51 protein-coding genes, 3 tRNA genes, 2 rRNA genes, 1 pseudogene, 1 riboswitch and 1 other annotated feature (2 of these 59 cut by a window edge) are annotated in these 57500 nt (G+C 42.5%); of the genes and pseudogenes, 17 read left to right on the forward strand and 40 right to left on the reverse strand.

The window, feature by feature from the left end:
* The 9 genes from N4597_RS09230 to rbsR all read right to left on the reverse strand — a co-directional run.
* A 23S ribosomal RNA gene (locus tag N4597_RS09230) occupies positions 1–821 on the reverse strand; it reaches 2097 nt to the left of the window's first position.
* A 151-nt stretch (positions 822–972) separates the two neighbouring features.
* A tRNA-Ala gene (locus N4597_RS09235) sits at positions 973–1045 on the reverse strand.
* 26 nt (positions 1046–1071) lie between these two features.
* Positions 1072–1145: transfer RNA gene (locus tag N4597_RS09240), tRNA-Ile, on the reverse strand.
* A 73-nt stretch (positions 1146–1218) separates the two neighbouring features.
* Positions 1219–2781: ribosomal RNA gene (locus tag N4597_RS09245) — 16S ribosomal RNA — on the reverse strand.
* The 16S and 23S rRNA genes sit together here with 2 tRNA genes alongside, the layout of an rRNA operon.
* Positions 2782–3242: 461 nt before the next feature.
* Positions 3243–4499 carry a tyrosine--tRNA ligase gene (gene tyrS / locus N4597_RS09250; protein ID WP_172578910.1) on the reverse strand — a complete coding sequence of 419 codons (1257 nt, stop codon included), beginning with the start codon at positions 4497–4499 and terminating at the stop codon, positions 3243–3245.
* Between the two features lie 48 nt (positions 4500–4547).
* Positions 4548–4737, reverse strand: a binding site (T-box leader).
* A gap of 32 nt (positions 4738–4769) precedes the next feature.
* A complete protein-coding gene (locus N4597_RS09255; RefSeq protein ID WP_056976559.1) occupies positions 4770–5222 on the reverse strand; it encodes a Fur family transcriptional regulator in 453 nt (150 codons plus the stop codon).
* A gap of 117 nt (positions 5223–5339) precedes the next feature.
* A complete protein-coding gene (locus tag N4597_RS09260) occupies positions 5340–5927 on the reverse strand; it encodes a metal-dependent hydrolase (protein WP_260903570.1) in 588 nt (195 codons plus the stop codon).
* Positions 5928–6015: 88 nt separating this feature from the next.
* Complete coding sequence (locus tag N4597_RS09265; RefSeq protein WP_260903572.1) at positions 6016–7194, reverse strand: acetate/propionate family kinase; 1179 nt, start codon at positions 7192–7194, stop codon at positions 6016–6018.
* A 93-nt stretch (positions 7195–7287) separates the two neighbouring features.
* A complete protein-coding gene (gene rbsR / locus N4597_RS09270; protein WP_094130548.1) occupies positions 7288–8292 on the reverse strand; it encodes a ribose utilization transcriptional repressor RbsR in 1005 nt (334 codons plus the stop codon).
* 155 nt (positions 8293–8447) lie between these two features.
* Between rbsR and N4597_RS09275 the strand changes: the two are divergent.
* Positions 8448–9665, forward strand: a pseudogene (locus N4597_RS09275) (RNA-guided endonuclease TnpB family protein).
* A 284-nt stretch (positions 9666–9949) separates the two neighbouring features.
* On the opposite strand, the gene N4597_RS09280 reads toward N4597_RS09275, so the two are convergent.
* Together N4597_RS09280 and N4597_RS09285 are read right to left on the reverse strand one after the other, a co-directional pair.
* A complete protein-coding gene (locus N4597_RS09280; protein WP_050610733.1) occupies positions 9950–10186 on the reverse strand; it encodes a cytochrome b5 domain-containing protein in 237 nt (78 codons plus the stop codon).
* An 80-nt stretch (positions 10187–10266) separates the two neighbouring features.
* Complete coding sequence (locus N4597_RS09285; RefSeq protein WP_050610732.1) at positions 10267–11220, reverse strand: Dyp-type peroxidase; 954 nt, start codon at positions 11218–11220, stop codon at positions 10267–10269.
* A 168-nt stretch (positions 11221–11388) separates the two neighbouring features.
* A riboswitch (TPP riboswitch) is annotated at positions 11389–11477 on the forward strand.
* Positions 11478–11582: 105 nt separating this feature from the next.
* Here N4597_RS09285 and N4597_RS09290 point away from each other — a divergent pair.
* From N4597_RS09290 to N4597_RS09300, 3 genes are read left to right on the forward strand one after another with little or no spacing between them, the layout of a single operon-like run.
* Positions 11583–12143, forward strand: coding sequence for an ECF transporter S component (locus N4597_RS09290; protein WP_260903574.1), 561 nt, complete (start codon positions 11583–11585; stop codon positions 12141–12143).
* Positions 12143–13546, forward strand: coding sequence for an ABC transporter ATP-binding protein (locus tag N4597_RS09295; protein ID WP_260903575.1), 1404 nt, complete (start codon positions 12143–12145; stop codon positions 13544–13546). Before N4597_RS09290 ends, N4597_RS09295 begins: the two co-directional genes overlap by 1 nt.
* Positions 13539–14204: an energy-coupling factor transporter transmembrane component T gene (locus N4597_RS09300; protein ID WP_056976552.1), complete on the forward strand. Its 666-nt coding sequence runs from the start codon at positions 13539–13541 to the stop codon at positions 14202–14204. The genes N4597_RS09295 and N4597_RS09300 overlap by 8 nt, the downstream gene beginning before the upstream one ends.
* Positions 14205–14376: 172 nt before the next feature.
* Here N4597_RS09300 and N4597_RS09305 read toward each other — a convergent pair whose 3' ends face one another.
* Both N4597_RS09305 and apf read right to left on the reverse strand, forming a co-directional pair.
* A complete protein-coding gene (locus N4597_RS09305) occupies positions 14377–14556 on the reverse strand; it encodes a hypothetical protein (protein WP_050610728.1) in 180 nt (59 codons plus the stop codon).
* A 125-nt stretch (positions 14557–14681) separates the two neighbouring features.
* Positions 14682–15314 (reverse strand): aggregation-promoting factor, encoded by a 633-nt coding sequence (gene apf, locus N4597_RS09310; protein ID WP_170091482.1) that lies wholly within the window; start codon positions 15312–15314, stop codon positions 14682–14684.
* 560 nt (positions 15315–15874) lie between these two features.
* On the opposite strand from apf, the gene mscL reads away from it, so the two are divergent.
* Entirely contained in the window at positions 15875–16243 is a 369-nt protein-coding gene (gene mscL, locus N4597_RS09315) for a large-conductance mechanosensitive channel protein MscL (protein WP_172577553.1), read from the forward strand.
* A gap of 51 nt (positions 16244–16294) precedes the next feature.
* Here mscL and N4597_RS09320 read toward each other — a convergent pair whose 3' ends face one another.
* Complete coding sequence (locus N4597_RS09320; protein WP_260903579.1) at positions 16295–17002, reverse strand: SAM-dependent methyltransferase; 708 nt, start codon at positions 17000–17002, stop codon at positions 16295–16297.
* A 123-nt stretch (positions 17003–17125) separates the two neighbouring features.
* Here N4597_RS09320 and N4597_RS09325 point away from each other — a divergent pair, with 123 nt between their 5' ends.
* The gene (locus N4597_RS09325; protein ID WP_260903582.1) at positions 17126–18010 is read left to right on the forward strand and encodes a hypothetical protein; all 885 of its coding nucleotides are present in this window, start codon (positions 17126–17128) and stop codon (positions 18008–18010) included.
* A gap of 101 nt (positions 18011–18111) precedes the next feature.
* Here N4597_RS09325 and N4597_RS09330 read toward each other — a convergent pair whose 3' ends face one another.
* On the reverse strand, positions 18112–19479 hold the full coding sequence (locus N4597_RS09330) for an aldehyde dehydrogenase family protein (protein ID WP_260903583.1): 1368 nt from the start codon (positions 19477–19479) through the stop codon (positions 18112–18114).
* Between the two features lie 45 nt (positions 19480–19524).
* Positions 19525–19884 (reverse strand): acylphosphatase, encoded by a 360-nt coding sequence (locus N4597_RS09335; RefSeq protein WP_056976546.1) that lies wholly within the window; start codon positions 19882–19884, stop codon positions 19525–19527.
* Positions 19885–19997: 113 nt separating this feature from the next.
* On the opposite strand from N4597_RS09335, the gene N4597_RS09340 reads away from it, so the two are divergent.
* Positions 19998–21092 (forward strand): DHHA1 domain-containing protein, encoded by a 1095-nt coding sequence (locus N4597_RS09340; RefSeq protein ID WP_167589783.1) that lies wholly within the window; start codon positions 19998–20000, stop codon positions 21090–21092.
* Between the two features lie 42 nt (positions 21093–21134).
* Entirely contained in the window at positions 21135–21902 is a 768-nt protein-coding gene (locus tag N4597_RS09345) for a flavodoxin family protein (protein WP_167589784.1), read from the forward strand.
* A gap of 44 nt (positions 21903–21946) precedes the next feature.
* On the opposite strand, the gene N4597_RS09350 is transcribed toward N4597_RS09345, so the two are convergent.
* From N4597_RS09350 to N4597_RS09370, 5 genes are all read right to left on the reverse strand, one after another.
* The gene (locus tag N4597_RS09350) at positions 21947–22612 is read right to left on the reverse strand and encodes an HAD family hydrolase (RefSeq protein ID WP_167589785.1); all 666 of its coding nucleotides are present in this window, start codon (positions 22610–22612) and stop codon (positions 21947–21949) included.
* Between the two features lie 50 nt (positions 22613–22662).
* Complete coding sequence (locus tag N4597_RS09355; protein WP_167589786.1) at positions 22663–23145, reverse strand: GNAT family N-acetyltransferase; 483 nt, start codon at positions 23143–23145, stop codon at positions 22663–22665.
* 108 nt (positions 23146–23253) lie between these two features.
* Complete coding sequence (locus tag N4597_RS09360) at positions 23254–23940, reverse strand: 2,3-diphosphoglycerate-dependent phosphoglycerate mutase (RefSeq protein WP_056976542.1); 687 nt, start codon at positions 23938–23940, stop codon at positions 23254–23256.
* An 89-nt stretch (positions 23941–24029) separates the two neighbouring features.
* Positions 24030–25220, reverse strand: a complete 1191-nt coding sequence (locus N4597_RS09365) for a MalY/PatB family protein (RefSeq protein WP_101812193.1) — start codon at positions 25218–25220, stop codon at positions 24030–24032.
* Between the two features lies 1 nt (position 25221).
* Positions 25222–26289 carry an AI-2E family transporter gene (locus N4597_RS09370; RefSeq protein WP_089145145.1) on the reverse strand — a complete coding sequence of 356 codons (1068 nt, stop codon included), beginning with the start codon at positions 26287–26289 and terminating at the stop codon, positions 25222–25224.
* A 144-nt stretch (positions 26290–26433) separates the two neighbouring features.
* Here N4597_RS09370 and N4597_RS09375 point away from each other — a divergent pair, with 144 nt between their 5' ends.
* Positions 26434–27327, forward strand: a complete 894-nt coding sequence (locus tag N4597_RS09375; protein WP_260903592.1) for a DMT family transporter — start codon at positions 26434–26436, stop codon at positions 27325–27327.
* A 73-nt stretch (positions 27328–27400) separates the two neighbouring features.
* On the opposite strand, the gene N4597_RS09380 is transcribed toward N4597_RS09375, so the two are convergent.
* Together N4597_RS09380 and N4597_RS09385 are read right to left on the reverse strand one after the other, a co-directional pair.
* Complete coding sequence (locus N4597_RS09380; protein ID WP_260903595.1) at positions 27401–28252, reverse strand: Rpn family recombination-promoting nuclease/putative transposase; 852 nt, start codon at positions 28250–28252, stop codon at positions 27401–27403.
* Positions 28253–28441: 189 nt separating this feature from the next.
* Positions 28442–29491, reverse strand: a complete 1050-nt coding sequence (locus N4597_RS09385; protein WP_050610704.1) for an aldose epimerase family protein — start codon at positions 29489–29491, stop codon at positions 28442–28444.
* Positions 29492–29916: 425 nt separating this feature from the next.
* Here N4597_RS09385 and N4597_RS09390 point away from each other — a divergent pair, with 425 nt between their 5' ends.
* Entirely contained in the window at positions 29917–30219 is a 303-nt protein-coding gene (locus N4597_RS09390) for a hypothetical protein (protein ID WP_050610703.1), read from the forward strand.
* Between the two features lie 120 nt (positions 30220–30339).
* On the opposite strand, the gene galE is transcribed toward N4597_RS09390, so the two are convergent.
* Positions 30340–31341 carry a UDP-glucose 4-epimerase GalE gene (galE, locus tag N4597_RS09395; RefSeq protein ID WP_089145142.1) on the reverse strand — a complete coding sequence of 334 codons (1002 nt, stop codon included), beginning with the start codon at positions 31339–31341 and terminating at the stop codon, positions 30340–30342.
* Positions 31342–31540: 199 nt separating this feature from the next.
* Between galE and N4597_RS09400 the strand changes: the two genes are divergently transcribed.
* From N4597_RS09400 to N4597_RS09415, 4 genes are all read left to right on the forward strand, one after another.
* Positions 31541–32266: a GntR family transcriptional regulator gene (locus N4597_RS09400; protein ID WP_056976537.1), complete on the forward strand. Its 726-nt coding sequence runs from the start codon at positions 31541–31543 to the stop codon at positions 32264–32266.
* 153 nt (positions 32267–32419) lie between these two features.
* The gene (locus N4597_RS09405) at positions 32420–34789 is read left to right on the forward strand and encodes a phosphoketolase family protein (protein WP_172583983.1); all 2370 of its coding nucleotides are present in this window, start codon (positions 32420–32422) and stop codon (positions 34787–34789) included.
* A gap of 399 nt (positions 34790–35188) precedes the next feature.
* On the forward strand, positions 35189–35467 hold the full coding sequence (locus N4597_RS09410) for a hypothetical protein (protein WP_170091496.1): 279 nt from the start codon (positions 35189–35191) through the stop codon (positions 35465–35467).
* A gap of 61 nt (positions 35468–35528) precedes the next feature.
* Positions 35529–36119, forward strand: coding sequence for a histidine phosphatase family protein (locus N4597_RS09415; protein ID WP_167589794.1), 591 nt, complete (start codon positions 35529–35531; stop codon positions 36117–36119).
* A gap of 41 nt (positions 36120–36160) precedes the next feature.
* On the opposite strand, the gene N4597_RS09420 is transcribed toward N4597_RS09415, so the two are convergent.
* Complete coding sequence (locus tag N4597_RS09420; RefSeq protein ID WP_260903603.1) at positions 36161–37345, reverse strand: MFS transporter; 1185 nt, start codon at positions 37343–37345, stop codon at positions 36161–36163.
* Positions 37346–37479: 134 nt separating this feature from the next.
* On the opposite strand from N4597_RS09420, the gene N4597_RS09425 reads away from it, so the two are divergent.
* Positions 37480–38325: an aminotransferase class IV gene (locus N4597_RS09425; protein WP_260903606.1), complete on the forward strand. Its 846-nt coding sequence runs from the start codon at positions 37480–37482 to the stop codon at positions 38323–38325.
* Between the two features lie 42 nt (positions 38326–38367).
* Here N4597_RS09425 and N4597_RS09430 read toward each other — a convergent pair whose 3' ends face one another.
* On the reverse strand, positions 38368–39213 hold the full coding sequence (locus tag N4597_RS09430) for a DUF72 domain-containing protein (protein ID WP_101812203.1): 846 nt from the start codon (positions 39211–39213) through the stop codon (positions 38368–38370).
* A 68-nt stretch (positions 39214–39281) separates the two neighbouring features.
* Between N4597_RS09430 and N4597_RS09435 the strand changes: the two genes are divergently transcribed.
* Positions 39282–39353 (forward strand) — tRNA-Asn (locus tag N4597_RS09435).
* A gap of 97 nt (positions 39354–39450) precedes the next feature.
* Here the strand turns inward: N4597_RS09435 and N4597_RS09440 are convergent.
* Together N4597_RS09440 and N4597_RS09445 are read right to left on the reverse strand one after the other, a co-directional pair.
* The gene (locus N4597_RS09440) at positions 39451–40296 is read right to left on the reverse strand and encodes an SDR family oxidoreductase (RefSeq protein ID WP_260903608.1); all 846 of its coding nucleotides are present in this window, start codon (positions 40294–40296) and stop codon (positions 39451–39453) included.
* A complete protein-coding gene (locus N4597_RS09445) occupies positions 40289–40681 on the reverse strand; it encodes a MarR family transcriptional regulator (protein WP_260903611.1) in 393 nt (130 codons plus the stop codon). Before N4597_RS09445 ends, N4597_RS09440 begins: the two co-directional genes overlap by 8 nt.
* Before the next feature lie 334 nt (positions 40682–41015).
* Between N4597_RS09445 and N4597_RS09450 the strand changes: the two genes are divergently transcribed.
* A complete protein-coding gene (locus N4597_RS09450; protein WP_260903613.1) occupies positions 41016–42233 on the forward strand; it encodes a transposase in 1218 nt (405 codons plus the stop codon).
* Positions 42234–42423: 190 nt separating this feature from the next.
* Here N4597_RS09450 and N4597_RS09455 read toward each other — a convergent pair whose 3' ends face one another.
* The 12 genes from N4597_RS09455 to N4597_RS09510 form a co-directional block, all read right to left on the reverse strand.
* Positions 42424–42942: a GNAT family N-acetyltransferase gene (locus tag N4597_RS09455; protein ID WP_260903615.1), complete on the reverse strand. Its 519-nt coding sequence runs from the start codon at positions 42940–42942 to the stop codon at positions 42424–42426.
* 115 nt (positions 42943–43057) lie between these two features.
* Positions 43058–43486 carry a hypothetical protein gene (locus N4597_RS09460; protein WP_147628723.1) on the reverse strand — a complete coding sequence of 143 codons (429 nt, stop codon included), beginning with the start codon at positions 43484–43486 and terminating at the stop codon, positions 43058–43060.
* Positions 43487–43601: 115 nt separating this feature from the next.
* Complete coding sequence (locus tag N4597_RS09465) at positions 43602–44165, reverse strand: hypothetical protein (RefSeq protein WP_260903616.1); 564 nt, start codon at positions 44163–44165, stop codon at positions 43602–43604.
* A gap of 91 nt (positions 44166–44256) precedes the next feature.
* Positions 44257–44778 carry a hypothetical protein gene (locus tag N4597_RS09470; protein WP_260903618.1) on the reverse strand — a complete coding sequence of 174 codons (522 nt, stop codon included), beginning with the start codon at positions 44776–44778 and terminating at the stop codon, positions 44257–44259.
* 2 nt (positions 44779–44780) lie between these two features.
* Complete coding sequence (locus N4597_RS09475) at positions 44781–47543, reverse strand: hypothetical protein (protein WP_260903620.1); 2763 nt, start codon at positions 47541–47543, stop codon at positions 44781–44783.
* An 849-nt stretch (positions 47544–48392) separates the two neighbouring features.
* A complete protein-coding gene (locus N4597_RS09480; protein WP_260903622.1) occupies positions 48393–49250 on the reverse strand; it encodes a fructosamine kinase family protein in 858 nt (285 codons plus the stop codon).
* Between the two features lie 141 nt (positions 49251–49391).
* On the reverse strand, positions 49392–51809 hold the full coding sequence (locus N4597_RS09485) for a flavocytochrome c (protein WP_260903625.1): 2418 nt from the start codon (positions 51807–51809) through the stop codon (positions 49392–49394).
* Between the two features lie 14 nt (positions 51810–51823).
* Positions 51824–52378, reverse strand: coding sequence for an NADPH-dependent FMN reductase (locus N4597_RS09490; protein WP_204773923.1), 555 nt, complete (start codon positions 52376–52378; stop codon positions 51824–51826).
* Between the two features lie 164 nt (positions 52379–52542).
* Complete coding sequence (locus tag N4597_RS09495; protein ID WP_260903628.1) at positions 52543–54123, reverse strand: putative polysaccharide biosynthesis protein; 1581 nt, start codon at positions 54121–54123, stop codon at positions 52543–52545.
* A 104-nt stretch (positions 54124–54227) separates the two neighbouring features.
* A complete protein-coding gene (locus N4597_RS09500; protein WP_260903629.1) occupies positions 54228–55586 on the reverse strand; it encodes a zinc ribbon domain-containing protein in 1359 nt (452 codons plus the stop codon).
* A 19-nt stretch (positions 55587–55605) separates the two neighbouring features.
* The gene (locus tag N4597_RS09505; RefSeq protein WP_260903630.1) at positions 55606–56451 is read right to left on the reverse strand and encodes a zinc ribbon domain-containing protein; all 846 of its coding nucleotides are present in this window, start codon (positions 56449–56451) and stop codon (positions 55606–55608) included.
* A 295-nt stretch (positions 56452–56746) separates the two neighbouring features.
* Positions 56747–57500 carry the 3' portion of a glycoside hydrolase family 3 N-terminal domain-containing protein gene (locus N4597_RS09510; RefSeq protein WP_260903631.1) on the reverse strand. 353 nt of this gene lie beyond the right edge of the window, so 754 of the gene's 1107 nt are visible here — the last part of the coding sequence; its start codon lies off the right edge, out of view — the gene reads right to left on this strand; the stop codon is at positions 56747–56749.

Here is a 57500-nt window from a genome sequence, read left to right on the forward strand (position 1 = left end):
TCTACCCACACCTCATCCCAGCATTTTTCAACATACACGGGTTCGGTCCTCCAGTGCGTTTTACCGCACCTTCAACCTGGACATGGGTAGGTCACCTGGTTTCGGGTTTACGTCAACATACTAAAGCGCCCTATTCAGACTCGCTTTCGCTTCGGCTCCGGGCTTTCCCCCTTAACCTCGCATGCTAACGTAACTCGCCGGTTCATTCTACAAAAGGCACGCTATCACCCATTAACGGGCTCTAACTACTTGTAGGCACATGGTTTCAGGAACTCTTTCACTCCCCTCCCGGGGTGCTTTTCACCTTTCCCTCACGGTACTGGTTCACTATCGGTCACTAGGTAGTATTTAGCCTTGGGAGATGGTCCTCCCGGATTCCGACGGAGTTTCACGTGTTCCGCCGTACTCAGGATCCTGGACAGAGGAGACTTAATTTCGTTTACAGGGCTCTCACCTTCTCTGGCTGATTTTCCCAAATCATTCAACTATCAAATCTCTTGGTAACTCTAAAGTCCAGTCCTACAACCCCGAGAAGCAAGCTTCTCGGTTTGGGCTCTTCCCTCTTCGCTCGCCGCTACTGGGGGAATCGAATTTCTTTCTCTTCCTATGGGTACTTAGATGTTTCAGTTCCCCACGTCTACCTTCAACTAAGCTATGAATTCACTTAGCGATAACAGGCCGTTAGGCCTGCTGGGTTGCCCCATTCGGAAATCTCCGGTTCACAGTTTACTTACAACTCCCCGAAGCATATCGCAGTTAGTCACGTCCTTCATAGGCTCCTAGTGCCAAGGCATCCACCATGCGCCCTTAATAACTTAACCTCGCTTAAAAACTTAAGCTATGAGTTTGCGATTAAGAACTAATTCTTGTTTTAACTCTTTAAAACGCGGTGTTTTCTCGGTTTTTCATTAAATAAGAAATAGAATAAATATCTAGTTTTCAAAGAACAAGTTTGATAGCTCACGCTATCAATGGAGCTTAACGGGATCGAACCGATGACCTCCTGCTTGCAAAGCAGGCGCTCTCCCAACTGAGCTAAAGCCCCATGAGTTAGAAATATTTCTATATAAATGGGCCTAAATGGACTCGAACCATCGACCTCACGCTTATCAGGCGTGCGCTCTAACCAGCTGAGCTATAGGCCCATATTCGAGAAGTAAACCCCTCAAAACTAAACAAAGTTTTAAACCCCGTGTAGGTTTCCGTAATATTCCTTAGAAAGGAGGTGATCCAGCCGCAGGTTCTCCTACGGCTACCTTGTTACGACTTCACCCCAATCATCTGTCCCACCTTAGACGGCTAGCTCCTAAAAGGTTACCCCACCGGCTTTGGGTGTTACAAACTCTCATGGTGTGACGGGCGGTGTGTACAAGGCCCGGGAACGTATTCACCGCGACATGCTGATTCGCGATTACTAGCGATTCCGACTTCATGTAGGCGAGTTGCAGCCTACAATCCGAACTGAGAACGGCTTTAAGAGATTAGCTTGCCCTCGCGAGTTTGCGACTCGTTGTACCGTCCATTGTAGCACGTGTGTAGCCCAGGTCATAAGGGGCATGATGACTTGACGTCGTCCCCACCTTCCTCCGGTTTGTCACCGGCAGTCTCGCCAGAGTGCCCAACTTAATGCTGGCAACTGACAACAAGGGTTGCGCTCGTTGCGGGACTTAACCCAACATCTCACGACACGAGCTGACGACAGCCATGCACCACCTGTCATTTTGTCCCCGAAGGGAAAATCTTATCTCTAAGATGGTCAAAGGATGTCAAGACCTGGTAAGGTTCTTCGCGTTGCTTCGAATTAAACCACATGCTCCACCGCTTGTGCGGGCCCCCGTCAATTCCTTTGAGTTTCAACCTTGCGGTCGTACTCCCCAGGCGGAATGCTTATTGCGTTAGCTGCAGCACTGAAGGGCGGAAACCCTCCAACACTTAGCATTCATCGTTTACGGTGTGGACTACCAGGGTATCTAATCCTGTTTGCTACCCACACTTTCGAACCTCAGCGTCAGTTACAGACCAGAGAGCCGCTTTCGCCACTGGTGTTCTTCCATATATCTACGCATTTCACCGCTACACATGGAGTTCCACTCTCCTCTTCTGCACTCAAGTCCTCCAGTTTCCAATGCAATTCTTCGGTTAAGCCGAAGGCTTTCACATCAGACTTAAAGGACCGCCTGCGTTCCCTTTACGCCCAATAAATCCGGACAACGCTTGCCACCTACGTATTACCGCGGCTGCTGGCACGTAGTTAGCCGTGGCTTTCTGGTTAGATACCGTCAATACAAGAACAGTTACTCTCTCGCATGTTCTTCTCTAACAACAGAGTTTTACGATCCGAAGACCTTCTTCACTCACGCGGCGTTGCTCCATCAGGCTTGCGCCCATTGTGGAAGATTCCCTACTGCTGCCTCCCGTAGGAGTTTGGGCCGTGTCTCAGTCCCAATGTGGCCGATCAACCTCTCAGTTCGGCTACGTATCATTACCTTGGTAGGCCGTTACCCCACCAACAAGTTAATACGCCGCGGGTCCATCCAAAAGTGATAGCCGAAACCATCTTTTACATAATGACCATGCGATCATCATGGTTATGCGGTATTAGCACCTGTTTCCAAGTGTTATCCCCCTCTTTTGGGCAGGTTACCCACGTGTTACTCACCCGTTCGCCACTCAATTTTCAATCGGTGTAGCAAGCTACGATGATTGAAAAAAGCGTTCGACTTGCATGTATTAGGCACGCCGCCAGCGTTCGTCCTGAGCCAGGATCAAACTCTCATTTTAGAATTTGTGACTCATTTTTTATACTAGCGAATTGACTTCGCAAATGTTTTTGCAGTTGTTTCCAACTGACCCTACACATTTGGTTTGTCTAAAACTTTGTTCAGTTTTCAAAGGTCTACTCATTAAATATTATCTTTGCGACAACTATTTAAATTTAACAAAAAATTAAATAACTGTCAAGAAATATTTTTCTAACTTTATTCGCTAACGCGTTAACGTCAAGCGATGTTTATACTATACCTTTTTATTTTTTTATCGTCAAGTAAGTTTTTGCTACTATCAACAATAAGTTCCATTCACATTTTTCGTTATTTAACTCAATTAGTTACCCTTAACGACCGGCAAAAATAACTTAAAATGATACAAAAACGAATTATAGGATTAACAACTTGTTTTTAGTTCGATTTTTAACCAAACAAAAAAGAGTCAAAAAAATTTTTTGACTCTTTTTTAAGATAGAATTATTTAACTCTTGCTAAGAAATAGCGTTTCTTCCCCCGCCGAACAATTACAAATTTTCCATCAAAACTTTGGCTTGGGTCTAATTCATAATCTACATCTTGAACTCTTTGGCCGTTGATATAAATCGCACCATTTTTAATATCTTCACGTGCTTGCCGTCTAGATGGTTCAATTTTGGTTACGTCTACTAACCATTCAACTAAATTAGTCTTAGCATTGGTTACTTCTACGGATGGCATGTTTTTGAAACCTTGTTCAATTTCGCTAGCCGTTAGGTCCTTAACATCACCAGTAAATAAGGCTGCAGAAATATGTTCAGCTTCCTTAACCGCTTCTTTTCCGTGAACGAATGCCACTACTTCTTGAGCCAACCGTCTTTGCGCTTCACGTTTTTCAGGCTGGGCCTTAACCTTTTCTTCTAAGGCAGCAATTTCTTCCTTAGATAAGAATGTAAAGTACTTCAAATACTTAATTACATCGCGGTCATCTTGGTTTAACCAGAATTGGTAGAATTCATATGGACTTGTCTTTTCTGGATCTAACCATACGGCTCCGCCAGCTGTCTTCCCAAACTTAGTCCCGTCAGCCTTTAGCATCAATGGAATAGTTAATGCATAAGCCTTAGCATCGCTACCTTCCATCTTGTGGATTAAATCAATCCCCGCAGTAATATTGCCCCATTGGTCAGCTCCACCAATTTGAAGTTGGACATCGTTTTCGGTCCAAAGGTGATGGAAGTCAATCGATTGTAAAATTTGGTATGTAAATTCCGTAAATGAAATTCCAACTTCCAAGCGACTAGCAACTACTTCCTTGTTAAGCATTGTGTTAACGTTAAACAACTTACCATAATCACGCAAGAAACCTAATAAATCAATCTTAGATAACCATTCCCGATTATTAACAATGGTAATGTTATCCTTACCAAACAAATGCTTCATTTGCTTGGTGAGTGCTTCTTCGTTATGATGAACTTGCTCCATTGTTTGTAAAACCCGTTCTGATTTCTTACCTGATGGATCACCGATTGAACCAGTACCACCACCGATGATGATATGGGCCCGGTGACCAGCTTCTTGGAATCTCTTTAGCATCATGAAGGGAATCAAGTGCCCAATGTGAAGACTATCTCCAGTTGGATCAACCCCACAATAAATTCCTACTGACTTATCCTCTAATAATTTACGTAATCCTTCTTCGTCAGAAACTTGGTTAACGGCGCCCCGCCATTCTAACTCGTCTAAAATGTTTACCATTAAGATTCCTCCTTATACTAAAAAAGTCCCTAACGCACCCGTAAGTGCATTAGGGACGAAATTCTCCGCGTTACCACCCAGTTTGCTGTCAAAACAGCCAACTCTGTCATCAATATCGGAATGACCCGTTATTAGCTCCATAGTGTAATTCAGATAACTGGTTTGCCTTGGTTTACAGCTACCACCAAGTCTCTTAGCCAGGGACCATTATCCTACTGGGCTACTTCAACGCCTGTAATAACATTAATATATGCTATTACGCTAGGCTTGTCAACTATCGGCTACTAGCTTTTTTTGACAATCAGGGCAAAGTCCATAAACCTCATACTGACTGTTATATACTTGGTAACCAGTTGTTTGGGCCGCTTCTTTTTCTAACTCAGTAAAGGTGTCATTGTAGACGTCAACAATCTTATTGCAGTTAACACAGATGACATGATAATGAGGCCGTTCAAAGTAGTCGTAACGCATGTGTCCTTCACTATCCGGAGTAACCTCAATAATCAGCTTATTCTTCAAAAAAAGTTCCAGCGTATTATACACAGTTGCTAAGCTAACACTAAAGCCACTTTCTTGAACATGCTGGTGAATCATCTCAATGGATGGGTGAGCCTTTGAATTCATCAAGTATGCTAAAATAACTTGACGTTGGGGGGTATTTTTAATACTCCGCTCTTTCAAAGTTCGAGCTGCAGTTACTAACATTTCTTGATTTCTTAGCATAACGAGTCTCCTTCCTCTTAGCACTTATAAATCTTTCTGGTTTATAATTTTTAAAAACTATCTTCTCACTTCCTATTATGACGCAAAAAATACTAAAAGTCCACTTAAAGAAAGAGATTAATTAGAACTAAAAATTGTTTGCAACTTTAATGTCAGTGCCTGTAAGTGAGCTAACATCCCCGAAGGCAAAAAATTTCCTAGTTGATTCAACCAGATTAACCTTATCTCAATTAGGAGTAAGCAAAAAGTAAAACCAAGTAAGAGGTATTCACCAATTCCCCCGGTACTATAAGTTAGCCATTTTCCGCCGGTCCGGATGCCTTTTTTACCTAACGGCCACAACCACTTGACCCCGTCTTTTGAAAAGCTGTCTTCAAGTAGGTGGAAGAGATAACCAGTACATAGCCAAAAAGGAAAATAACGCCCAGCAAAGTTAAAATAGCGCTGACTAATAAAGGCCACCATTACAAAAACTATCATTAGTCCCAAAAGTGAGTGCGTCCCCCCGCGGTGACCTAAGGTTTTATGGGTTACCCCACTGACTAAGCGATTGCGTTTTCCCAAAAAGGATGTAGGTTGATCAATATCCGGTAATAAACAACCAACTAATAACGCCCCCACATTAAGTACACTCAACTGTTGACTGCTCACAATCAAAGGCAAGCCTAACGCTAGTGAGGTGGTAACATGTGTCTTATATTGCATAGATTTACCTTTCCTAAATATTTTTAAAAAGGGTAGCCTTTCATCGCATTCCTGCCATAAAATTCTACCCTAACATCGTTTATTTAATTTACATAACCGCTTTTATCTCTTGGACCATCGCCAATTCTTCATTAGTTGGTACCACTAAGGTAGTCACCTTAGCATCAGCAGGTGAAATAACTCCCTCGGTTAGTTCTTGATTCAAGTTAGCATCAATCACAATGCCTAAGCAGGATAACTTTTGGGCAATCTTTTGTCTCAAAGTACGGTTGTTTTCACCAATACCACCGGCAAATACGAGTACATCTAAGCCACCCAATTCAGCATAAAAGCTCCCGACGTACTTAACCACCCGGTTAATGAAAATCTCTAAGGCCAACTCAGCTCGCTTATTACCAGCGGCAATAGCTTTATCAATATCCCGCATGTCGGCTGAAAGCCCAGAAAGCCCTAGCAAACCAGATTTACTGTTAAAGAGCTCTAAGACTTGCTTAGCATCTAAGTTCAATTCGGCCATCAAGAATGGAACTAAGGCTGGATCCAAGTCACCTGCCCGGGTCCCCATCGTTAAGCCAGTTAACGGTGTAAAGCCCATTGAAGTATCATAAGCCTTACCATCCTTCAAAGCAGCAACTGATGACCCACTCCCTAAGTGTAAAGTAATCATCTTCAAATCAGCCAAATCCTTACCTAATAAGGTGGCTGCCCGCTTAGAGATATAGGTGTGGCTAATACCGTGCTCCCCATACTTTCTTAAGCCATATTTTTCAGTCAATTCGTAAGGTAGACTGTAAATTGAATTAACTTCTGGCATATCCGTAAAGAACCGACTATCAAAAACTGCATACTGAGGCGTTTTGGGCATGACTGCTTGCATTAACTCAATGTACTTAGCTTCCATGGGATTATGCAAGGGAGCGTGACTGCTTAATTGCTTAATTTGGTCTAACGCTTCTTCATCAACCAGGGTTGCTTGCTTAAAGGTATGTCCCCCAGCAACTACCCGGTGACCAACCGCTTTGATGTCGGCCAAACTAGTAATTTCTAATTCTTGTAACTTAGTAATAATTAATTGCGCAGCTTGCTCATAAGTTAAGTTAGGAATTGTTTCTTGCGCACTTTCTTTGCCATAACTAATCTCCCACTTAGCTTCTGGAGTTAACATTCTTTCAACTAACCCCTTAGCAACTACTGCTTCATTGTCGATTTCAAATAACTTCCATTTAACGGAAGAACTGCCGGCATTTAATAACAAAATTTTAGGCATCTTCTAACGCACCTCTACTTTCTTCGTTTCCTATTATAACTGATATTAGGCTAGATTTTCAGAAAATTTAGTTATTTTCTTTACGCTAGCTGCCTAAACTTTGCGGCTACTCTCCCTAACCACCAATTCAACCGGTAATTTGATTTTTTGCGCTGGCGCATCAGGTTGCTCGATTCGTTGTAACAAAGTTCTAAAAGCTACCTGTCCCATTTCAAATACCGGTTGAGCAATGGTCGTTAACGGTGGATTTACATACTCAGATAAATCAATATTATCGTAACCCACAATCGATAAATCAGCCGGTACCTCAAGCCCCCGCTCATTAAGGCCCCGGTAAAGTCCGATGGCCATTTCATCATTGACCGCAAAAACGGCACTGGCCTTAGTTTGTAAAACCTGCTCACTAGCCTGGTAGCCTCCAAGTTTGCTCAAAGGCCCGGTAACGATTAAATCATCGGTTAATTCTAGTCCTGCTGACTGTAACTGGTCTTTATAACCTTGCAACCGTTGAGCTTGATTTACAGATGGTTTATCACAATAAAGCATCGCTATCCGCTTATGACCTAACTCAATTAGGTGCTCCACCGCTAACTTAGCTCCTAAATAATCATCCGTGCTGACCCGGTCTCCATCATCTAGGGGGTTTTGATCTATCAGTAGGTAAGGTACCCCGTTTGCCTTAAGAAAATGATCAATGGTATCCTTGTTAACCGCAGGGCTGGCAATAATTAGGCCATCAACCGTCCTTTGGATTAACTGTTCCACGTACTGCCGCTCCAAATCAGGGTTACCATTGCCACTTAAAACAAGGGGAATAAAGTCCCCACGTTGAGCCGCTACTTCGACTCCCCTAACAAAGGTTGCAAAAAAGGGGTTAGTGATATTAGGAATGATAATCCCAATTGTCTTAGCGGACCCCATTATTAAGTTACGGGCATTAAAATCAGGTACGTAACCTAATTCATCCCTAATTTTTCTAACCTTATCTTGCGTCGCCTGGCTAAATCGTTCTCCTTTACCATTTAGTATTTGCGAAACAGTGGTCACCGAAACCCCCGCCTTTTGCGCGACATCTATTATTCTTACTTTTCCCTTCACTAATTTAGGGCGGGATACCAGTGGTTTTAACCACTGGAGGGATAGCCCTCACTTTAGGTTCTCTAGAACCTACTTTTTACCCTTTCGCCTCCTTATACTGTGTATTTACCGAACAAAAGTGCTATAATATCAGTAAAGAAAGTGAGGTGAACCTAATGGAGATACAAATTACTATCAAAGTGAAATTAAATCTTGCCAACGCAGAGATTACTTCGAGTTTTACTAATACGATGGAACAATATCGTTTAGCTTGTAATTATGTTTCTGAATACATCTTTAATCATGATTTTAATATGAAACAAAGCCGATTAAACAAAGTTTTGTATACTAATTTACGTAGTCTATTTATGCTTAAATCACAAATGGCTCAATCTGTAATCAGAACTGTAATTGCTCGTTATAAAACAGTTAAAACTCAAATGAAACGCAACCCTTATAAGTACCAAGATATTAACACTAGTGAATGGTATCGTGAAATTCGAGATTTAACTTGGTTACAAAAACCAATTACCTTTAACTGACCTCAAGTAGACTTGCAACGTAATCGTGACTGGTCTTATTTAAGTAGCGGTCAATTATCAATTAACACCCTTAACGGTCGAGTTAAAGTTAACCCTGTTTGTCACGGCTTTGACCAATACTTTGATGGTACTTGGAAGTTTGGCTTAGCTAAATTACTTAAAACTGGTGGTAAGTGGTATTTACACATTTCAGCTACTAAAACGGTAGCTGATTTTGATAACCAAACTGTAAAACACGTGGTTGGTATTGACCGTGGTTTGCGCTTTTTAGCTACTACTTATGACGAACAAGGTCAAACCGCCTTCTTTGACGGTAAGATAATGATGCGTAAACGAGCTAAGTATCAAAAGTTACGGGCCAAATTACAAGCTAAAGGCACTAAATCAGCTAAACGGCGTTTAAAGAAATTATCCGGACGAGAGAACCGTTGGATGACCGATGTTAACCACCGGTTGTCTAAGACACTGGTCCAAAAATTTGGTTCCAACACCTTGTTTGTTTTAGAAGACTTAACAGGTGTTTCCTTTGAACGCACTGATTTACCCAAAGTCTTACGTAATCAAAATAAATCCTGGGCTTTTTATCAATTAGCACAATTCTTGACTTGCAAAGCGCACTTAAATAATAGTGAAGTAATTGAAGTTTCAGCTCAATATACTTCGCAACGTTGTCCTAAATGCGGAACGATTAAAAAATCTAACCGGAATCACGATTTACATGAATATCACTGCTCTAATTGTGGTTATCGCTCTAATGATGACCGCTTAGGCGCAATGAATATCCAATTATTGGGTACGCAATATATTAGTGGGCAAGAACAACCTAAATTTGAATTAACAACTAACGCGTAAACGTGTTAGTTAAGTGGGTGCTGTCAACCACCCAATGATGTAGCCACGTATAGTGTGGAAGCAATCAATTGCGTTATGACCACTGACCGTAAGGTCGTGAACTACAAGCCTCTCACTTTAGTGAGGGGTAGTTGACAACCTCTTAAACCAGCCTTATGTTTTTTATTATTATAGCCTAAAAGCAACTAAGCCTTCAGTACTTTTCTAGCTAATGTTCAAAAAAAATAAGACAGGCAAGAAAAACTGTTAGGCCTTTCTCCCTGTCTTACATCCCTCTTTTTAGCCTAGTCGACTAGCTTGCCAACCACTTCAAGCTTTTTCAATACTCTTTCTCCGTGAGGCGAATGTCCTAATCCAGCTGTAACGTCGTTACCCGCCTTATTACCATGGTGGGCTCCATCTTTCCAAGCTGCAACATTAGTCACATCATACACGACCCCATCAACCGCAACATAAGCTTTGTTACCATTTTGACCATCGAATTGTGCTAGTTCAGCTTTTGTAAATGTCTTTTCTGCCATCATAATTCCTCCTCATTACCTTTATCTAAGAGTATTCTACCATGCTAGTTGACTGATACCTAATAAAAAGCCTTGCACTACTAAATTTTTTCGTCAGTAATATCGTCAAGGGTATCCTTAGAAGGAATAAAGAATAACTGCCCGGATAAAATCTTCGAGAAAGTTAGTAAGAAGTCAGATGTATCTAGCATTTGTTGCAACATCATTTTAGTTACCCGCCAATGACGTGCATAACCCATGAAGTAAGTCCCTGTTTTACCAGAAGCTGGGTCGGAGAAAGGCACGTTCATCCGAATAATCTTTTGCTCCTCACCATCAATTTCAACTTTAGAACTGACATTATGGGCATTTTTAAACTTATCTTCATCTTCTAATTCAATATCACTAAACTTTTCCCGACCCACGGCCTTTTCTTGGTCTTCTGTCTTCAATTTATTCCAAAAGTCCATGTTGTGTAACCACTTTTGGGCAAAGGCATAAGAACCATTTTCAAAAGTTGGGTCTTCGTCACCAATTAAGGCATAATCAGCAGCCTTTTCTACTTCTGGAGCTTCAGTTCCATCGATAAAGCCGATGATTGCCCGTCCCTCAAAGTATCTAAAGCCCTTAGTCTCATCAACCACTTCTGTGATATCACGCAAGAAGCGCATAAATTGAGTTTGAGCTTCGTAAACAACGGCCTCGTTACTTGCACGAATATGGAAGAAAAGGTCACCTTCACTAGCTGGCATCTTATACTTAGGTCCCTTTAATTCGGTATAAGTTTCCAATTCCTTGGGCTTAGGGCCATTAGGAAACAGGTAATCCCAAGCCGCATTTGAAAAACCAAACGTCACCTTTAACCGTGACTCTGCCTGCGGATTAGAATCACGGATTTTCAAAGAACGAATAATCGCTTGATACCTATCACAAAATTCACGAATTACCTCTAATTCATGGGCTTGATCTTCACGCTTAAGTTTCAAAACTGTAAACTGAACGTGTTCACCAATATCTTTCCAAACATCTTGAGCCTTCTTAGGATCGATTGCCATAAGCTGATTCCTTCTTTCATCCTTTTATCACCTTGATTATATTATTTAACAGGCTTATTTGCAAATTTTTTAGATTGATTCTAAACTACACCCCAAGTAGCTTTAACTAAAAGTTGTTCTCAATTTATTTACTTTTCCGTGGCTCTTTGCTAGAATGTAAGCGTTGATAATTACAAGCTGGGGTGCCCTGTGGCTGAGAAATACCCATGAACCTGATCTGGATCATACCAGCGTAGGAAGTCTTGTTTTAGCATTTCAGACGAAATAGCTAATACTAACGTTACGTATCCAGGCCGGGAATTGCTTTTCCGGTCTTTTTTCTTGTAATTGCGACAATTAAACTTACAAAGGGGTTGTTGCTTATGCAAACTACGAATCAAAAAAAGAAGGCTTGGTCCCTTCAAGATGTCATTTTACTTGCAATTATTGCTATTTTCTTTGGAATTATTTACCAATTATGGGGCTATACTTACTATGCCTTAGCTGCCACCCCCCTTAAGATTTATGCTAACGATGCTACCCTAGGGGTTTGGATTATGGCGGGGCCCTTAGCTGCCATCCTCTTAAAAAAAGCCGGCGCCAGCGTCATTGGGGAAGTCCTCGCAGCTACCGTTGAAATGCTGCTTTTTTCTAGTTGGGGGGCGGCTAACTTGATTTCCGGTCTAATCCAAGGACTAGCTAGCGAACTAGGTTTTACCCTAACCGCCTATAAAAACTGGGGTGCACTTAGCTTGACCCTAGCTACAATCACCTCAACGATTGTTACCTTTGCCTGGGATTTATTTCAAAGTGGCTATGCCGCCTATAACTTCTCACTCCTTGTCAGCTTATTTATTATTCGCTTGCTTTCCATCGGCTTTTTTGCCGGCCTCCTTGTTTATTTGATTAAAGCACTTCTTAATAAAAGTGGGTTGGTAAGATAATGACAGCTAGTTTAATCACTAAAAACCTAAGTTTTGCTTACCAAGAAGACGGTCCGCTAATCATTGACAAGCTCGACTTTGAATTACAACCGGCCAGTTTTAACCTTCTAACGGGTCCATCTGGTTGTGGTAAGTCGACCTTCTTTAAGCTACTTGCGGGTCTATATCCGCAGTACGGAGGTAAGCTACTCAGTGGGCAAGTTCTATTGAATAATCAAGCGGTAGCCACCATCGTGCCTTATGAACGCAGTCGCTACGTGGGCATGCTTTTTCAAGAGCCCAGCCGGCAATTTGCTTTGCCAACCGTCGTGAAGCAAATTACCTTTGCCTTGGAAAATATCCAGACTCCCCGCGATCAAATTGAACCTAAGTTGAATCAAGTTCTAACCAAGCTAAATTTAACCGCCCTAAAAGACCGGCCCCTTTTCCAACTTTCTGGAGGCGAACAACAGCGCCTGGCCTTGGCTACTACGCTAGCACTCGATAGTCAGATTATCCTACTGGATGAACCTTTCGCAAACGTCGATCCCCTGGGCAAGCAAACCTTGTTAGCCGACCTCAAAAAATTGCAGCTAGAAGCAGGTAAGACAATTTTTATCACTGACCACGACACCAATGGGTATTACGGCTTAGTGGATAACCTTTACCGTTTTTCTAAAAGTGAACTAACCCCCCTACCGCTTAGTTCGCTAACAGAAAGACAGGAGCAGCCGTTAACCTATACTCCCCTCAATTCAGGCCAATTGACCTGGCAAGATGTAACCGTGACTGTCCAAAACCGCCAGCTCTTTAAGACCGATAGTTTCACCCTTCCTCAAGGGCAACTGGGACTTTTAAGTGGGCCCAACGGCGTTGGTAAATCCAGCTTTTTTAAAGCACTCACTAAGCAGCTAGCCTTTAATGGCAGTATAGCCTACCGTAAACGGGACAGTCGTCGTTACAAAGCCAAGTCCTGGGCCAAAATTGTTGCTCTCGTTTTTCAAGACAGTGACAATCAATTTGTCCGCCTAACCGTTAGAGAAGAACTAGCCTTATCTAAAAAACACTCCCTGGCTAAAGGATACTGGACGGACGCCAAAATTACCCAGGCTCTCGAAGTCTTAGACCTAACGGCTTACCTAGATCATTCCTGCTACCAACTTTCGGGTGGACAAAAACGAAAATTGCAGGTCTTAAGCATGCTCATCATGGCTCAACCGGTGTTGTTGTTAGACGAGCCTTTAGCTAGCTTAGATACTAGTTCGGCTGACAAATTACTTACCTTAATCACTGAAACCTGTCAAAAATTAAAACTTAGTATCCTGCTAATCTCGCACCAGCGCTCGTGCTTACCAGGATACGTTACCTATGAACTAGTCCTCAACCAGGGGCGCCTAGCACTAAGGAGGGATTTTGATGCTTAATCCAGCTGGACTAACACTTTTAATCATTGGCCTTGGTCTTGAACTAGCCTTTATCAAGAGCGTCAGCTTAAACTGCCTTTTGGCTGGCTGCTGCCTCTTGTACTTACTTTGTTACCGGCGTGTCAAACTGACAACCATCGCCCTCTTATTACTAGTTACCTTTCCACTTGCCCTTGGTAGTTGGTGGTCTTTTTTAGCCTTTGGGCGGACAGATAACTGGCATAATGCTTGGATTTACGGTAGCCGCATCTACGCCTACCTCTTACTTGGAGCAAGTTTAACTTTAACCAACTCGGTGGAAGATATTCTCTTTAACCTCCACGTCCACCTTAAACTGCCGGCCACCTTTGTCTACGGATTACTGGCAGCCTTTAACCTCTTAACCAGTATCAAAAATCAGTTTGCTACTATTCGCTACTCGGCACAAATCCGGGGCCGCAACTACCATCTTTGGCAACCAGGACTTTACTTACGCATCATCCTGGTAGCACTTAAGTGGTCAGCCGATTTAGCCCAGGCCATGACTGCCCAAGGGTTTTCCGAGGGTTACCCCCGTACGCGCCCTAGCGCCAAACCCTTCCCAAAATGGCAGTTTTACTTTATCGGGCTTTGCTTAATTAGCTACGCCTGGGGTGGTATTAACGGTAGTTGGTGGTAAAAAAATAAACTGGGACATAAATGTTAAAGCCACTTAGCTTTTACATTTATGTCCCAGCTTTTTGTAGAAATTGTCATTATCGGCTAGATTGCAACTTATGGTACACAATCTATCTTTTGACTTTATCATACCGCAAAATCACCTAAAAAAGCAAAGAATTCGCTCACAGATCCTAGACTATAAAAATTCGTACTAACAGGTAGCCACTAACCAACAAGCACCCTACCCCCAAAAGCAAAATTAAAAAGCGCGTCAACCACGTATCTTTTTGTTTCATAGTAGTTGCCCCGTAGACCATTAGAAAACCTACTACAAATAAAAGCATGATGATTAACGTTTTTGAAAGCCGCACCGTCATCACCCCATTTTCTTGCTTGCATATCCCATATTATATAAGTAAAAAAAAGCCCTCGCAAGTCTTCACCTGCGTAGGGCTTGAAATTTAATGATAACTTTGTCTTCTACTAAGACTTTATCTTAGTACCAACCGTTTTGTAACCAGTGGTTCTTAGCAGCAGTCCATGAACCGTAACGTGATTGTACGTAGTTGTTAGCAACACGTTCTTGGTTAGCAGCTGATAAGTCGCCACCTAAGTATGAGCGTGATAATTGGTACTTACCGTAGTATTGGCCGTTAGCAGCGCTGTATGAACCACCTGATTCGCGTGCAGCGATGAATTCACGAGCTGAAGCTTCGTCTGATGAAGCAGCTGCTGGGGCTGTGTATGTTTGTTGGCTTGTAGCTTGTTGTGCTGGGGCACTAGCAACTTGTTGTTGAGCTGGGGCTTGTTGCACTGGTTGTGCTGGTGCTTGTTGCACTGGCGCTTGTGAAGAAACAGTAGCAGTTGCTGCTGGAGCTTCAGAACTTGCAGTTGTAGCTGCTTGACCATTAGTGTTAACCACTAATTCTTCGCCAACGTAAATCAAGTTAACATTTTCTAATTGATTTAAGTTTTGGATTTCTTCAACTGTAGTGTTGTACTTATCAGCGATTTCTGAAACAGTGTCACCTGCTTGAACAGTAACAGTATCAGCATTAGCTACGGCTGTAGTAGCTGCAAAGAAACCTGCGGCTGCTGTGGCTGACAATAATAATTTGTTTAACTTCATAAAATTTATTCACTCCTGTAAATTCTTCTGTATGTCTTCTAGTAACTCCTTCTCCTAACAGAGAAGTTCAATTCTCACAGCCCGTATCAACGAGCTAACAATGATTAGTATAAGGACGTTATGTAACAAGGGTATGCCAGTAATGTTACTAAATTCTGCTTTTTTGTAATATTTTCAGTTTGATGTAATACGAAGTAAAATAACTCAGCTTCATTTATAAGCCATTTTCTCTGCTGAAGCCCGTTAAATTAGGCTTTATCCCAAAAATAGTTCATATGACAAAAAAGGCTTATATTTATAAATATTTTTTCTAATTTGAAGAAAAAAATATTTTTTTTGACTAATTTCACTTCAAAAATCACCTTTTTAAGTTAAAATCTCCCTTTATTAGCCTTTTTTGTAAAATTTCTGTTACCTAGTAATTTTTTCTAAAATTTGTTGGTACAAATATTTTTAAGGGTTATTGTTTTTATTGCTTACAATCTAATGTTATAATAATAAAAGATATGTAAAAGCTTTTTATATATCTGCAATTATTAATTAAAAGTGGGGCTTTTTTAATGCTTAAGGAATTTAAAGAGTTTATTGCACGTGGTAACGTGCTTGATTTAGCTGTTGGGGTTATCGTAGGTAGTGCCTTCACTGCCATCGTTAAAGCCTTAGTTGATTACATTATCAATCCTTTCCTCGGCCTATTCTTAGGTAGCATCGACTTTTCTGCCTTCGTTATTAAAGTCGGCAGTGCTTCATTCAAGGTTGGTAGCTTCTTAAACGCTGTTATCAACTTCTTAATTATTGCCTTTGTTGTCTTCTTAATTGTTAAGGCCGTAAATGCTACTATGCCTAAGAAAGAAGAAGAACCAGCCGAAGAAAAAGTTGATCCACAAGTTGAACTCTTATCAGAAATTAGAGACTTACTTAAAAAATAGTTTCTACCTATTATAAGAATACATAAAAAGGCACTTTTGAAAAGTGCCTTTTTATTTTACCAAGAAAACCTCATCGTTAATAAAATCGATGGCTTGGTGATGCTGATTCAATAGCCTAGGTTTTAGCAGGTTAGCTTCTTGCCAAAACTTGCTTGAGTTAGTTGCTCCGCTTCTTTCACCGATTACGATAAACTTACCGGACCAGTGCTTTGTTCTTAACCAGTTTAAGATTTCCCAATCAACCTGGCTTGTATCTGGCGCCCAGGCTAAGATGATGTAATTAGCCTTTAGTCCATACCTTTCCAAAGCTGAGATTGCATCCAACTGTTCCACCCTTTGCCAAGCTTGGGGGCTTTCGTTATCCTGTCCAGCCCAATCCAAGTTGTCGGTTGCAATTAACTCCGAGATATTGGCGCTCAAGACACCGTTACCCGCCATTAGTTCTAAACCAAGACCAGGTCCGACATACTCTTTTAAATCCGCCACCCATTCTTGTGAAAAAATATGCCAAATTCCAAAGTCCTCGATGACAACCTGGCGCAAATTTAGTAACTCGTCTTCTAAGGCCATCAATTCTGGATGGTTAAACAACTCCTCTTCACTAAATAATAGTTTGGTCTTAACCTCTTGCGGTAACTGTTGCCGCTGATAGGCCTCAATTATCTGCCTGGCTTGAGCAATCCTTTCCAAACCGCACTGCAGGTTAGCCATTTTTATTTGGTAGCTTGTCAGTTTTTTTAGATAGTCTTCACTTCGCATTAGATCTTCCCTTTCAAATTACATTGCATCTTTAACCTCAAACAAGTACAATTTTAGTAGAAATACTATTTCTAGGGGGTAATTTCTATCAAACATTCAAGGAGAAAAAAGCACCACTCACAGTTGTTCAAGTATATCGGCGGTATCCTTTTAGCTATCCTAATCCTAATAGGAGGCGCCTATTATTACCACGTTAGCGCTCAGGCCAAGGAAGTCAAAAAGGAAACAGCTTTTATTAATAACGCCCAACGAACTTTTGTCAACAGCAAAACTTTTGCTGATAAGCTAGCGAGCTATCAAAATATTAAAAGTCGTTATGCCTATTATAAGGCTAACGGCAAGAACAACCAAGAAGTGCTTTCAAAATACCAACGGATTCTAGCCCAAGATCAACATTACTTTACGGATAAGCTAGATAAGTTACTTAAGGCAAATACCTTTAACGATGACCAGCTTAGTGAGCTCTCTAAAGCGGATGTGAAAAAGGCTAAAGCAGATTTGAAAGAAGCTAAGAAATACTTGGCTAAAATTAGCCCAATCTACTCCAAAAACGAACTAAAGGCTAAGCAAGCTCAAATTGATGACTTACTCAATAAGCTAGACCAACCGGTTAAGAAGAAACACCATAAAAAGAAGAAAAAAGCACAAGCCAGTTCCTCTAGCTCCATTGTTTCTTCTTCCTCCAGCGAAGAAGCAAGTTCTAGCAGCACTGATAGTGACGAGACAAATACTACAACTACAAGCGACTATTCGCAAACTACGACTTACCAAGCACCAAGTAATAATAACTATAATAATACTACTACTCAAAGTTATGGCAACTACGGCGGTGGTAATTCAACCCATTATTCCCCTAGTGGCAATAATACTGTCGGTGCCGATACAGGCACTGATACTGGTAACGACAGCGGTAATGGCAGTGACACTACTAGTCAAGATCAAACACCAAGTGCTGACACCACTCAAAATTCTGATGCAGGTTCAGCAGAAACGGTAGTTGGTGAATAAACGACACAAATTATAGCGTTACGCTCCCTTTTCGGGTTGGCGTAACGTTTTTTTGTAAAAAAATAAGCAGGTCAACTTAGTCAACCTGCCCATAAGTGGACTTACCACGCAATAATTTTACAGTTAGCAAACTCATATAAGCCTAAATCGCTTAACTCCCGCCCGTAACCAGAGTTTTTCACCCCGCCAAAAGGTAATTCTGGGTGACTTGTAGCCGGCTGGTTAATAAAGACTTGGCCTGTGGATAACTTCTGAGCTAGCTCATCGGCATGGACCTTATCCTGTGAATAAACCGCTCCAGCCAAGCCATACTGTGACTCGTTAGCGATTGTTACCATCTCTGCTTCATCTTGAGCTTGATAAATTTGAAAGACCGGCCCAAAGAATTCTTGGTCATACATCGGGTTATCAGGCGTTAACCCCCTTAACACTATCGGCTTAAAGAAATATCCAGCCATCTCTGCGACCGGTCCCCCTTCAACTAGGACTTGGGCACCGTTTTCGCAAGCCGCTGTAACCTGCTTGGTTAAGTTCGTTAAGGCTGCTTCGCTTGCTAAGGGTGCTAGCGTCGTCGCTTCGTCCAGCGGATCTCCCAACTTTAATTGTGCTAACTCTTTCTTTAAGAGGTCACAAAATTCTGTAGCAATTTCCTTAGCTAAAATTAGCCGCTTAGGGGCAGTGCAAACTTGACCACTGTTACGTAAACGCGCCCTGACCGCATCGTGGGCGGCCTTTTTAACATCAGCATCTGCTAAGACTAAGAAGGCGTCGTTACCACCTAGTTCTAAGCTTGATTTAACCAAATTAGCTGCTGCCTTACCTGCAAGCTTTTTTCCAACTTGACTAGAGCCAGTCACAGCTATGCCACTGACCCGGCAATCGGCTAATAAGTTATCCACCTGTTGATAACTTAAAAATAAGTTTTTGAATGCACCTGTGCCTAAGTCCGCCTCCACAGCTAGTTCATCTAAAGCCTGTGCACAAGTTGCTACTTGACCGGCATGCTTTAAAATCACTGGGTTACCCAAAAGGTAGTTAGGAGCTAAGACCCTAATTACTTGCGAATAAGGAAAGTTCCATGGTTCAACCGCCAAGACAATTCCACTGGCCTCATAGTGCAAAAAGGCCTCTTGTCTTGCTCCATACAGGTAGGGTTTAGCCCTCAGCATTTGCGGTCCCCGAGCTGCGTAGTAGCGGAGAATTTCTAGACACAAGTCTACTTCACTGCGAGCTTGCCCAATCAGTTTTCCCATACTTAGACTGGCTGTTTTTGCCAACTGTTCTTTTCTTTCTTCCATTAAGTCAGCTAATTTCAAAAGCTTTTGAGCCCGCTTTTCAACCGGCTGGCCTTTAGTAGCTAGATAGTAGGCCTGGGCCCGCTGCAAAGCCTGGTCAACCTCAGCTTGACTAGCAACTTCATAACTCGCAATAACTTCTTTTGTATATGGATTTGTGACTGTATAAGCCATCATCATTCACCTTATTTCCTTTGTGTTTTAACCAACGTGTTACTTTTAACTTAAAATCTTAAATCCCGCCTCAGTCCAATCAACTTCCAGTAGGTGCGTTTGGATACGGCTAATTTTAATTCTACCTGTATGTTGCATTTGACTAATTAAAAAGTCAATTTTTTCAGGCGCCCCTTGCACGGCCATTTCAACTTGACCGTTAGGTAAGTTTTTGACCCACCCGCTCAAGAATAAGCGGTCGGCTAATAATTTAGCCTGGTACCTAAAACCTACCCCTTGAACTATCCCCGTAAACAAAATCCTTCTCCGCTCGGGCGCAGTTTCTTTAAAGTCGGGGATAGGCACTGTGGTTACACTCGAGTGCAAGTAAATCTTTTGTAACTTCTTAACTAGGCTTTCAAACATCAAATCCCCCCTTATTTTTATCTATCTTACCGCATTTCTTGGCAAACTACTAACTTTAATGCTTGATAATCTGCTAGAATGAAAGTAGTTATTCTAATTGAGGATGTGTTTAAATGCCAAGCAAAACTCGCTATATTAAGCTTTTTTCCCACAACGATTTAGATGGTTTCGGCGCGCCAACTTTATTTGAAGCGGTCCAACCAGACTTATTTAAGGGCGTTGTCTTTGACCTTACCACTTGTTCAGCTGGGCGGCTAGATGCTCGCTTAGCCTCGTTTTTCCGCCAACCAGATATTGGTCGCTTTACTGATGTCTTCATCATGGATATGACCCCTGACAGTGATTATTCCTTCCAACAACTTGAGCAACACTTCGCCAACCATTGGCTAATCTTTGACCACCACGAAAGCGAAGCTAACCTCCGCGCCCAATATGCCTCTAATTGTATCAATCCTACCAACCCTGCCATCAATCCCTCTGCTACCAGCCTGGTTTGGGATTGGTTGCAAACAAACAAGAATTTTAACCGCCTAGACCCAGCAAAAGTTAAGGAACTTGGCTTGTTAGTTGAATTGATTAGGGCCTATGATACCTGGGATTGGCAAAATGATGACCGAATGCCTAGTGAGATTAAGGAGGCCGCGGATAATTTAAACCAACTCTTCTGGTTTTATCCCCTTTCCAAAACCCAAGAATTCATTCAGGCCGTCTTTGCAACTGGCTGGCCCGCTTATCGCCAAGCCAATGCCCTATTAATCGATACCTTAAACGCACGACGGACCAGTTACATTAAGCGTCACCTTAAAAGTGTCGCTACCTTTGAACAGGATGGCCATTCCTTTGGGGTCGTCTATGCTAGCGATTATAAATCAGAAATTGCCCACGAACTTTTGCAACAACTCGAGGTTGAAGTTGCCCTCGTCATCGATGACCGCAGCGTTTCTCTAAGAAGCAATGGCAAACTGGATGTGGCTAAGTTTGCAGAGGACTACTTCCGGGGTGGTGGTCACGAAGACTCAGCTGGTGGGAGCTTAAACTTCAACCCTGTCTTAGAAGCTGAAAAAATGGTAGTCGCAGCTATTAAGGAGCAAAAACAAGTCAACGAACAAATGACGGCTGCAGAAGCCGAAACAGACTCCCTCGCCGACCAACTAGACCCTGAAACGGCAGCTAAGTTAGCCGCTCTTTTTGGTAACCAAACCGACTAAGTGCTACAATTAACTTATTCAAACATTAAGGATGTGACTTTTGTGAAAGTCTTAGGAATCTTAGGGGCCCATAAGGAACATGGGGTGACACGCATGATGCTTGACCAGGTCTTGCACCAGGTTCAAGCACCTAATACTTCTGAAATAATTTACTTAGAAGACTATCAAATTAAGCCCGACATCAAGGGCCAACCTAATCCTACCATGGATCAAATTATCGCTAAGCTTGAAGCGGCTGATGTCTGGGTAATTGCTGCGCCCACTTACTGGGGCGGCTTATCTGGCGTTATGAAAAACTTCTTTGACTGCCTCAGACAACGACTGGTCCGCTTTGACCGCAAGGGTGGCACTCACCCAGATAAATTCGCCCACAAACACTACATCAGTCTAACCAACTGTTATGCCGGTAAATGTGAAAACTTCTTGAGTGGAGTTACCGACGCTAGTTTCAGAACCATTGATAAGGTCCTAACCGCCGGTGGGCTTATCAAAATTGGCGAAGCTGTTCAGACCGCTACTTGGGGCTTAACTGAACTAGCACCTGCTAAGCAAAAAGAATTAACCAAACTCGGTCAAAAAATTAACCGGGCCACTAGAAAGGACGATCAAACCGTGAAACGTTACTTCGAACTCTTCTTCATCGTTGCTGTTATGGCCTTTATTACCATGGCCATTCAGAGCCTCTGCCTCAAACTGTTAAACCTCTCGCTAGGCTTTTGGTCTAATTATATTTCCTTTGTGATTATCTTCTTTGCACTGCTAGCAGTTACGCTCCACTTCTTTACCGTGGTCAAACATAAACGTAAATAATTAAACGGGTCACGCATACCGCCAAGGTAGTCGTGATCCGTTTTTTAATAGCTAATTTTTTCAGGCCCTACTTTTAAGTTAGTCATAGTCGTAACCAGGTTAACACCCTCAATCTGGCGGTTAGGATTATAACGCGGGTCATTAAAGACCAGTAGTTGCGCCCCAGCAGCTAAGCCAGCCTTTACCCCGTTGACCGAATCTTCAACCACTAGACTCTCACTAGCCTTCACCCCTAGCTTTTCCATTGCCAGTAAGAAGATATCTGGCGCAGGTTTAGGGTGGGCTAACTCGGCCCCTGAAATGACAGCTGAAAATAGTTCCTTTATTCCAAAGGTCGTTAAAACTTCCTCAATATCCGCTAACGGTGAAGAGGAAGCCAGCGCGAGCTTGAAATCATTTTGAGCCAAGGCCTTAATAAATTCCACCGTACCCGCAATGCTTTGAAGCCCATTTTTAGCCCTAACTTGAGCTACTTCTTCAAAATATTCTGCCATTAATTGTTCCGTGCTTGCCGGCAAGTCGAGTTCCTGCCTGGTTTGTGCCCAGATATCTCGAAAAGACATCCCCATAAATTTAAAGTGGTAACTGAGTGGTTTATAAACTCCGTATTTGTGCAAAACATTTTGCTTAGCTTCCATAATGTTAGGCTCGGAATCAACAATCACCCCGTCCATGTCAAAAATTACCGCTTTAGCTTTAATTACCGTCATTAGTATCGCTTCCTTTTTAAAGTCTAATCTCACCAACAATTTTAGCATACTTATTTTCTACTAAGTTCTTTTACAAAAAATCTATCCATCAAACTATGCTCACTGCCAGCTAAACCTTGGCAGCTTCGATAGCCCATCCGCTCATACAACTGCAGCGCAACTTGCAAATTATGGTGGGATTCCAAGTAAAGTTCATGGTAACCTGCTGCTTGCGCGAACTGCTCACACTTACCGAGCAATAGCTTGCTTAACCCCTGGCCCCGAGCTTCGGTGGTCAAGTATAGCTTTTGTAACTCCGCAATCTTATTGGCTGAGTCAAATTCGGCAACCCCGGCACCACCTAAAACCTGACCTTCTTCCTCAAGGACAAAGTAACAGCGTCTAGGTTTAGCCAAATAAAATTCACTTAAATTATCTAAGCTAGCATCGAAATAGGCTGTCCCTGGCAACGCTAGCTTTGCTTCCTCTAAGCTAGCACGAATGATTTGCGCTAACACTGGGTTATCACTAGGTTTAATCTGTCTAATCATCATTGCTATCCACCTCGCAATTTAATTATCCACATTCTAGCAAGTTTAAAGGCAAAAGAAAATCCCCCAAACTCAACTACGAGTTTGGAGGATTTCAAAGAAAGCCTAATCTTAAAGCTTTTCTTTGTTGACGATGTTTAACTTATCGTCTAAGTCGTAAACAACTGGTTGGCCAGTAGCCATTTCTACGTTCATGATGTCTTCATCAGAAATTTGTTCGATGTACTTAGTCAAGGCACGTAGTGAGTTACCGTGGGCAGCAACGATTACGTTCTTACCAGCTAATAAGTCTGGAGCAATCTTGTCTTCCCAGAATGGGATAACGCGTTCCAAAGTAACCTTTAAGTTTTCCCCACCTGGAACGATGCGTGGGTCTAAGTTAGCGTAACGACGGTCGTTAGCTGCTGAACCTTCATCGTTTGCATCCAATAATGGAGGTAATACGTCATAAGAACGACGCCAGATGTGAACTTGTTCGTCACCGTACTTTTCAGCTGCGGCTTGCTTGTTCTTACCTTGTAAAGCACCGTAGTGACGTTCGTTTAAACGCCATGACTTTTCTTCTGGAATCCAAAGTTGACCTGATTCTTCCAAAGCGAAGTGCAAAGTCTTGATGGCACGAGTTAAAACTGAAGTGTAGGCTTGATCAAATTCAATCCCTGCTTCCTTTAACTTGCGACCAGCTTCTTTAGCTTCTTGTTCACCTTGTTCACTCAAGTTAACGTCTACCCAACCAGTGAATAGGTTCTTTAAGTTCCATTCACTTTGACCGTGACGGATAAATACTAATTTTGACATATCAGTATAAAACCTCTTTCTTAAAATAAAAATTGTTTACACCTGTATTTTACACTGAATAGGAAAAAATTCCTAGCCCTTGTGATAAATTAAGCTTGCTTTTCTTTCAAAGCCTTAATCAAAGCGGCGACCGCCTTTTCAATGTTGGCTGGCGTAGTTCCCAGGTTCAAGCGGATAAAGCCTAAGCCGGCTTGACCAAACCAGTCGCCAAAGTCAACCGCTAACTTGGCTTGCTTCTTAACTAAATCAGTTACTTCTTCCTTAGCAATCACGCCGGATAAATCAATCCACATTAGGTAAGTTCCCTCTAAATCACTCACCTTAATTGCTGGGAAAGCTTGGGTTAATTCTGTCTTAACGTAGTCAAAGTTAGCTTGCACCACCTTAATAAAGCCAGCTAACCAGTCTGCTCCCTCACTATAAGCTGCTTGGGCTGCTACTTTTCCTAACAAGCTTCCTGCTGGCGAAGATAACTTAGCAACGTGTTCGTCATAACGGTCACGTAGTTGGGGGTTAGGAATAATCACATGACTATTTTGTAAAGCCGCTAGGTTAAACGTCTTAGACGGAGCGTCTAAAACCACCAAGTTATCCCGGTAGTAACCATCCTTAATTGATAAAGCCGACACAAACGGCCGCTTACCCATAATCAAATCATGGTGAATTTCGTCAGAAATCACGTGAACTTGTTCCTGGCGGCAAAGCTCTAGCACCGCTTCTAGTTCCGCTTCCGACCAAACTCGCCCAACCGGATTATGGGGACTACATAAAACTAACGCCCTAACTTGATTAGCCTCCATCTTTTGGCGCATGTCTTCTAAATCCATGACGTATTTTCCGTCAACTTGTTTTAAGTTGGAAATCACTAACTTACGGTGGTTATTTTCAATTACCCGCATGAAGGGATAATAGACTGGTTGCATAACCATCACCGCGTCGTTTTCTTCGGTTAAGAATTGGATTACTGTGCTTAACGACTGCACTACCCCGGTTCCAAACCTAAGCCAGTCCTTATGTAACTCAATTCCGTAACGCTCTTTTTGCCAAGTAAAGTAGGCATCAAAATAAGCAGCGGGAGTCATTGAGTAACCAAAGGCCCCGTGTTCTACCCGCTTAACCATGGCTTCAAGCACCGCTTTAGGCGCCTTAAATTCCGTATCGGCCACCCAAAGTGGTAATAGGTCACTGGCCCCAAATTCTGCTTCCAAGCCATCCCATTTGACGGCATCCGTATTTTGGCGTTCAACCGCATATTCTTTTACAAACGTTTCTTTATCCATCCTACTTCTTCCTCCCTAGCTTTTTAACTTTAGCTTGATACCCTTGATGCTTGATGCTCACCGGTTTAACTCCTAAGACATCGAGTGCGAAGGTAAAGATGGGAATCCCAACAATTAAGCCCCAAACTCCAAATAAGTGTTCAGACGCTACCAGCACCACAAAGGTATAAAAGATTGGTAATTCTGTCTTAGATGACATTAATTTTGGATTTAAAATATATGACTCTAGCGCATGGACTACCAGTAGCATTACGATAACATAAATTACGTCCCGAATTCCACCCACAGAATAGGCGATAAAACTTAGCGGGATAGCTGAGATAATCACCCCAGCAACCGGCACTAGGCTGAGAACAAAAATCATCAGGCCTAAACTAATGATTTGGGGCATTTTCATCATGCTTAAACAAACCAAGGTAATGGCCGTGTTAACCAAGGCAATCATAAACTGGGCTTCCATTACTACCCCGAAGGTGTTAACGAAGATCTTAGCAAAGTGGTAAATATCCTTGAAGAGCCAAGAATTAGGTCCCTTTAAGAAACTCTTAGAAAAAGTGTACATCTCGTCTTTTTCCACCGTGAAAAAGAAGGACAATAATAGGGACATCAGGAATGTAAAGCCCATAGAACCAATGCTAGTAATGTATTTCAACAGAATGCCGGCCCCATTTTTTACCTGCTTCATAATCTCCGAGCTATTGATATAACTGGAAATGTAAGCCCACACCTTGTTGGTGTCAGCCGGCATATTTTGGTAAAATTTTAGGACTGATTTTACCATCAACTCCGATTGCACAATTAACTTAGGAACGTAGATGGTAATTCCAAGGTAAATCAAAGCAATTAATAAGGCGTAAATCACAATTACTATTAAGCGTGACGGTAACTTAAGGTACTTTTGTACCCAGCTAACCGCTCGCACCACCAAAAAGGTGAAGATGAAGGTTAACAAAATAATGCTCATTAAGCTTCTGACTAGATACAAAATTCCAATTAACCCTGCTAACACAACAAACCTTCTAAAGCGCTCATTAGCAATAAATTTTTGCCAAAGATTTAAATTTTCCACGCCACCATCCCTCTCTTAGGTCATTTAACCTTATTTTACAATCATTGACGCAAAAAGTCTTTAACCACTCCCTAAACTTTTGCTGAATTATTTGGAACAACGGCTTATAATTAATTAGATATTGCTTAAGAAAGAAGGATTAATGTGACTAAAAAAGCTAGCTTAGGAATCGTCTTTGCCACTAGCGCCGCCATTTTATGGGGCTTTACCGGACTGTTATCCCAATATCTTTTCAAAGAAACGGACGTCTCAATTGGGTGGCTGATGGGGGTTAAAACGCTCATCTCAGCTTTTATCGTCTTACTGGCTGCCTACCACACAGAAGGTAATAAACTTTTTGAAGTTTGGCGGCACCCTAGCGATTACTTACAAGTGGCCGCCTATGGTTTAGTCGGGCTGGCCGGAGTCCAACTAACTTATTCGCTTACCGTCTATGACAGCAACGCCGCCATCGCAACCATCCTTCAAACCCTCGGGGTGGTCGGGGTTATTATCTATTCCGCCTTAGTTTTCCACCAACGACCACGGCGGCAAGAATATCTAGCTGTAATCATCGCCTTAATCGGGACCTACCTTTTAGTAACCCGCGGTCATGGGCTAAATATTGCATTAAGCCCGGCTACCCTGCGCGACGGGAGCCTCTTGGTTCTGTGCGGCACCGGGTTAGCTGTTTTACCGGTTGGACTATTGAAAAAATATAGTTCGCTCACAATCCTTGGTTGGGGCTTGTTAATTGGGGGCATTATCTTTGAAGTCGGCCACCCCTTTTGGGTAGGCCTACCAACATTTTCCTTGATTAACACTAGCTGCATTATTTTAATCACCCTAATTGGGACGACCCTCTCTTACCTCCTCTTTCTCCACAGTATGAATTATATTAATTCAACCGTGGCAGCCTTACTTGATACCTTCGAGCCACTAACAGCTGCGATCGGTACCATGCTTTTCTTTAACGCTAGTTATAACTGGGCCGAATACTTGGGCAGTTTCCTAATCTTAAGTACCGTCTTTATCCTAGCCGTTGGTAAGAAAAATTAAGTCCAAACTAAAGCCAGCTTTCCTGTGCGTAAAGGAAAGCTGGCTTTAATTCTAGCTTAACGGCAAGTCCGCATTAAGCTTGCTGATAGTATTTGGCTAACATCTTATCGGCAAAATCCTCATCAAAGAAGTCAATTAAATCTGCTCTTAATGAGTCATAGTCTTGCTCAGTAGATATGGCTTTTTTGATTAACTGCTGGGCAAATTTTTCCTGCATAGTTATCGTGTTCTGTTCCACTGCATAATCTACACGGTCTTGGACCCAATCTTTTACTAACATATAACAATCCCTCCAGTCGTTTCTTCTTTTAGCTAACTTTACTGCGTACTTAACTTCCCTGACAAAATCCGTTCTCCCTGCGGGCCGACCGGCAACTAAGTCGAAGAAGTCTTGTAATTCCTCACTACAGCCGGTCATGTCCCCGTAGGGGTTAAGAATTAAGGAGACAAACCCATCCTTAAACTTAAGCTCATTGACCCCGTTTGGCACCAAGTTGACCTCGTAAAAAGAATTGCCTAGCCGGTACCAATCAAATAAACAGATGAAGATCACATAAGTTTTGGGAATCTCACCGTAACTTTCCCGGGGGTAGAGGCGCTCCGTAATCATGGTGGAGTGGTAATACAAGATGCGTTGCATCAGATACTTTGGCCGGATGGTTTGCATCTCAATATCAAACATCTCACCACCTTCACCGTAGGCGGAAATATCTAAGCGGACGTCTTTAGCATCGACGTTAGCACTAAGCCCATCCTGGGAACGAACGTAGACTCGTTTAATCTTTAGCTGGGGTAAGGCGGCCTTAATCAGTTGTAAACACAACTGGGGTTGGGCCATCAACTTGCTAAAGATGTAGTCATTACTGATATCCGACTGCTCCCACTCCTCTAAAAAATGGCGCCGTCTATTGTTGTAATGTTTCATGGAAACATCTCCTTTAGTTATTATATGAGAAGGCCATCTGAGATGGTATCAAAATGACCCCTCACTATATACATACGCAGAAATGCCTCAATTTATTTTTTCATTTTTTATTTTTTAGCATTTTCTAATAAAAAAGGGCCCCTAAGTTTGACCTTAAGGACTCTAATAATTATTTACTTAGCCAACCAGTTATTCTTTAGGTAAGACGTTGTCATAGGCAAATTGGATTCTGTAAGTTTTCTTTCCTTGACGTGGTAACACAATGTCGCCAAAGTTAGCTTGGTTGATAGCGTCTGGTAAGGTTTGCGCTTCTAAAGCGATTCCTTCGCCCCCGATTGCTTCTTTGCCATTATCCCTAGAGAAGTAAATCCCTGGTTCGATTTCATGCATGGTATACATCACCAAGCCATTCCGATCTGAATCAATTGTAACTTGATCGCCACTTTCATCATCCCGTAATACGGCAATTGGCATGGTTGCCTTCCCTGGACCGTTGACTACAAAGGCATCATCAAACCCATGGTTTTCTGCGATTGCCACTTGTAAGTTCTTCATCTTTCTAAAGTCATAAGGACTAGCTTCAACATCTTTTACCCGGCCAGTTGGGATTAATTCATCATCAGTTTCTAGGTAACCATCACTGTTGATTTGTAAGCTGTGGGTTGATAAATCTTGTCGGTTACTCAAGTTAAAGTAGACGTGACAAGTTGGATTAAAGAGGGTATCAACCTCACCACCCAAAGCGCTATAAGCAATCGTTACCCGGTTAGAATTATCCAAAGTATAGATGACAGTTGCCAGGATATCACCTGGAAACCCATCGATTGCTTGCCGAATCTTTTGTTGGAAAATGACACTTACACTGCTGTCATTACGTGAAGTCGTGTACTTCCAGTTAGTATGATTGAAGCCGTGTGGCCCCCCGTGAAGACAGTTTCCCTTCTCATTTTGCGGTAGCTGTATTTCTTTACCGTCTAATCTAAAGCGACCATCCTTAATGCGCCCAGCCACCCGGCCAATTGATTGGCAAGTGCACAAGCCGTTAGCATAGTAGTCTGCTGGCTTGTCAAAACTCAAAAGCAAGTTTTTCTTAGACCCATCTGCTTGGGGAACGGAAAATTCTTGCCAAGTTGCTCCCATCGTCAAACAAGAAATGGAGACCCCATTATCGTTTACCAACGTAACCTTAGTAACTAAATGTGTTTTGTACTTTTCAACTTCTGTTCTGTAAATATCCATAGTAATTAATTCCCTCCGGATAATATTTCAAGCAATTCTACCCCCTTATTTTAGCGCAAAATCGCTTTAAATAATAGCGTTTACATAAAATTAGTTAGATGAGTTGTAAGCAACCAAAATTGGTCTAGTTTGCGTTTTTGTACGTATTTTAAAATAAAAAAAGATAAATAACGATTTTTATTAGCGTTTTATCTTAATCAGTCACTTATTCAAGTTAATTTCCAGCCAATTCTTTCAGCCAAAACTTTGATTTAATCATCTTTTTAGATTAGAAGCAAAAACTACTTACAATCACTCACGGATAATGATTTGTAATTAAATAATTATTTTTATAAAATAAACACTTGAAATATCGTTTTCATAGGTGTATGGTATATTTATCAACCAAAGTTGAGTAAGTTTGCTACTGAAAGGGAGATGTTCTCATGAACGAAACAATTATTAAAAAACTCGAATCAAGAATGACGGAAGCTAAGGCCTGGCGCCTAGAAAATAGTGAAACTGGCCACTTTTTAGATGTGGTCTTCTCACTTAACCTGGAAGACAAGATGAGAAATAAGCGTAATTTTTCGTTCAACCGCTTCGAATCCGAACAGTTAAACGAATTATCGAAGTTGGTTCCCGCTTTGGAGAACGACTACCGCTTAGAACTTAACTCAACTAACGTTGGCTTGGGCTATCTACCTGTTTCTGTTGATTCAGCCCAATCACTACTACAAGAAGTCTAGTTTTAAAATATCAATTCAAAAGGCAACCTTGCTACAAAGTGTGGTAAGGTTGCCTTTTTGCTAGCCTCCATAAAAAATTACCCGTCCAAGTCAAAAACCTGGACGGGTAATTTTTAGAGTTTATTTACGGTCATCGTAACCGTTTGGATGAGTTGAGTGCCACTTCCAAGCAGTTGCGATAATCTTTTTAATGTCATCAAATTCTGGTTGCCAACCCAAGACCTTGCGAGCCTTATCAGAGGCAGCAATTAATGTATCAGGATCACCGCCACGACGACCAGCGATTTCGGCAGGGATTTCCTTGCCAGTTACTTCCCGCGCAGCCTTAAGGATTTCTAAGTTAGAAAAACCAGTGGATGAACCTAGGTTAAAGGCATTTGATTCATTACCTGCTCTTAGGTAGTTGACTGCTAAGATGTGGGCATCTGCTAAGTCGTATGGGTGAACGTAGTCACGAACGTTGGTCCCGTCTGGCGTATTGTAATCATCACCAAAGATCATCAACTTGTCGCGCTTACCTTGGGCAACTTGTAAAACGATTGGCAATAAGTGGGTTTCTGGCCCGTGGTCTTCCCCGATGGAACCATCTGGCTTAGCCCCAGCCACGTTAAAGTAACGAAGCGCTACGAACTTAGTTCCGTAAGCCTTATCAGCCCAGGCCATGATTTTTTCCATCATTAACTTACTTTCACCATAAGGGTTGATTGGGTTTTGAGGATCATCTTCATAGATTGGCATCTTTTCAGGAATCCCGTAAGTAGCGGCTGTAGATGAAAAGACAATCTTATTAATCTTAAACTCGTTCATTACTTCTAGGAGTTTAACCATTCCGGCAGTGTTATTGTCGAAATACTTCAAAGGATTAGTCATTGATTCGGCCACCAAAGAGAAGGCAGCAAAGTGAATCACCGCGTCGATTTCAGGATTTTCTGTGAAGACCTTGCGCATGAAATCCTTATCCGCTAAATCACCTTGGTAAAACTTAGCTTGGGGATTGACCGCAGCTCTGTGCCCCGTAACTAAACTATCAACCACAACTACTTCTTCGTCAGTAGTATTAACTAAACGATCTACAGTGTGGGAACCAATGTAACCCGCACCACCTAAAACTAAAATAGACATTATGTCCTCCTATTCTAGAAAAGCCCCCTACCAAAAGGGCTTTCCTGCAAAATCTACAGGAGATGGATAAATATCCAACCTCTTATATTCTACCAGTATCTTGGAGCATAAAAAAGCATTTTCACAATTTTACTTGTGAAAAATTAGAAGTTGTGGTTACAATTACATTAGCTAATTATTTCAAAAAGGAGGTGGACTCATGGCTGAACTAGTCTATCAACAAGTAATTAAAGACTTAAAAAAGCGCATCTTTGCTAACGAATTTTCAGATATGCGCCTCCCAGACGAACGCAGTTTGGCAGAAAGCTACCAGGTTAGTCGCAGCTCCATCAAACGGGCCTTAGCAAAGATGGCTAACGATGGCATCATCTTTAAAAAGCGGGGGTCGGGCACTTTTATCAACCCCCTCTACCTCAAAAATGAATCGGTCTTTAACTACGAAGCCGCTAGTAATCTAGGGGTTACCGACAACTTTCAAATGGATGGTAAAAAACCAACCACCAAGGTCTTAAGTTTTGAAGTCACCCTCCCCTCTAAGGAATTGCAACGCGATTTATTCTTAAACGAAGAAGATTTCGTCTATAAAATCGTGCGCCTTCGCTCTTTTGGGGCGACTCCCTTCATGATTGAGACAGGCTACATCCCCATTAAAATCATGCCCCAGTTAAGTCGCAAGGACATTGAAAATTCCATTTTCAAGTACCTAGAAAAGCAGTACAAGCAGTCTGTCACCAAGTCGTTTATGTCCGTTTTTGCTGAACCTTCTACCGAAAACGACCGCGAACTCCTAGGGTTACAGGTCAACGAACCGACTGGAATTATGGAAGGGATTTTCTTCTTAGATAACGGTACCCCCTTTGAATTTTCTCACATGCGCTTGCACTACAAGTATTTAAAATTCAACACCTTTGTCTCGGTTCACTAACACTGGCTCCATTAACTTGGGGTCTGTTTTTTTAGCCTCATTTTTTAAATTGGGACGGTCCAATTTAAAAATAGGTTGACATTTATTTTAGAAAACGTTATTATCAAAGTGTAAAAAATTAGGTTAAGCTTTAAATCAAAGGAGCGACAAAAAATGACAGTAGATTATTCATCTAAAGAATATTTAAATAAACTCGATGCTTACTGGCGCGCAGCTAACTACGTCTCAGTTGGGCAATTATACTTAAAGGACAACCCCCTCTTACGTCGGCCCTTAAAGGCTAGCGACGTTAAGGTCAAGCCAATCGGTCACTGGGGAACTATTGCCGGCCAAAACTTCATCTACGCCCACTTAAACCGGGTAATTAATAAGTACGACTTGAACATGTTCTACGTAGAAGGACCTGGGCATGGTGGTCAAGTGATGGTGTCTAACTCCTACCTCGATGGTTCGTACACAGAAATTTATCCAGACATTACTGAAGACGAAGCCGGAATGAAGAAACTCTTCAAGCGCTTCTCCTTCCCTGGCGGGGTCGCTTCTCACGCCGCCCCAGAAACACCAGGCTCCATCCACGAAGGGGGCGAATTAGGTTACTCCATCTCACACGCAACGGGGGCCATCTTAGATAACCCTGACTTAATCGTTGCTGCTGTCGTTGGTGATGGGGAAGCCGAAACTGGTCCACTTGCTACTTCATGGCAATCTAACAAGTTCATCAACCCAATCAATGACGGGGCGGTCTTGCCAATCTTAGACCTCAATGGGTTCAAGATTTCTAACCCAACCATCCTTTCCCGGGAATCAAACGAAAACTTACAAAAGTACTTCGAAGGAATGGGCTGGCACCCAATCTTTGTCGAAGGCGACGACCCTGAAAAGCTCCACCCATTGATGGCCCAAGCACTGGACCAAGCAATCGAAGAAATTAAAGCTATCCAAGCTAACGCCCGCCAAAACAACGATGCTAGCTTACCTGTTTGGCCAATGATTATCTTCCGGGCACCTAAAGGCTGGACTGGTCCTAAGACTTGGGATAATGTTCCAATCGAAAAATCATTTAGGGCCCACCAAATTCCAATTCCAGTCGACCAAAACGACATGCAACACGCTGATGCCTTGGTTGCCTGGTTGGAAAGCTACCGCCCAGAAGAACTCTTTGACGAAAACGGGACATTGAAGGCCGAAATCAAGGCCATTGCCCCTAAGGGTGACAAGCGAATGGCGGCTAACCCTCACACCAACCCCGGTAAGTTAATCCGCGACCTGGTTAAACCTGACTTCCGCAACTATGCGGTTGATACTACCGTTAAGGGGCAAACAGTCGCTCAAGACATGACCGTCTTAGGGACTTACCTCGAAGATGTTGTTAAGGAAAATGCGGCTAACAAGAACTTCCGTATCTTTGGACCTGATGAAACCATGTCCAACCGCTTAGCCCCACTCTTTAAGGAAACTAACCGGCAATGGTTAAGCCCTATTAAGGAACCTAACGATGAATTCTTAGCTCCAGCCGGACGCATCATCGACTCCCAGTTATCAGAACACCAAGACGAAGGTTTCTTGGAAGGTTACGTCTTAACTGGCCGTCACGGTTTCTTCGCTAGTTACGAAGCCTTCTTACGTGTGGTTGACTCCATGTTAACGCAACACTTCAAGTGGTTACGTAAAGCTAAGGAACAACCATGGCGGACTTCAGTTCCATCCTTAAACGTTGTCGCAACTTCCACCGTCTTCCAACAAGACCACAACGGCTACACCCACCAAGATCCTGGTATCTTAGGTCACTTAGCTGATAAGAAACCAGAGTTCATCAGAGAATACTTACCAGCTGATGCCAACTCATTATTAGCCGTCTTTGACAAGGTCTTAAACGACCGGGATAAGATTAACTTAATCGTTTCTTCTAAGCACCCACGGCAACAATTCTACTCAGCCGCCGAAGCTAAGGAATTAGTCGACAATGGCTTGAAGATTATCGATTGGGCTTCAACAGATAAGAACGCTAAGCCAGATGTAGTCATTGCTGCCGCCGGAACTGAACCTAACTTAGAAGCCTTAGCAGCTATCTCCATCTTGCACGAAAAATTACCTGACCTGAAGATTCGCTTCATCAACGTGGTTGACCTCTTGAAGCTCCGCTCACCTAAGGTTGACCCTCGGGGCTTAAGCGACGCTGAATTCGACGCTTACTTCACCAAGGACGTGCCGGTAATCTTTGCCTTCCACGGTTACGAAGGCTTAATCCGTGACATCTTCTTTGACCGTCACAACCACAACCTGTCCATCCATGGTTACCGTGAAAACGGTGATATCACCACCCCATTTGACATGCGGGTCTTGAACCAAATGGACCGCTTCGACTTAGTCAAGGCTGCTGTATTAAGCTTGCCTGACGCTGACAAGTACGGACAAATCGTGGCAGAAATGGATGCTAAAGTGGCTAAACACCACCAATACATCCGTGATGAAGGTACGGACCTGCCAGAAGTTGAAGCTTGGGAATGGAAATCCTTAGAATAAAAATTAGAAAATTTTACTAATCTGCGGCTAATGATGGTAACTAAAAGTGGTACTAACAATAATGTTAGTACCACTTTTTAGTATATTTAGAAATTTAATTTTTGAGAAAAGCCCTTCAATGGATTAGACTTAGGCAAAAACCAACTAATAACTAGCTAACAAATGATGATAATTCGGCTTTGCTACTTTATCATCACTTTTGAAACTGTTATTATAAAAGTAAATAATTTTAAGAGAGGTGACGCAAACATGTACCTAATCATCGCTAATTTCTTTGCTACTCGTTGGTATACTTTTTTCCTAGCTTTCTGCTATATCTTTTTAATGTTTGTAGTCACACATAAACTACGTTTTCGTTGGGCTTGGCGGTGGTACACCATTTTAGAGCAAGTCTGTTTTATGAGCTACTTCATTTTTGAATTGGGGCGCCTGATGACCATTCAAAATCTCACCAAGTCGGTCGCTATTTACCGCTTGGCTTATATTGTGCAATTATCCTGGTTATTAATCTCGGTTCCCTTTTTCGTAATCTTGCTCTACCGGATTTTTACCCACGAATACTTCAAGACCCTGAATACTTTTAGCAAGGTTTTCCTAGCCTGCGCACTCCTAATCATTAGCGGAGTTAGCGTCTACCTAGGTGCTTTAGCTAGTAGCATGCTTTACTTTTCAATTTAGACTTGTTAAAACCTCCCTAACTTGCTATGCTGTAGAAAAATAGTCAGTGGGAGGGTTTTTTATGACCAAATTGTATATCGTCCGCCACGGCCAAAGCCAAGCTAACGCCAACGGCATCTTACAGGGAAGCAAGGTTGACACCCCGCTAACCCAAACGGGCATCAAGCAAGCCTTTGCTACTAAGGAAGCTTTAAGTGACGTAAGCTTCTCTAAGGTAGTTGCTAGCCCCCTACTTCGTGCCGCACAAACTGCTACCATCATCGCCGGGGCCGACCGCACCATCACCTTTGACCCCCGCCTAGTCGAATATGACTACGGTAACTGGGACGGGATGCTCGAAGCCGATGTCTGGGCTAAATTTCCCCAATACTTCGATGCCAAGCATAACTTGCTCCCTAATTCCTGGGAAACTTCTGGCGGTGATACCTACGACGAGGTTAAAGCTAAAATTGCCGCCCTCTTTGGCGATTTAGTTGCTAAGTATCCTGATGAAGCAGTCCTAGTTGTCTCACACGGCTTTACCATCAAGTTAATGCTCGACTACGTCCTCGGGATTAATAACCTGGTTAATATGAATGAACCATTAAACGCAGCGGTTAGCCTGGTTGAATTGACCGACTCCAGCCAAACCCTCGTTTATTTCAATCGTTAATAAATAAAGCCAACCCGATTAAGTTCGAGTTGGCTTTATTATTACTGTTGCTTAATGCCTGCTTGCTTTAATAGGTAAAGCAGCATAAGCATTGAGACTAGAGTTACTAGTGCTAAGACTAGGAGGTAGGTCGCAAATAAGCCACTGCCGAAGGCCTGGGCAATATAACCAAATAAGATTGGGAGCAATAACAAGCCACCTCCGTAAGAGAAGGCTAGCTGCAGGCCCATTACCGTTTGGGAGGCCTCTTTACCAAAGTGAACCGGAGTTAGGGCTAGCAGGTTAGGGTAAAGCTGGCCGTTACTAAAGCCTAATAAGAACAAGGCAAACCCTGCTACTAACTCAGGTAATGGTAAAAATAAGATTCCAATTGCCACGATGGTTAAGCTAACACTTAGTTTAATTAAGGTCCAACACCGCCAGTAATTAGCGGCAATTCCCCCAAAAAATCGGCCACTAGCCATCCCCACATAATAAAGGGTAATCAATCCGGCAGCTAGTTCCGGGCTCAAATTTTTAGCGTTAACCAGGTAGGTACTCCCCCAAGAGCCGGTGGTAATTTCGATGGCCACCGACCCCATAAAGACCAAGCAGGTTGTTAACACTAACGGCTGTTTTAAAAGCTCCATTAAGCCTGGGTGGCTGTGCACGGTAGCTTTTTCTTCCTTAACCTCTGGGTGAACCTTTTGCCACAAAGGAAATGACAGCACAATAATTAGGGTAATCGCTGCTTGGATATAAAAGGCCCACCGGTAACCCGCCCGCCAATTATTGTGGTCCTGTAAGGCTAGGGACATAATCGCCGGACTCAGTGAGACCCCGATTCCATAAAAGCAGTGTAAAAAGTTCATCTGACTGGGGTGATAGTGCAAGGCCACGTAGTTATTTAGGGCCGTGTCAATCGCACCAGCCCCTAGGCCGAGCGGAATTCCCCACAAGCAGAGCCACCATAAATTAGGGGCGTAAGCAAAGCCTAGCAGCCCAGTAGCAGTCAGCGCCGTACTTAAAGCTGCGACCTTAGCCGTTTTTAAGCGGGCAATAACACTGGGAGCCACTAGGCTAGAAACAACCGTCAGCCCCGAAATCACAAACGAAACGTAGTTAGCACTTGCTAGGCTAACCCCGAATTCCTTGTAGATTACCGGCCAAGCTGGCCCAAAGAGCGAATCCGGAATTCCTAAGCCAATGAAACCAATATAGATTGTCAATAATAATAAAACTGCCATGATATCCTCTCTTTTAGTTTATTACTATCCATTGTAACAAATGTCGCAATGGTTTGACAAAGACCCTTAGAAAACCTTAAAATTAGGATATTCAAATGTTTAGCTCTATGTTTTCTCATAAAGGAGGATTTTTTATGCAGATAGTTGGTTACTACAACGGGACACTCGCTCCCCTAGACGAATTAATGATTCCTGCTACTGACCGGGCCTTGTACTTTGGGGATGGTTGTTATGACGCAACGACTTTCAAAAACAACGTCGCCTTCGCCCTAGAAGACCACCTCGACCGGTTCTACAACAGTTGTCGCCTATTGGAAATTAAATTTCCGCTAACAAGAAGCGAACTCAAGGACAAACTCTACCAAGTCATTGACGCTAACGAAAGCGATACCGGGATTTTATACTGGCAAACCTCACGGGGCAGTGGTCTTAGAAACCACCTCTTCCCAGAAGATAGTCAACCTAACCTCCTTATCTTCACGGCCCCTTTCGGCTTGATTCCTTTTGATGCCGAATTCAAGTTAATTTCACGTGAAGATACCCGCTTCTTGCACTGTAATATCAAGACCCTGAACCTCTTACCTAACGTTATTGCCAGCCAACGGGCTAAAGAAGCTGGCTGTCAGGAAGTGGTCTTCCACCGCGGAGAACGGGTAACTGAATGTGGCCACTCAAACATCTTGATTTTAAAGGATGGCGTCCTTTGCACCCCACCAAGAGATAACTTGATTTTACCTGGGATTACCCTCAAGCACCTCTTGGAACTAGCTAAGGAAAATAACATTCCTACTTCCGAAGCGCCTTTCACCATGGACGACCTCAGAGCTGCCGATGAAGTGATTGTTAGTTCCTCAGCTTGCTTAGGCATTCGGGCGGTTGAACTTGACGGTCAACCAGTCGGCGGTAAGGATCTAGCCACCTTGCAGGTCCTCCAACAAGCCTACGCTAAGAAATACGAAGCAGACGTTCAAAGTCGTTAATAACTAAAACAGGTCACTCCCAAATGGAAGTGGCCTGTTTTTTTACAAGAGATCTAATTGTTCTGGGGGCATCTTTCCCAACCCGCTAAACTCTAAGCCTAACATCTCTTTAAAAGCCAGGGCGTTAGGGGCAGCATCGCCAGCCGAGTTATTGTTAAAAATAACTACTACCTCTTCTACCTGGGCTTCAATTCTTAGGACCTGTTCTTTTAACCAGGCCAACTCCTGCTGACTATAGGAGTAAAGGGTACGTTTCTTGCGCCAATCAGCCCCTTGATTAGCCCAGCCCCTAGCATTTCTCCCGTGCAGTCTAACCACCGCTAATTTTGGATTAGTCGCAGCCAGGACAAAGGGGACCGAAGCTTGGGTATTGGTTGGTTCATCGGCTGCCACCAAGCTGTATTGATACTGCTGACAAAACCTAAGTAACGAGTCCTTTACCCCAGGAGCATACCAGGATTGGTGCCGCAATTCTAAGGCTAAGGGCAAGTCGGCCAGTAAACTGCGAAAATAACGGAGGTAGGCCACATTTTCCTTAGTGGCCGTGAAGGTCGGTGGAAATTGAACCAGGACCGTCTTCAAGTGGTTAGTCGCCACTAACGAATCCACACTTTGGCGAAAAGCACTAAAGGCTTGTTTTAACTCCAAGCCAGCTAACTGTTCCCCCGGATGGCGGGTTAAAGCTTTAGGAACCTTGGGGATAAAAGAAAAGCTAGGTGGCACCTGACTCAACCAGTTTGCAACCGTACTTGCTCGTGGTAAGCCATAAAAGAAGGTATCGACCTCGACCAAAGGTAGGTGGGCGGCATACTCTTCTAGGGTTACGGGCCGGTTTTCGTTAATAAAAGTTTGATGTTCACTCCAAGTTGTTAGCCCTAATTCAATCAAGACAAATCACCTCAAAATCATTGACGTAAGCGGTTGCTTATGCTATAAATATGGTAAGAAATAAATCTTGCTCAGTAGTTCAGTGGTAGAATATCCGACTGTTAATCGGCAGGTCGCTGGTTCGAATCCAGCCTGAGCAGTCCCTGACTAAAGCTAGTAGCTGTCTTTCGGTTACTGGCTTTTTTACTATCTTTCAGCATAACAACAGCCCTTGTTAAAAACAAGGGCTGTGCTCAATTAATCTTGATAATCGATACTTTGACTCAACTCGGCGTTAGCGTTAGCAACTTGAATGACTTCTTCAATCTTGCTTTGTAAGGCCATTAATGCCCCGGTCCCTAAGTAAAGTCTAGCCGGTGGATTAGGCATCGCCACTACCTTTAAGATTGCTTGGGCTACTAAAGCCGGATCACCATTTTGGTTGTGATTAAGCCGACCTAAGCCGGCTAAGGTTTGATCAACCTCAGAGTATTGCCCCGTTTGGTTAGCCGGCTTTCTGAGGGAACTTTCATCTAAGAAGTCTGTCCGCACGCCCCATGGGCACAAAGCCGTCACCTTGATGTTAAAAGCCGCAACCTCTTGGGCCAAAGCTTCACTCATTAATGTGACCGCTGCCTTACTTGCAGAGTAGATGGACTGGCTAGGCCCCGTCACCGTGGCCGAGATTGAAGACAAGTTAATGATGTGCCCCGCCTTTTGCTTACGCATCTGTGGTAAAACCGCCTGGGTCATGCTCATTAACCCAAAGACATTTACGTCAAAGTTAGCCTTGACTTCGGCTAGGTCCATGTCTTCAAAGGCACCTAAAATTGCGTAACCAGCATTATTGACCAAGACATCAATCCGGCCAAACTTATCAATCACTTCAGCAACCACCCGCTTGATGCTTGCTGAAGTAAAGTCCATCTCCAGCGCTAAGAAGGAGTCTAGCTTGTCCGGTAACTTTGCTTGCACCTTAGCGGTTAGCTTGTCCGGTGTCCGTGAAGTTCCCACGACTACCATCCCCTTAGCCAGGCCGGCTAAAACCGTTTCAAACCCAATCCCCTTTGAAGCACCCGTTACAATCACCACTTGCTTAGTCATTAAAATTCCTCCCAAACTCAGTTAAAATTCCTTTATAGTTAGTCAACACTAAATCTAGCTGGCGGCGCGCTTCTTCTAAGACGCGTTCGCCTTCAGTTGTCAAATTAATCCTAATACTGCGCTTATCTTCTTGACCCTGCGTGCGGGTAATCACATTACAGGTTTGTTCAAACCGCACCAACATCCGCGACGTGGCATTAAGACTTAGACCCAACTTCTGGCTTAAATCACTCACCCGCAAATCTCGGCCCGCGTTTTGCTTTAAGAAGTGCAAAACGTAAAACTCGTTCAGGCTCACGGCTGGAGTCATTTGCCCCAATTTTTCTTCTAACTCAGAGCTTACCTGCTGCGTAAACTTTTGCAACTTTAACCAATTCTCAATCATTTAAATCCCCCTTAATAAAATGACGGCTTATCATAGTGGGTATTAGGTTTTCCCACCCCCAAGCTTTGTCTATAATACTTAGTGTCTTCAGTTTCCATAATTGCCAAGATGGCAGCAACCACGCCTTGGCGGGAAACCTCTGCGTCCGCAAATTCAGCCCCACTTGGAACTAGTTCATTAATCTAGGGCGGGATACCAGTGGTTTTAACCTCTGGAGGGATAGTCCTCACTTTAGATTCGTTAGAATCTACTTTTTACCCTTTCGCCTCCTTATGACGTGTATTCATCGAACAAAAGTTCTATAATTATCCGCGAAGAAAGTGAGGTGAACCTAATGGAAATGCAAGTTACTGTTAAAGTAAAATTAAATCTTGCCAATGCAGATATTGCTTCGAGTTTTACTAATACGATGGAACGATATCGCTTGGCTTGTAATTACGTTTCTGAATACATTTTTAATCATGATTTTGATATGAAACAAAGTCGATTAAATAAAACTTTGTATACTAAGTTACGTAGTTTGTTTATGCTTAAATCACAAATGGCTCAATCTGTGATTAGAACTGTGATTACTCGTTATAAAACAGTTAAAACCCAAATGATACGTAACCCTTATAAGTACCAAGATATTAACACTAGTGAATGGTATCGTGAAATTCGAGATTTAACCTGGTTACAAAAACCAATTACCTTTAACCGACCTCAAGTAGACTTGCAACGTAATCGTGATTGGTCTTATTTAAGTAGCGGTCAATTATCAATTAACACCCTTGATGGTCGGGTTAAAGTTAACCCAGTTTGTCACAGCTTTGACCAATACTTTGATGGCACTTGGAAGTTTGGCTTAGCCAAGTTACTTAAAACTGGTGGCAAATGGTATTTACACATTTCAGCTACTAAAACGGTAGCTGATTTTGATAACCAAACTGTAAAACACGTGGTTGGCATTGACCGCGGTTTACGTTTTTTAGCTACCGCTTATGACGAACAAGGTCAAACTGCCTTCTTTGACGGTAAGACAGCGATGCGTAAACGGTCTAAGTATCAAAAGTTACGAGCTAAATTACAAGCTAAAGGTACTAAATCAGCTAAACGGCGTTTAAAGAAATTATCCGGACGAGAGAACCGTTGGATGACCGATGTTAACCATCGGTTGTCTAAGACACTGGTCCAAAAATTTGGTTCCAACACCTTATTTGTTTTAGAAGATTTAACAGGTGTTTCTTTTGAACGTACTGACTTACCTAAAGCCTTACGTAATCAGAATAAATCCTGGGCTTTTTATCAATTAGCACAATTCTTGACTTACAAAGCGCACTTAAATAATAGTGAAGTAATTGAAGTTTCAGCTCAATATACTTCGCAACGTTGTCCTAAATGCAGAACGATTAAAAAATCTAACCGCAATCACGATTTACACGAGTATCATTGCACTAATTGTGGTTATTGCTCTAATGATGACCGCTTAGGTGCAATGAATATCCAGTTATTGGGTACGCAATATATTAGTGGACAAGAACAACCTAAATTTGAATTAACAACTAACGCGTAAACGTGTTAGTTAAGTGGGTGCTGTCAACCACCCAATGATAGTTACGCATAGTGTGGGAGCAATCAATTGCGTTATGACCACTGACCGTAAGGTCGTGAACTACAAGCCTCTCACTTTAGTGAGGGGTAGTTGACAAGCCGAGATAGACAATGCCAATCCCTACCAAGCGCGGGATTGGCATTGTCATTTTTTAAAGTTGTTTTGCTAACAGGTAATCGGTTTGAGCGTCGTCGCCCATCATAAAAAAGTGTTCTGAAAAGCGGCTAAAACCATGCTTGGCGTAAAACTTTTGGGCCCGGTAATTTCGTTCCCACACCCCTAGCCAAATCCGGCTCTTACCTAGAGCTTGCGCCATTTCTTCGGCCTTGGTTAGTAACTTACCAGCTAAGCCTTTACCTTGGTAAGCTGTCCGCAAATAGATGCGTTCAATCTCTAAATCGTCAGGTCCCATTGGTTCAGACTGAGCCTGGCCCACGTTTAGCTTCAAGTAACCGGCCGTTTTGCCATCTACCTCTAGAAAATAAAAGTAGGTTCCTTCAGTTCCTAACTCCCGCTTAAGCTTGTTCAAATCATAGGCTTGCGCTAGGTACTCGTCCATTAATTCACGCGGATTATCGGCTCCAAAAGTAGCCTCATAAGTTTCACAACTTATGGCCCGTAATTCCTCAACGTCAGCCAAGCCAATTTGTCTAATCTTAACCTCTGCCATCTAACCATCCTTTCTCCTAGTGTCATCTTAGCAAAAATTTGCCCATAAAAAAAGACCCGCCACCAGGCGAGCCTAATATCAAAACATCTGTAATTCGTCCTCAAAATTACCTATGTTATAGCAGGATTATTAATCCAACTAGTGCGGCAAAAACCCCAGACATAATTAGGTAATGAGGTTTTACCACTTCTGCTTTAACTGCTTCAATCATCTTAGGTTTTTCAAACACCACTTTTAGCTTATTCCCGTTTTCGCTAACAGCTGGTGCTTTGTATTCCTGTTTTTCATTCAAGGCTACCGGGCGGAACTTATCACCCTTACCATACATCACCGAGGCGATTTTATAACCCTTAGCCGCAGTCACCTTATAATTTTCGGCCCCACGTCCTTGGATCTTGGTGGATTTGTCATACGACACGCCATTCACCTCAACGGCACCTTGCCCCTCGATATCGAGTGCAATCATGTATTTTTCAGGTACCACCGCCGTAATCGTCACCGACGAACTAACGGTTTCCCCCGCCCACGCTTTATGCATCGGCATATACAAGAGTACCGCAAAACATGCAATGGTAAGTATCTTTAAGAATCGTTTCAAAGTCATTGCCCCTAAGCCCCTTTTCTTGAAGAGTTATCTGCACGGATTTATTAGTTTTAGTTTATTGAGCGTCTGCTAAAGTAGCCTTGAAAGTGATATGACCTGTGTATACACCAGCGACTGCTTGGTCCCACTCTGTCCGGTCGATGTGCACAAATAATGGAGTTGTCTTACCGTTCTTAGCCTCTGCGCTATTAGCATCAAAGTTAGTTAATGGAGCCCCATCAGCTGCTGTAGCAACACTAAAGTCCATAGAGCTATTTCCATTTTTAAATGCATCTTTTGTTACGGATACATGAACTTGCTTACTATCCTTAATGTTACCAGTAATTTGCAAGTTCCCAATCTGTGTATTAACGACATTAAATTTAATGTTCGCAGTTGCTGGAATAGATACCATATAGTGAGAATCTGCATTGTCAGTTGTCACACTAGTAGTTGCAGTTTGTACTTTATTACTTGTATCTTCACTACCCACTACTTCTTCCCCACGAAGTTCAATAGTTTGGTTTTTTTCATTACGATAAACGTTACCTGCATCCTTAACTTCATCAGCCAATGCTGGAGTTGCCATCCCTAAAACTACTAAAAATCCTAATAATCCTGTAATAACTTTGTTCTTCATGTTAATTCTAAATATCTCCTTTAAATTATATCACATATATATACAAGTGTTTCCACTTTTAAAACATCAATTTTATCTAATAATAAGTTTCTTATTCTACCACTTTAAGGGTAAAACTAATCTGTGAGCCATTTAGCTGCACTAATTGCTTGCTCATCGCATAGCAATCATAGCGTAGCGTACAGTTTTCATAAGTTCCTGCCGCTAGCGTTCTATTTAATTTCAATTTATAAATCGCCTTACCGGGCTTAATCATTTCACTTTGCCAAACCTTTTTCCCATTTGGAAGATAGATTGATAAGCGGAAATAAACCTTGTTTCCTTTAGGGTTATAGAGGTTGACTGATTGCTCAGTGGTATTAGCCTTCATTGTCATCGTTTCAAAACCGGGAATCTTAGTTGCACTCGAATTTTGCTTCTTTTTATTCCGTTGATTTTGTGCATTAGCATCAATATTGACCGTTGGCCGATCACCAAACCAGTTATTCCAGTTTAACCCAATGTAGATTCCTCCTAAAAGCAATAACAGCAGTAATAAGAGGAGTAGTAATTTCTTTTTCTTATCATTTTTCTTGGAGTCTTCAGGTTCCACTTGAGGTTCCTTATTGTCCATCGTTAGTTACCTTCCTTATGTTTATTGTAAGTAAGTTGAAATGTGATTTGCCCGTTGTAGTCCCCAAATGGCGTACGTGGATTATCATTCCATGGATCAGTAAAACTAATCGCTGGCGTGTAGTCACAATTGCTATTTTGCCAATCAACTACCTTGATATCCGCATTACCATTGTTAACAGGACGACCATTTAATTTAATCTGGGTCTGAGCGGTCTTTCTAGCCGGATCATTTTGTCTAGTTAGCGTAACCTTACCATCCTTGACACTGTTAATGATTGACAAACTCAAACTGTCATGTGTTCCTAGGTTAAAACTACTTACATCAGTACTTACATAACTTGCTTGGTCGTTAGTTTTCATCACAGCTGGAATGCGCACAACGTAATTGGCATTACCCGTTTTAGTTGTCACTTGTCCAATCGCAGATGGTGGGTAATCACCCTTACCGGCTCGCTTAGCATAGACAGTGTAACTAGTGGTTGAATCAAGCCCATCAATTGTTGAGCTAGTTGCATTGGCGGTTAAACCGCTTGGTGAAAGGGCATATTCGGCTTGGCCGTATTTATCAGTATCAGCCAAATCTGCTACCTTCAAAGAATTTGCATTCTTGCTTGCGATTGTCACCGTTGGCGCCTTCATAATCTTAATAACTTTTTCCGTTGAAGCATAATCATCATTACCATCATAACTAACATGTACTTGGTAAATAACACCATCTTCTAGGTCCAAGCCACTAAAATCACCGTTGGCTTGCTTTTGCCCATTTTTAATTGGCTTTCCTTGGTTATCAGTTATTTCATAACTAACATTACCGTAGCTAGTATCTGGATTGTCTTTAATAGTAAAGCTATCAGAACTTCCGTAGATATTATCTACACTAACTTGTGGTTCAGCGGTCTTCTTAGTCTTGACAGTTACACTTGCTTTATCAGATTCAAGGTATTCGTCATTTCCTTTATACATAACAGAAATTGTATATTCCGTGTCAGGTGTTAACCTTGTAAACTCACTATTAGCTTGCCATCCCTTAATAACATTACCATGACCATCCGTTAGTTCATACTCAACCTGACCGTATTTATCGGTATCAAATTGCTTAGTTACTCTTAAACTTTTATCAGTTCGACCGATATCATTAATAGATAGGTTTGGTACAGGAGCTTTTGTTATGATTCCCGCACCAGCGAAACCTGGACGACACTTTACTAGATTAGAAACTCTGTCTTCTACCACTTGTTTCCAAATCCAGCTTGAAGTGTCATTTTTTTCACCTTGACGTGTACCATTTAACCACTCCGTAACAATACCTGTTTCTACATCTGATTTTGAAACTCTAGTAGCTCTACCCCCACTTATAGGAGTCGGTGTGTAATAATATACATCATTGACACTCCCACCACCTGTATAAAGAAGATTGCACTTCGTATTCGTAATTCTTCCTATATAGAAAGAATTACGAATTTGCCCACCACAAGAATTGTCGGTAATTCCGTTTGCCCGCTCACAATAATTGTAGCGATTACCGCTAATATCTAAATCAATGGCACAGTCTGTTATTGTTCCGTGATTTTCAGAAACAAAACCTGCATCTTTTCCTTCAACTAATCCTGAGATTTCCAAATGGGTTAACTTACCATCGTCACCTATTTTCTCAATAAGTGAAGCGCCATCACCGAATGAGTTAAAATTATAAATTCTATGACCATGACCATCAAAAGTACCTTGGTACCATTGTGTAGGACGCCCACCTAAGGTATGACCTATCGGTGTAAAACTTCCCCACATTGAAATATCATTCTGCAAACTTGCATCTATTCTGGTTTGACCTTGACTAATATACTTTGAAAAATTATTTAATTCCTCTGCTGAATATATTTCGTCAGTTACATTAAAACCGTCATTCCATCTCAGATTATTACGTCCGTGATCGTCAAAGATTAGACTTGCATCTGCACCTTTTATTTGGCCACCTTTATTCAAGGTACCATATATATAATTATCATTATCATATATTAAGGTTGATTGTGATCCATTAATTGTTCCATTTACATTAAGACCACTAATATTATGGCGGTTATTCTTAATAAAATATATACTTGAACCACTAATTTTACCGGTAAATGTAACATTTTTTAAGTCACCAGAATTGTTTTGGATAAAACCTGTATCAGTACCATAAATATCTAAAGAGAAGACCACGTTCTCAAAAATACCGTTGTTGTTTTGAATGACACTAGAGGAGGAGCGTCTACAACTTAGGTTCTTAATTGTGTGGTTATCGCCATGAAACGTCCCAAAACTAGAACAACCGTTAGAATAACCAAAGTTGTTAATCATCGGAACTTCCCTTCCAGCCAAATCAATATCATTTTCTAGGTAAACATCCTTCGTAGAATCTAACCATCCATCATTAATCCCGTTTACCCATCTAATGAAGTCATCCGCTGTATAGATATGATACGCTTGTTGCGGAATTACACAAAAACTTTGGGTTAAAGCATTGCTACTAAACGTATTACCACTAAGACTACTTACACTAACTGTTTGACTAGACGTACTTGCATTTTGCGAGCTTTGAGCTTGGCCAGACTGCGAGCTAGTAGCTGAAGTTGAAGAAGAGCTGGTAGCTTGGGAAGAGGTTGCTACCTTGGTTTGGCTACTGGCTGAGCTAGCTGAAGTCGTCGCTGCATATACAAGAGAGTTTGAGCTAGAGAGCGCAAGTAAGCTTACGCATAAAGCCGTAATGGTTTTATTCTTTTTCATTTGCCGCTCTGCTACCCCCTTTATCTGTAAAACGTCCTTAGTGACTAACAACATGCAAAGAAGTTTCTGACACGGTGCATCCTACTTATGTTTGAGGACTTTTCGTATACAGTAACTTATGTTCATCACATCTCGCCACTTTCTTGTTATGTATTTGTATAAGAAAAATGCAACTCCCCACAAAAAGCGGGGGGCTACAAGATCTTCTTAATTTAAATAAAATACACCAACTCAGAGAGTTCATCATATAAGGATTCCTGATTAACACGACAAAACTTCTGAGATGTCGCAAAAAATTGTACATCAAAATACAATCATTCTTCTTTACGAAGGTTATTGTAAAATAAACAAAAAGTTATTGCAACGAATTTTAATAATATAAATATAAATTTTTAGATTTTAGTCCACAAAATTGCATTATCCATACCAATTTCAAAACATATAAAAAAAAAAAATAAGCCCTATTCTTTATTCCTTGGTTTTTCTTTATTTGCTTATTATTATCGGTACAAGTCCAGTCTGTATGCACATCTAGACCATTTTAACCGTTTACGAACAAAAAGCGACCAGTTATGATTAAAGCCTTAAACTAAGGGCTTTTTAGTCAATACTTTTAGGACTAATAAATAAAATAAATTATTTTACTAAATATATGCAACCGTTAGCGATGGATAAAAAGCGAATATTATTTTTCAAAACTTATTTTTGTTCGGAAAAATCGGAATATTAAATTTTTTAATGATAGTAGTTACCCTTGGGAACTACTTTGTTCACAACTTATTTTTCAGTAAAAAAATCCGGCAAAGTAAGTAACTTTACCGGAAACGTTTACTATTAATTTGTAAGCTCTTACCCTGCTTGTAAGATGGCTTGCATTTCATCAGCTACCGCCTGCTTGTAGCTCCGCCCAAATTTGTCTAGGTGAACCATTAAATAGTAGAGCCGATAGAAGTGCATCCGCTTGGAGTAACCCTCCTTTAGGGGGTAGCTTTCCTGGTAGGCCTGATAAAACTCTTCCGTAAAGCCTCCAAAAACGGTGGTAATCCCTAAATCAAATTCCCGGTCACCATAAAGCGGCGCAGGGTCAATCAAAGCAGGCTGACCATCTTCAGTAAAGAGGAAGTTACCCGCCCATAAGTCCCCATGCAGCAGCGAAGGCTTACTGTCATGCTGGCTTAAAGCTGTTAGAATAAGCTGCCTTACCTGCATGTAAGTGCTAAAATCCTCAATCTTCCAATAAGTGTCTTCGACCAACTTTTGGGCTAAGATATCTAGGCGGTTGTTGACAAATAACTCCGCCCAGCTAGCCCGCCAGTCATTAGAAAAGCTGATGCTTCTCCCAACGTAGTCGTACTTGTAGCCAAACTGGCCGCTAGGATTATAGGTCCGGTGCATTTTGGCAACGGTCCGCCCTAAATCGGCTTGACTGCCCTCCCCTTTTTCTAGGTAGGAAAGTAACAGGTAAGCCCCCCGGCCTAATTTACCAGTAGAAATAACCTCGGGCGCAATAATTTTGGCCCGCTTTAAATCATTTAAGCCCGCAATCTCAGCCGCGTAAAATTCCCGAACACAGACTGGTTGCACTAACAGAAAGTAATTTTGATTTTTAGTTACTAGTTTAAATGCCCGGTTGACGTCGCCACCACTAACTGGTAGACACTCTTTAATTCCATCTAAAGGCAAACTAGCTAATAGACTCTTGTCCAAGTGATCACCCCATAACAAACCAACTGAAAACAAACTACGCAAAATCTTCCCACGGATTTTGTTGTCCACAATTTTTTGCTTATATTGTACACGAAAAAACCCGACAAAACCAGTCATTTGACTCGTTTTGTCGGGTTTGACTTACATTTTTTCTAAAGCTGTTTTGGCCGCAATCCGACCGTAAGTGAAGATATCAGTTAGGGAATTTCCGCCGAGTCGGTTTCCAGCATGGATTCCCCCAGCCACTTCACCGGCTGCATAGAGGTTAGGGATTACCTGCCCAGCTTCGTTGATTACCTGGGCCTTGGTGTTAATCTTCAAGCCACCCATGGTGTGGTGGATGGCTGGTTTTCTTGGGGTAGCGTAAAATGGTGGCTTCACTACCTTCAAGTCAAAGACTTCCTTACCAAATTCTGGGTCGACCCCGGCGTCAACATAACTGTTGTACTTAGCGATTGTTTCTTCAAAGGTTTGTGGGTCAACCTTAATTTGCTTAGCCAAGTCAGCGAGAGTGTCAGCCCTAAAGAGGGTGCCGGCTTCCACTTGGGCATCCAGACTTGCTTGGGTCGTATTGTAGGCTGTCTTTTTGATTTCATCATCGGCAATCAAGTAGAAGAGGCCCCCGTTATCAAAGGCCGCCTTGGTTAAGACGTCCCGACCTTCGTACTCGTCGACGAAGCGTTTCCCCTGTTGGTTAACCATCACGTAGTTAGCTGGTGGTACCTGTAAGCCGCTAAAGAGTTCGCCGGTCTTAGGATCTGAAACTGGCATCATTTGGGTGAAGCCCATCCCAACTAAGGCCGCCCCGACGCTTTGACCAAGCTTAATTCCATCCCCAGTGATTGCTGGTGAATTGGAGGTCGCAATATCATCATCGACTTGGCTCCAATAAGTGTTGTACTTTTGCACCATCTTGGTGTTGGCGCCAAAACCACCAGAAGCGAGGATGACCGCCTTGGCTTTGACAATCACCTGCCGGTTAGCAGCGTTTAAGGCTACCACCCCACAGATTTGGCTTTGCTCATCTAACAAGAACCGTTTGACCGGAGTTTCGGTGAGAATTTGACCGGCCTCGTGTTCTTCAATGAACTTCTTTAAGGTCTTAATGAAGGCAAAACCTTGACTTTCCATTGGCTTATGGCCCCGACGCCACTTGGCGCCAACTGGCATCGTTACTTGACTTTCATCAAATTCAACCCCTAAATCGGCTAACCACTTAACTGACTCTAAGGCGTGGTCAGTTAAGACCTTAACTAAGTCATAATCACCATGGATTTCGTTCCCATTGAGATCAATCCGCTTACCACCAAGGTAAGTTTGGATTCGGTGCCATAAGATTGAATCAAAGAGGTAGTCAGCCTTTCCAGCTAGGTAGTCCTTAATTTGACCTTGCAGGGCCTTGAAATCAGCTTGGTACTCTGGGTCAATCTTGGCTAAATCGTAATCCAACATTTCCTTAAGCACGCTGGCTTCCCCTGGAAGGGCTGCAAATTGCTTTTGCCAGTCAGGGTCAGCCGCGTTCATTGGTCCCCCGGCCCGGACGGTGTTTCCACCCAAGGCAGGGAATTTTTCCAACACGATGGTTGACTTCCCCGCTTGTAAGACCCGGCTAGCAGCGGCTAATCCAGCCCCACCACCACCGACAACTACCACGTCGGTTTCGTATTCAAGTGGACTTAGGTCTTGGCTCTTACTTGGCTTCGGCCGTTTCTTCAAGATGTTAGGGTCGACCCCGGCTAACTTAACCGCTTGGGCTACCCCATCGATAAGGCCATAGCTAGTTACAGATGCCCCGGAAACGGCGTCGACATTTAAGGTTTGGCCCGCAATAATTTCTTGAGGCAAGCGTTCAAAGACCGTGTCGGCAATCCCTTCGGTTTCACCACTGGTGTCAACCTTAATGTCTTCAATCCGGTTTTCAGAGAAGCTGACCACCATTGGCAGGTCCCCGTTGTGACCCTTGGTCTTAACTTGGTAATCCCCGGGTTCAAAGCGAACTTCGTCTGGAATCTGTAAGCTATCTGCCGCCTTGATAAAACGCAAGAAGTTGGCAAAGCAGTTTTCTAAAAAGTCAACCGTATTGGCTTCCTTAATGGCTCCATTTTCGTCAAAGGCCTCAGCGGCTTGCCCCAGTAAAAATTCATTTCCTGGTAAAACTAAGGCGTTAACTCCAGGTGCGTCTAACACTTGACGCAAATGAAGTTGGGCACTGGCTGAGCCTTGACGCGTGACCGAAGTTCCGACAACCATCACTGGTTTTTCATCGAAGGGGTGTACCGTAAAAGACATCCACTCTAAGAAGCTATTTAAAGCCGAAGGGATAGAGCGATTGTGTTCAGAGGTGGCAATTACCACCCCATCAGCTGCCTCAATCTTAGCCACCAGTGATTTTAGCGGCTCTTGGTTACTAAGGTCATTTGACTCGTTAAACATTGGCAAGCCCTTTAGCTCGATTACTTCAAATTCTACCTGGCTAGCAAAATGTTGTGCCATAAAGTTAACTAATTTTTCTGTGGGTGAATCACTTGAGTTGGTCCCACTAATCCCGATAATCTTCATCAAAATTCCTCCCCTTAGGCCTTAACTCTGGTTACAAAGGTTGCAAAATCGGCAAAGTAACTTTCAAGCTGAGCTACTTTTTCGTCCACTAATAAATTAGCTTCCTCATCAAATGCTTGTAGGGAATGGCCCAATAAAAATTCCCGGCCCGGTAGGACTAAGGCCCTTAGTTCCGGCGCATTTAGAATTTGCCGCAAGTGGTTTTGGGCCCGGGAAGTGCCTAAGACCCCATAAGACGCCCCCACAATCATAACCGGCTTGTCTTGCAATGGTTTAGCTGTATAGGCAAACCATTCCAACAGGTTAGTTAACGGAGCTGGAATCGTGTGGTCGTATTCGGGGGTGGCAATAATTACCCCGTCTGCTTGTGCAACCGCTTGGTTGATAGCAGCTACTGCTGCTGGCGCCTCATGCGAAGCCGGTTTATCAAAGAAAGGTAGGTCCTTAACCTCAATTAAAGTCAGCTCTGCTTGGGTTGCAAAGTGCTTTTGCATAAATTTTAACAGCGTACGGTTTGTTGATTTTTCGGCGTTAGTGCCCACAATCCCGACTAAATTTAGTTTTTCCATCTTCTCACCATCCATTAGTGACTCAATCTAATTTGTGTCGATATACACTCATATTATAAAACTTCTACCTTAGTTTGTGAATACTTTTACTTGAATTTGGACCAACAAAAAAAGACTAGCCAACTCACAAGTTTAATTTGTAAGCGGTTAGTCTTGTTGTTTATTTAACGATTCATACTTTTAAGCAGGTCTTTGAACCTAAAGAGGTAGGCAATTACTAGGTAATAACTCCCTGCCACTAAGCCAAAAATTACACAAGTTATAAGGGCTGCTACCTTACCGTGGCCCAAACTTAATAAGCTCAAAGATTTAGCTAACAGTCCCAAACCTAAGACATAGATTCCAATTCCCAAACTTGGTTTTAGCCAGCTAAGGTTAGCCCGCCTATCAGTTAGGTAGGTCCTATTTAAATACCATAATCCCAAAGCCAGGCTACTTGCAAAGGCAATCGTAGTTGCTAGTAAGGCCCCGTATTCATGGAAGAGCCAAATCAACGGTGCCTGTAAAGCCAATTTTAATAGGAGGCTAAAGGACAGCAAGATTACCGCCAACCTGTGTTTACCTAGGGCTTGAATCAAGGTACTTACATCCAAGAAGAAGGATAATATCAGGCTTAGCATTATCGAGGCCGCCATCAACTGGCCTGCCGCCCAATTATAACCAAAGAAAATCGTATTAACTTCTTGGGCTAACACCGTCAAGATGGCGACAAAGGGAATCAAGAGGGTAATCATCAACTTGAAGTTATCACTTAAAGTCTGGGCGATTTTTTGCCTGTTGCCGACCAGACCGGCTAGAATCGGCAGGCTCGTATCAGATAAAGCGGTCGCAAGCGAAATGATGATAGTCGTAATCTTAGTCGGGTTGGCCGAAAAAAAGGTGAACATATTTTGAATGTAGTTCATATCATAGTTGCTTGCCCATAGCATCAAGTGCTTAAAGGTTAGCTGGTCGATAATCTGATTGATAGTTACCCCCGCCCCCACGAAAACGAAGGGGACGGCTTCCTTAACAATCTCTAAAAAGAGCCCCTTAATGTCTAGTTGACTAGCCGGTAAACTCTCAGCCTCATTGGCGCGGTAAGTTGGTAACTGGGCGCGATAGTATTTACCTAGGTAGGCTAAACTCCCCAAGGCCCCGATAAAGGCTGCAAAAGTCGAAAGCGCCACGGCCCAGGTTAACCCCTGTTTTAAGACGTTGAAACTAACGAAGGTAAAAACCAAAATTGCCACTACCCGGATAAACTGCTCAATTAACTGCGAAACTCCAAAAGGCTTCATGTCCTGGTGGCCTTGAAACCAACCTCTGATGATACTCATCGTCGGCAAAATCATCAGGGCGGGAACCAAGGAGCGGAGCACAAAGGTGGCTGCTGCTTGGTCCATGATGGGTGAACTCTTAGCAATCGTGGGGGCAAAAATAAAGAAGACCACTCCACAAATTAAGCCCGAAAGTGCCATGAATAACAGCCCTGCTTTAAAGAGCCGTTTACTATCTAAGTAACGCTTCCGTGAATTATAGTAGGCTATCTTACGAGAAATTGCGGTGGGAAAGCCCGACGTCCCTAGGGCCAAAAATAAACCGTAAGGAGTGTAGGCCGCATTGTAGAGTGCTTGGGCTGTATACTGTTGTTGCGGGCTATGAAACATGGCTAGCCAAGCAATAATGTATAAAATCCCTAGCACCCGTGAAAAAATACTCCCAAATGACATCCAAAAGGCACCGGATAATAATTTATTTTTCATTGAAGTTAAAATTTCCTTTCAAACATAAAAAAAGAGATACGTAGGCCAAAAGCCCATAGTATCTCTTATCAGTATAATGTTTCTGCTAATTTTTGCAAGCTCAGCTAGTCATCTTCATCGGCACTGTAAGTCCGTTCCCAGTCTGCCTTGGTCCCGGTTTTTCCAACCGACTGGAGCTTATAAGTATTGTCCTTTTGATCGTAGACGATTTCAGCGTCATGGTAAGTAAACTGTTGAATCTTCTTACGTTCGCTGTCGCTATCGTAGTTAATAAAAGTGTATTTCATCGCGTAAGAAACCTTAACCTTAGTTGTACTTTCCGGGCTGATACTCTTAATGTCTTCGACCTCATAGGAACTAAGATTGTGCAAACTCTTGAAGAAGGCGACTAACTCGTTATAGGAGTCATTATTTTCTTCTCCAACAAATGAAGCGGCACTAGAACCATCCTCACCTTCATTGAAGGCCGATTCAAGTAAATCCTCTGCTTCATCTTTAGAAATTAGGCCCTTGAATTTAGGCGCTACTTCCGGCAAATCATCCTCGTCAACGTCTTGATAGTTATAAGTATAGCCTGAAACATCAACTACTTCAGATTTTATTTCCTTATTTCCTGCCTTAGTAGTTAAGTATAGTTTCATCTTGGCTGATGCGGGGTAGTTTTTGATAACTTTTTCCCCCTCCTTATCAAGAGTACCAACCTTTTCATTATTAATATAAACAGTTTGGCCGGCCTGACCTTCAACCTTGAAATTAACCGTTGCTAATTCCAAAGCTAGGTCATTGTTACCAGCAGCTAACACTTTAGTTTGCTTAACTACGATTGGTTTGCCGCTAGCTTTTCCCTTGGCTGTGAAGGTATACTGGCCTGGAAATAAGGGGCCAACCTTAACCCCGTAGCCGTTAGCCATTGTGACCTGCTTTTTGGTAATTACTTTCCCGTCTTGATAAAACTTAACCCCACGCTTGTTGGTAGTTAAGGTCACGTAAGCAGGGTTGACCTGTAACTTATAAGCAGGAAAGATTAACCAGTGACTCCCAGACTTAACCCAACTGTAGCCGGCATAACTACTGCCCATTAAAAAGTGTTGCTTCATAGTTGCAACTTGGTCTTGACTATTAGCAAAGCTCTTCTTAAAAGCCGCTGCATCTTTGGCGGTGATTTTTAGGTTTTGGTCACTACTTACTAGGTAAGACTTAACGTCCCCCTTACCAACTAGGGCTGTCGTAAACCGCTCCAATTGCTTATTAGGCTGATAATAGCTACGGCCACCTAAATACGCACTCAGTAGGACTAAGACTACGGCCCCTAAGATTAGCCATTTCTTATCTAGAGTTTTTTTACTGGCAGTCCGGCTATAACTCTGTTGGGCCTGTTCTAGTTTAGCGCCACAGTGTTGACAAAACTTATCGGTCTGCTTAACAGCTTGCCCGCAGTTGGGACAGAATTTTGACGTACTCATTTAAAATCCCTCTCAATCGTTAAAAAAGTTGTTGCAGATAACTTACATAATGAGCGGCCACGGCCATGTATGCTAAGCCGTAGACGAAGCCATTTAGAAGTGTGACGATTATTAAAATGTATAGTCGGTCTAGCTTAGGATTTACCAACTCATAAATTGGCGCGAGGATACCAAATTGCCAAATGGCTAGGGTAATCGAGAACAAGCACAACACCAGCATGGTATTTAGCACCCCACTCGTCGTAAATCCTACCGTAAAACTAAACAAAAGTGCAATTAGGTTTAACAATAAAATAGGACTAGTCCTATGGGCAATCCCATTTACAAAGTCTAAAAAGTCTGTGCGATTAGGGGTAAATAATTCCCTTGCCCCATAACCAATCCCAGTCGTCGCTAAGGCAGATAAAAAGGTGGCTAAAAAGAAGGTAATTAGGGTGCCTAAGCCAACCGGATTATCCCCAAAGCTACCACCAAAGGCTTGACTATAATAGCTGTTTGCCGAGTTATAATAACCCCTAAAAATAATCATAATGCTCAAGCCAAAGATGAGTCCCTCTAGCCCTAAAGTAATTAAGCCGTTCCACTTAGAAGTTTCATTCTTAACCTTAAATGGGTGCTTCCAAGCAGTAACTAGCCAGGACCAATAGCTTAGGGAAGATGCCTTTAACTTCTCTTTATCTAGGCTGACTCCCGCTTCTTGCTTAGCCGCGGATTCTTTAGCTTGCTCAGAGGCATTTTCACTCTGCACTTCTGAGGCAACCGCCTTAGGCTTAACTTCATCTCCGGTAGCCAATTCATTGCCACAGTTGGTACAAAATTTAGCTTCCTCAGCAACTTCACTACCACAATTTGGACATTTTTTCATAATAATTCCCCCAATCTAACTTAATTGTAACATTAAATAAAAAGGGTCTCCACAAAACTCAGTGTGTGAACGTTTTCGCATCCTAATTTTTTTCATTTTCTATGAGAGATCCTCTAAAAATCAATTGCGGTAAAAGACTTCTGAATCAAGCTTTATTAAAAATGACTCTAAGAAAAACTCGTTGGTTTCTTAGAATCCTTTGAAAATGATGCACACAAAGTTTTGGACAGAGCCAATAAAAATATCCACAGGTAAAAAGCCAATTTCTTGCTTTTCCACCTGTGGATAACTGTTTTTATTTAAGAATCCCTAACTTAGCTTTTAATTTGATAATTCGCTTAACTGTTTGATCAATCTGGCCTTCTGAAATCTCACCCGCTCTTACGGCCGCCGCAATTGCCGGAATGCCCTTTTGATAGCCAGTACTTAATAAGATATCATTGCCCGCTTTAACCGCTAATAAATCGGGGTTAACAGCTTGTTCCTTGGCAAAATCCTTAATTGCTCCCATCCCGAGGTCATCGGTAACGATTAGACCCTTAAAATGCAGGTCCTGGCGTAAGAGCTGGTGGACCGCTGGAGACAACGAGGCGGGATTGTGGTCATCAACAGCTGACATTACGACGTGAGCTACTAAGACAGTGTCTACCTTAGCCTTAATTCCGGCTTCAAACGGTAAAAAGTCATTTTGCTGAAAATCACTTAAAGGTCGCTTATCACTCGCAAAGCCCGTGTGGGTATCGGCAGCTGAGCCGTAACCAGGAAAATGCTTTAAACTCGCAATCACTTTTTGGCTTTGAATTGCCGGTACTACCTTTTTAATATAAGTCGCCGTCGTTTGGTAATCTTGTCCTAAAGTTCGCGGATAAATAAAGCTATTAGGGTCATTAGAAACATCTGCTACCGGGGCAAAGTTCCAATTAATCCCTAGGTGACGCAAGGTCTTGGCCGTTTGGCGATAATTTTTACTTACCGCAGCCAAGCCCCCCTTAGCATACAATTCCTGAGGAGCAGGGTACTTCTTACCGGTTAACTTGGGATTGGCGCTC

Origin of the sequence: Ligilactobacillus agilis, from assembly GCF_025311475.1 — a bacterium.
Taxonomy (GTDB): Bacteria; Bacillota; Bacilli; order Lactobacillales; family Lactobacillaceae; genus Ligilactobacillus; species Ligilactobacillus agilis.

Coding starts and splice junctions, on each gene's coding strand:
- N4597_RS09455 (WP_260903615.1), bottom strand. CDS start 42,942: ATGGCAGAGGTTAAGATTAGACAAATTGGCTTGGCTGACGTTGAGGAA.
- tyrS (WP_172578910.1), bottom strand. CDS start 4,499: ATGGTAAACATTTTAGACGAGTTAGAATGGCGGGGCGCCGTTAACCAA.
- N4597_RS09295 (WP_260903575.1), top strand. CDS start 12,143: ATGACAGCTAGTTTAATCACTAAAAACCTAAGTTTTGCTTACCAAGAA.
- N4597_RS09280 (WP_050610733.1), bottom strand. CDS start 10,186: ATGGCAGAAAAGACATTTACAAAAGCTGAACTAGCACAATTCGATGGT.
- N4597_RS09385 (WP_050610704.1), bottom strand. CDS start 29,491: ATGGATATTTACAGAACAGAAGTTGAAAAGTACAAAACACATTTAGTT.
- N4597_RS09355 (WP_167589786.1), bottom strand. CDS start 23,145: ATGATGATTAGACAGATTAAACCTAGTGATAACCCAGTGTTAGCGCAA.
- N4597_RS09350 (WP_167589785.1), bottom strand. CDS start 22,612: ATGACGGTAATTAAAGCTAAAGCGGTAATTTTTGACATGGACGGGGTG.
- N4597_RS09410 (WP_170091496.1), top strand. CDS start 35,189: ATGAGCTACTTCATTTTTGAATTGGGGCGCCTGATGACCATTCAAAAT.
- N4597_RS09440 (WP_260903608.1), bottom strand. CDS start 40,296: ATGACTAAGCAAGTGGTGATTGTAACGGGTGCTTCAAAGGGGATTGGG.
- N4597_RS09300 (WP_056976552.1), top strand. CDS start 13,539: ATGCTTAATCCAGCTGGACTAACACTTTTAATCATTGGCCTTGGTCTT.
- N4597_RS09405 (WP_172583983.1), top strand. CDS start 32,420: ATGACAGTAGATTATTCATCTAAAGAATATTTAAATAAACTCGATGCT.
- N4597_RS09360 (WP_056976542.1), bottom strand. CDS start 23,940: ATGTCAAAATTAGTATTTATCCGTCACGGTCAAAGTGAATGGAACTTA.
- N4597_RS09460 (WP_147628723.1), bottom strand. CDS start 43,486: ATGCCGATGCATAAAGCGTGGGCGGGGGAAACCGTTAGTTCGTCGGTG.
- N4597_RS09340 (WP_167589783.1), top strand. CDS start 19,998: ATGCCAAGCAAAACTCGCTATATTAAGCTTTTTTCCCACAACGATTTA.
- N4597_RS09380 (WP_260903595.1), bottom strand. CDS start 28,252: ATGAAACATTACAACAATAGACGGCGCCATTTTTTAGAGGAGTGGGAG.
- apf (WP_170091482.1), bottom strand. CDS start 15,314: ATGAAGTTAAACAAATTATTATTGTCAGCCACAGCAGCCGCAGGTTTC.
- N4597_RS09475 (WP_260903620.1), bottom strand. CDS start 47,543: ATGAAAAAGAATAAAACCATTACGGCTTTATGCGTAAGCTTACTTGCG.
- N4597_RS09495 (WP_260903628.1), bottom strand. CDS start 54,123: ATGAAAAATAAATTATTATCCGGTGCCTTTTGGATGTCATTTGGGAGT.
- N4597_RS09400 (WP_056976537.1), top strand. CDS start 31,541: ATGGCTGAACTAGTCTATCAACAAGTAATTAAAGACTTAAAAAAGCGC.
- N4597_RS09485 (WP_260903625.1), bottom strand. CDS start 51,809: ATGAAGATTATCGGGATTAGTGGGACCAACTCAAGTGATTCACCCACA.
- N4597_RS09260 (WP_260903570.1), bottom strand. CDS start 5,927: ATGCAATATAAGACACATGTTACCACCTCACTAGCGTTAGGCTTGCCT.
- N4597_RS09445 (WP_260903611.1), bottom strand. CDS start 40,681: ATGATTGAGAATTGGTTAAAGTTGCAAAAGTTTACGCAGCAGGTAAGC.
- N4597_RS09425 (WP_260903606.1), top strand. CDS start 37,480: ATGCAGATAGTTGGTTACTACAACGGGACACTCGCTCCCCTAGACGAA.
- N4597_RS09255 (WP_056976559.1), bottom strand. CDS start 5,222: ATGCTAAGAAATCAAGAAATGTTAGTAACTGCAGCTCGAACTTTGAAA.
- N4597_RS09335 (WP_056976546.1), bottom strand. CDS start 19,884: ATGTTTGAAAGCCTAGTTAAGAAGTTACAAAAGATTTACTTGCACTCG.
- N4597_RS09415 (WP_167589794.1), top strand. CDS start 35,529: ATGACCAAATTGTATATCGTCCGCCACGGCCAAAGCCAAGCTAACGCC.
- N4597_RS09265 (WP_260903572.1), bottom strand. CDS start 7,194: ATGCCTAAAATTTTGTTATTAAATGCCGGCAGTTCTTCCGTTAAATGG.
- N4597_RS09505 (WP_260903630.1), bottom strand. CDS start 56,451: ATGAAAAAATGTCCAAATTGTGGTAGTGAAGTTGCTGAGGAAGCTAAA.
- N4597_RS09500 (WP_260903629.1), bottom strand. CDS start 55,586: ATGAGTACGTCAAAATTCTGTCCCAACTGCGGGCAAGCTGTTAAGCAG.
- N4597_RS09420 (WP_260903603.1), bottom strand. CDS start 37,345: ATGGCAGTTTTATTATTATTGACAATCTATATTGGTTTCATTGGCTTA.
- N4597_RS09365 (WP_101812193.1), bottom strand. CDS start 25,220: ATGGATAAAGAAACGTTTGTAAAAGAATATGCGGTTGAACGCCAAAAT.
- N4597_RS09285 (WP_050610732.1), bottom strand. CDS start 11,220: ATGGCAATCGATCCTAAGAAGGCTCAAGATGTTTGGAAAGATATTGGT.
- mscL (WP_172577553.1), top strand. CDS start 15,875: ATGCTTAAGGAATTTAAAGAGTTTATTGCACGTGGTAACGTGCTTGAT.
- N4597_RS09390 (WP_050610703.1), top strand. CDS start 29,917: ATGAACGAAACAATTATTAAAAAACTCGAATCAAGAATGACGGAAGCT.
- N4597_RS09490 (WP_204773923.1), bottom strand. CDS start 52,378: ATGGAAAAACTAAATTTAGTCGGGATTGTGGGCACTAACGCCGAAAAA.
- galE (WP_089145142.1), bottom strand. CDS start 31,341: ATGTCTATTTTAGTTTTAGGTGGTGCGGGTTACATTGGTTCCCACACT.
- N4597_RS09450 (WP_260903613.1), top strand. CDS start 41,016: ATGGAAATGCAAGTTACTGTTAAAGTAAAATTAAATCTTGCCAATGCA.
- N4597_RS09320 (WP_260903579.1), bottom strand. CDS start 17,002: ATGCGAAGTGAAGACTATCTAAAAAAACTGACAAGCTACCAAATAAAA.
- N4597_RS09465 (WP_260903616.1), bottom strand. CDS start 44,165: ATGAAGAACAAAGTTATTACAGGATTATTAGGATTTTTAGTAGTTTTA.
- N4597_RS09330 (WP_260903583.1), bottom strand. CDS start 19,479: ATGGCTTATACAGTCACAAATCCATATACAAAAGAAGTTATTGCGAGT.
- N4597_RS09290 (WP_260903574.1), top strand. CDS start 11,583: ATGCAAACTACGAATCAAAAAAAGAAGGCTTGGTCCCTTCAAGATGTC.
- N4597_RS09470 (WP_260903618.1), bottom strand. CDS start 44,778: ATGGACAATAAGGAACCTCAAGTGGAACCTGAAGACTCCAAGAAAAAT.